Below are 56270 nucleotides of genomic sequence, written 5' to 3' on the forward strand. Positions count from 1 at the left end.
GGCACCATCAACGGCACCATCTAGGGGAGCGAGGTTTCGATCAGTTGAACCTCTGCTTCCTGGCAGATCTTGCGCACCGACGGGATATCGCAGCGATCGGTGATGAAAGTGTTGACCTGCGACAGGTGGCCGATGCGAACCGGCGCCGTCCGCTCGAACTTGGTCTGGTCGGAAACGAGGATGACATGCCGGGCATTGGCGATGATCGCCTGCGCCACCTTCACCTCGCGAAAATCGAAATCGAGCAACGCACCGTCATGGTCGATCGCCGAGGCGCCGATCACCGCGTAGTCGACTTTGAACTGCCTGATGAAATCGACCGCCGCTTCGCCGACCACACCGCCGTCGGAACCCCGCACGACGCCGCCGGCAATAACAACTTCGATGGAAGGATATATACGCATCCTGTTGGCAACATTGATATTATTGGTGATGACCATCAGGCCGGCATGATCGAGAAGCGCCTTGCTGACCGACTCCGTCGTGGTGCCGATATTGATGAACAGCGAGGCGTTGTCCGGTATCAGCCTGGCTGCGGCGCGGCCGATCGCCTCCTTCTCGTCGGCGGCGATCTTGCGCCTCGCCTCATATTCCATGTTTTCGATGCCGGACGGGAACAGCGCCCCGCCATGGATACGGGAAAGCAGGCGCTGGTCGCACAGATCGTTGAGGTCCTTGCGGATGGTCTGCGGCGTCACGTTGAAATGCGTTGCCAGATCCTCGACCAGCACGCGGCCATTGTCCTTGGCCATCTGGATGATCTCGGAATGACGTGGCGACAGATACATCGGTGACCCTCCCGTTTTCGTTTTCCTTGTCTATAGCGAAAAACGAAAGCGGTGAAAAGGCATGGGGGCGGCTAACGAAAAATGCATGCGTCCAAAGACAAACCTCGACGCAACTTCGCCGACCAATTCAGGCCAGCCGGCGGGAGATTTCGGTGATGACCCCGAATGCGGTGTCGACATCCGCCGCCGTCGTCTCGAACTGGCCGACCTGAAAGCGGATCGCGACCTGCCCGTCCACCCGTGTCTGCGTCAGGTAGATGCGGCCATCGTCGTTGATCGCGTTGACCAGCCGCAGATTGTGTTCGTCCGAATCGGTGCCGGCCGCCCGATGCCGGAACGAGAACAGCGACAGCATCGGCTCCGAGGCGATCTCGAAATCCGGTTCCCTGGCCAGCCGCTCGGCCAGCCCTTCGCTCCAGGCGACATGGTTGCGGATCATGGTCCGCAGATTTTCCAGCCCGTGGGCGCGCAGCAGGAACCAGAGTTTCAGTGCGCGAAAGCGCCGCCCGAGCGGCACCGACCATTCGGAATAGTTGATGATGCCGTCGCGCCCATGCGTCTCCAAGTAGTCCGGTTTGATGGCCAGCGTCCGCACCAGGTCTTCCGGCCGGCGGATGAACTGCACCGAGCAGTCGAACTGCGCGCCCAGCCATTTGTGCGGGTTGAAGACGATGGAATCCGCCTGCTCCACGCCCGCCCAGAAATGCCGGTATTCCGGACATATCATTGCCGATCCGGCCCAGGCGGCATCGACATGCAGATAGAGGCCGTGCCGTTTCGCCACCGCGGCGACGCCGGCGATATCATCGGTGCCGCCGGTGCTGGTGCCGCCGACGCAGGCGATGATGCCGGCCGGCAGCATGCCCGCCTGCCGGTCGGCAACGACAGCCGCTTCGAGAGCTGCGACATCCATGGCGCGAAAGCGGCCGGCAACCGGAATACGCACGAGATTGTCCTCGCCGACGCCCGACACCCAGATCGCCCGGTCGATGGAGGTGTGGACCTGATCGGAAGAATAGACGCGCAATATCGGCTGGCCTTGCAGGCCCTTCTTGTTGCCCTGCCAGTCGAGCGCGCGCTCGCGCATGGTCAGCACGGCGGCGAGCGTCGCCGACGATGCCGAATCCTGCATGACGCCGGAAAACCCTTCCGACAGGCCAAGCGCCTGACGCATCCAGTCGACGACGCGCGTCTCGAGTTCGGTCGCTGCCGGCGAAGTTTGCCAGAGCATGCATTGCGCGGCCATAACCGAGACCAGATATTCGGCCACCACCGAGACCGGTGCGGCATTGGCCGGGAAATAGGCGAAGAAGCGCGGATGCTGCCAATGCGTCATGCCGGGCAGGATTTTGCGCTCGAAGTCGGCGAAGATTGCCTGCATCGTTTCGCCATGTTCCGGCGGCGAGACTTCGATGCTTCTGGAGATTTCGCCCGGCTCGACGAGCGGCCGCACCGGCCTTTCGCGAAGTGTGCTCCTGTAGTCGGCACCCCATTCGGCCGCGCGCAGCGACCATTCCCGGAATTCGTTGCTATTCATCTTGCTCTCCGTCGCATCGGGCCCAGCGATCAAAGAGCACGAAAAACGGAGGCTTTCACTCGGGAAAGTCAGGCAGGCTCGCAAAAGCAGCCTTCAGTGCATTCGACCAGCCGTCCGAGATCGTCCGATAATATTGGTCGTCCTGGGCGATCCGCTTCTTCAGGCTGACCTTGAAGGCGTCCTTTTCGTAGAACAGCAGGTCGAGCGGCAGACCGACCGACAGGTTCGATTTCAGCGTCGAGTCGAACGACACCAGCAGCAGTTTCACCGTCTCGGCGAAACTCATCGCCTTCTCATAGGCGCGGATGATGATCGGCTTGCCGTATTTGGTCTCGCCGATCTGGAAGAACGGCGTGTCTTCGGTCGATTCGATGAAATTGCCTTCCGGATAGATCATGAACAGCCGCGGCGCGCTGCCCTTGATCTGGCCGCCGAGGATGAAGGAGGCATTGAAGTAGGAATCGGCCTTTTCGCCCGCCGGCGACGAACTGGCGATGACTTCCTTGACGGTGTCGCCGACCAGCCGCACCGTCTGGTACATCGACGGCGTTTCAAGCAGCGTGGCGTGGCGATCGGCCACCGCCTTGGTGCGTTCGTCGAGCAGGCTGACGACAGCTTGCGTCGTCGCCAGATTGCCGGCCGACATCAGCACGATGACGCGCTCGCCCGGCTGCTCCCAGACATGCATCTTCTTGAAGGTAGAGATCGAATCCATGCCGGCATTGGTGCGCGTGTCCGACATGAACACGAGCCCGCGATCGATCTTCAAGCCGACGCAATAGGTCATCGAATCCCTTTGGCAGCAAATCTTGCCGGGGATTACTGCTCCACGGTGACGGTCACCGCAAGCTGTTCTTCCGCTTGTCCCAGTCGAATTCCTGATACGGGCGTGGCATCGCGGTAATCACGGCCGGTTGCCACCTTCACATAGCGTTCGTCGGGCGAAATGCCGTTGGCGACGTCGAACGCGACCCAGCCAAGGCCCGCAACATGCGCTTCGGCCCAGGCATGGCTCGCCGCCTGCTCGACCGCCGCATCCATCATCAAATAGCCGCTGACGTAGCGGGCCGGAAACCCCATGGCCCGCGCGGCGGCGGCAAAGATGTGGCTGTGGTCCTGGCAGACGCCGGTCTTGAGCGCCAGCGCGTCCTCGGCCGGGGTCGCCGCGTTGGTGGTGCCCATCGTATAGGCCACGCGCTCGCCGATCACCGCCATCAGCCGGTGCAACCTTTCGATATCGGCCCCCTCGCCGACCGAGGCCGCGAGTTCGCGAATACCGCCGCCGATCGTGGTCAACGGCGTTTCCTGGCCAAACAACCACAGCGGCGCGAAACCCTGATGTGGCCCGCTGACGCCTGATGTGTCGCGTGTCACCACCTCGCCCGATGCCTCGACAGTGATGAAATCGCGCTCACCTTCGACGCTCAAAAGCCGCGTGTCGTTGCCGAAATGGTCGGTGAAGCGCACCTCTTCGCGCGCCCCTTCGATCTTCAGCGCCCAGGACAAGACGGTCTGTGTCGGACCGCTGACTGGAAGCAGCCGCAGCCGCTGCAACAGATAGTGCACCGGCGCATCGTAGCGGTACTCGGTCCGGTGAGTGATCTTCAGCCGCATTGCTCTCGTCCCCTGAGCATGATCTTTTCCGGAAACCGGCTTCCACTTTCCGGGATCATGCTCAATAAAACCTGTAGTCCTGCGCGATCTCGTCGCCGAGCCTGATGTTGTCGAGGATGAAATTGGCCAGGAATTCATGCAGGCCGGCGTCGAATATGTCCTTGATCGAGCCGGCGGCCAGCATGGCCTGGGTCTTGCCGGCTGTCACATGACAGGCATGGCGCTCACCATAATCGTCGCCCAGGAATCTGAGATGCTCCGTCAGGAAGCGGTAGCAGAAGGTCAGCGAGCGTGGCATGCGAACGTTGAGGATCAGATAGTCGGCAATGTTGCTCGGCTTGTAGTCGGCCTCGTAGACCCAGCGATAGGAGCGATGCGCCGACACCGAACGCAGGATCGATTCCCACTGGTAGTTGTCGAGCGTGGAGCCGACCCACGAGATCGACGGCAACAGCACGTAGTATTTCACGTCCAGGATGCGCGCCGTGTTGTCGGCGCGTTCGACATAAGTGCCGAGCTGCGAGAAATCGAAGATCTCGTTGCGCAGCATGGTGCCGTAGAACGAGCCGCGGATCAGTGCCGTTTCGCGCTTGATCGCGTCGAGCACGCTGGGCAGGTCGCGTTCGTCGATCGGCTTGGCCAGCATGCGCTTCAGCGACATCCAGGCTTCGTTGATGCTCTCCCAGGTCTCGCGCGTCAATGCGGTGCGCACCATGCGGGCATTGTTACGGGCCGTTTCGATCGACGTCATCGTGCTCGACGGGTTGGATGTGTCGCGCAGCAGGAAATCGGCAACGTTGGCGGCGGTATAGTCGGAATATTTCTGCGTGAAGGCAGCGTCCGAACCGGCACTGAGCAGCACCGAATTCCACTCTTCGGAGGCGTTCTGGGTGCGGGTCAGCGCCATGCGCAGCCCGGCATCGACCAGCCGCGCCATGTTTTCCGCCCGCTCGATGTAGCGGTTCATCCAGTAGAGCCCGTTGGCGGTGCGGCCGAGAAGCATCTCAATCTGCCTCGATCTCGAGCGAATAGCGAATAGCGAATAGCGAATAGGGGAAAAAAGACTTCATGACTTCTGTTGCAGACTCCTGATCATCGAACGCAACATTTTTCCGATCTCCTCGGTTTGGTTAAGCAACCGACCACCCTCTTTCTCAACCACCAAGCCCACTCTCCCGGACAAGATCAGGTGCGTTTCCAATTCTTTAAGAGAACCTTGAGCAATGCGCAGAAATTGAATGAAGGCTCCCGTATTTTCTCGTCCGTGACCCTCCGCGATGTTTGCTGCGATTGACGCCGCCGAGCGCCTTATCTGAGAGGTCATTCCGTATGCTTCCTTGCTCGGGAACCCTGTCGTCACAGAATAGCAATCTACCGCCAATTCGATGGCTGCCTTCCAAACAATCAGGTCCCTGTAAGAATTGATCGCCGTCGCACACCCCTATTCGCTACTCGCTATTCCCTACTCGCTACTTCCCACTTTAATCATCCAGCACCCACGTATCCTTCGTCCCGCCGCCCTGGGACGAATTGACCACCAGCGAGCCTTCCTTCAGCGCCACACGCGTCAGCCCGCCCGGCACGATCTGGATGCGATCAGATACCAGCACGTAGGGCCTGAGATCGACATGGCGCGGCGCCAGTCCCTTGTCGGTCAGGATCGGACAGGTCGACAGCGCCAGCGTCGGCTGGGCGATGTAGTTCGACGGTCTTGCCGCGAGTTTCTTGGAAAAATCCTCGCATTCCTTCTTGGTCGCCGCCGGCCCGACCAGCATGCCGTAGCCGCCGGAGCCATGCACCTCCTTCACCACCAGCTCGTCGATATGTTCGAGCACGTATTTCAGGCTGTCCGGCTCCGAGCAGCGCCAGGTCGGGATGTTGCCGAGGATCGCTTTGCGGCCGGTGTAGAATTCAACGATCTCGGGCATGTAGGAATAGATCGCCTTGTCGTCGGCGATGCCGGTTCCCGGTGCATTGGCGATGGTGATGTTGCCGGCACGGTAGACATCCATGATGCCCGGCACCCCCAGTGCCGAGTCCGGACGGAAGGTCAGCGGATCGAGGAAAGAATCGTCCACCCTTCGATAAAGCACGTCGATCTGCTTGTAGCCTTCGGTCGTGCGCATCGCGACGTGGCCATCGACGACGCGCAGATCCTGCCCCTCGACAAGCTGCACACCCATCTGGTCGGCAAGGAAGGCATGTTCGAAATAGGCGGAGTTGAAGCTGCCCGGCGTCAGCACGGCAATGGTCGGCGCGCCCTTGGTGCTTTGCGGCCGCACTGCCGCCAGCGACTGGCGCAAGAGCTGCGGATAGTTTTCCACCGGCCGCACCTTGATCTGCTGGAACAGCTCGGGAAAGAGCTGCATCATCGTCTCGCGGTTCTCCAGCATGTAGGAGACGCCGGACGGCGTGCGCGCATTGTCCTCCAGCACGTAGAATTCGTTCTCGCTGATGCGAACGACATCGACGCCGATGATATGGGTATAGACGCCGGCCGGCGGCCGCACTCCGATCATCTCCGGCAGGAATGCCTCGTTCTTGGCGATCAATTCCTTGGGGACGCGCCCGGCGCGCAAAATCTCCTGGCGGTGGTAGATATCGTCGAGAAAGGCGTTCAGCGCCTGGACGCGCTGCTCGATGCCTTGCGTCAGCCGTCGCCATTCATTGCCGGAAATGATGCGCGGAACGATGTCGAAGGGGATAAGGCGCTCGGAGGCTTCCTGCTCGCCATAGACGGCAAAGGTGATGCCGGTCTTGCGAAAGACGCGTTCGGCGTCCTGCATCTTTTCGGTAAGCCTGGCCGGATCCTGCTCCTTCAGCCAGCGATCGTAAGCCGAATACGGTTTTCTCAATCCGGAGATTTCCGGAAGCATTTCGTCGAACGCTGCCAATCGCTTACTCCCTGTGAGGCCATTTCACTGGCGTCACCGGAGAAAATCAAGCGCAATCGGTGATTTGGAGGATGTTGGCGATCAGTATGTCGCGACCTGCCTAAAATTAGGGCAGCGCCGATATGGCTGGGTCAGGCTTTGCCTTGTGCCCGGGCAGGTGGCAGGCACCGCTCAGAACGCGCGGAAGGTGACGACCGTAAACGTGTCCTTGATGCCGGGAAGAATCTGCACCTTCTCGTTGACGAAGTGGCCGATGTCTTCATCGTCGTCGACATAGAATTTGGCGAGCAGATCGTAGTCGCCGGCTGTCGAGTAGATTTCCGAGGCGATCTCGGCATCGGCCAATGCGCCGGCAACGTCATAGGACTTGCCCAGATCGCACTTTATCTGCACGAAAAATGCCTTCATTGCCCGATCCTGCTCAGCTTGCCCGCTTAGGCCGCCCTTGTGGCAGACTGCCGCCCGGCTTTCAAGCATCAGGACAGCGCTCAGGCAGAAACCGACCTGGGGGAAGCCTTAGTGCAGCCAAACGGCGGATGTACGCGGGCGCTGAAACCGTGCATCTCTGCTGAGCACCTGAGGGCTCGATCACATCGCCGGGATATCGCCCCTAGCCCAGCCCTCGGAAATCTCTGCCGCCCGCGCCTCAAACGCGCCGGCTTCGATGGCGGCACGAATATCCTGCATCAGCTTCTGGTAGTAGGAAAGATTGTTCCAGGTCAGAAGCATCGCTCCCAACGCCTCTTGCGAGCGGACCAGATGATGCAGGTAGGCGCGTGAATAATCTCTGGCGGCCGGGCAGTCGCTCTCCTCGTCCAGCGGCCGCCGATCGTCGGCATGGCGGGCGTTGCGCAGATTGACCTTGCCGCGCCTTGTATAGGCGAGGCCATGACGGCCGGCGCGTGTCGGCATCACGCAATCGAACATGTCGATGCCGCGCGCCACCGATTTCAAAATGTCGTCGGGCGTGCCGACACCCATCAGATAGCGCGGCCTGTCCGCCGGCAGCTCCGGGCAGGTGATGTCGAGCATTTCGAGCATCACCGCTTGCGGCTCGCCGACCGCCAGCCCGCCAATCGCGTAGCCCTTGAGGTCCATCGCTTTCAGCGCCTGCGTCGAGCGCAGCCGCAGGGCCGGTATGTCGCCGCCCTGGACGATGCCGAACATCGCCTTGCCCGGCTGGTCGCCGAACGCCGTCCTGCAACGCTCGGCCCAGCGCAGCGACAGCTCCATCGCCCGCTCGATCTCCTTCTCCATGGCCGGCAGCGCGGTGCATTCGTCGAGCTGCATCTGGATGTCGGCGCCGAGCAGTCCCTGGATTTCGATCGAGCGCTCGGGCGACATCTCATAGGCGGCGCCGTCGATATGGGAGCGGAAGGTGACGCCCTTTTCGGTCAGTTTCCTCAGCTTCGACAGCGACATCACCTGGAAGCCGCCGCTGTCGGTCAGGATCGGGTGCGGCCAGCGGGCGAATTCATGCAGACCGCCAAGCCGCGCCACACGCTCGGCGCCCGGCCGCAGCATCAGATGATAGGTGTTGCCAAGGATAATGTCGGAGCCGACGCCGCGCACCTGATCCATATACATGGTCTTGACCGTGCCGCCGGTGCCGACCGGCATGAAGGCCGGCGTGCGGATTTCTCCGCGCGGCATGGTGATGGAGCCGCGCCGCGCTTTGCCGTCGGTCGCCAGCACCTTGAAGGTGAACGCTTTAGTCATTGAATTCCTTGTTCTATACCGGGCGCGCGTCCATCGTTCTCCTGCTTGAGCAGCAGACTTGCATCTCCGTAGGAGTAGAACCTGTAGCGGTTCTCGATGGCATGCGCATAGGCCGCACGCATCGTTTCCAGACCGCAAAACGCCGAAACCAGCATGAACAGCGTCGAGCGCGGCAGATGGAAATTGGTCATCAGCATGTCGGCGGCCTTGAAGCGATAGCCGGGCGTGATGAAGATATCGGTCGGACCCGACCATCCGGCCAGCGTGCCGTCCTTCCGCGCGGCGCTCTCCAGCAGGCGTAACGATGTCGTGCCGACGGCGATGATGCGCCCGCCACGCGCCTTTGCCGCGTTCAGCGCCCTGGCGGTTTCCGGACTGACCGAACCGATCTCGGCATGCATCTTGTGATCGGCGGTGTCGTCGACTTTCACCGGCAGGAACGTGCCGGCGCCGACATGCAGGGTGACGAAGCGCCGTTCGACGCCCTTGGCATCGAGGGCGGCGAAAAGCTCGGGCGTGAAATGCAGGCCGGCAGTGGGGGCCGCCACAGCCCCCTCCTCCCTGGCATATATGGTCTGGTAGTCGCTGCGGTCGCGTTCGTCGTCGTCGCGCTTCGAAGCGATATAAGGCGGCAGCGGAATGTGGCCGACGGCGTGCAGCGCCTCGTCGAGAAACGCACCTGAGAGGTCAAAACCAAGCAAAGCCTCGCCGGCCTCGCCTTTTTCGATCACCGTGGCATCGAGCTGGCCGAGAAAGCAGGAATTGGCGTCATGGCCGAAATGGATGCGGTCACCGGCGGCGATGCGCTTGCCCGGCCGCATGAAAGCCAGCCAGCGGTCCGGCGCCACCCGCATGTGCAGCGTGGCTTCGATTTGCGCCGCCGCTTCGCCGCGCCGCCTGATGCCCTTCAACTGTGCCGGAATGACCTTGGTGTCATTGAAGACCAGCACGTCACCGGTCTCGAGCAGCGACGGCAGCTCGCGCACCGTCCGATCTTCGAGACCTTCACCCGGCCTGACGACCAGCATTTTGGCGCTGTCGCGCGGTTCTGCCGGTCGAAGCGCGATGCGCTCCTCCGGCAGATCGAAGTCGAAAAGATCGACGCGCAAGAAAATCCCGCCTCAAAATTCCGGGCAGGCCACCGCCCAGGCGCCAGCGATCGACCCCGTCGCCAGCGCCGGAGCGGCCGCCGCGGCAAGTATCCGAGTGACAGCCGCGACAGCCGAGGAGGTCATTTCACGTCGGCCGCGACCTTCAGCGACACGATCTTGTCGGGATCCGGTACCGGCTCGCCGCGCTTGATCTTGTCGACATTGTCCATGCCTTCGATGACCTGGCCCCAGACAGTGTATTGGCGGTTGAGGAAGGCGGCATCGTCGAAGCAGATGAAGAATTGCGAATTGGCCGAGTTCGGGTTCTGCGAGCGCGCCATCGAGCAGGTGCCGCGGCCGTGATTGGCGTTGGAGAACTCCGCCTTCAGGTCGGGCTTGTCGGAGCCGCCGGTGCCGGCGCGCGCCGGTGCGAAAGAGGGCTTGCTGGAATTGCCGAATTTCACGTCGCCGGTCTGCGCCATGAAACCGTCGATGACGCGGTGGAACACCACGCCGTCATAAGCGCCTTCGCGCGCCAGTTCCTTGATGCGGCCGACATGGCCAGGCGCCAGATCGGGAAACAGTTCGATGACGACCTTGCCCTTGGTCGTTTCCATGATGAGCGCGTTCTCGCGGTCCTTGATCTCGGCCATGTCAGAATATCCTTTTGAAATAAATGGGTTTACTTGCCGTCGGCGGCGATGCGCACCTTGATCATGCGATCGGGATCGGTGACGACCCCGTTCTGCGCCGCGTCGCCTTTCTTGATCTTGTCCACCAACTCCATGCCGTTCTCGACATTGCCGACGATGGTGTACTGGCCATCGAGCGGCGGCGCCGGCGCGAACATGATGAAGAACTGCGAATTGGCGGAATCCGGATCCTGCGAGCGGGCCATCCCGACCACGCCGCGCTGATAGCGCTCGGTCTTCGAGAATTCGGCCGGCAGGTCGGGAAGATCGGAACCGCCGGTGCCGACAGCGTCGGCGCTGAAGCCGTTCTTCATGTTGCCGAACTTCACGTCGCCGGTCTGCGCCATGAAGCCGTCGATGACACGGTGGAAAGCGACGTTGTCATAAGCGCCCTGGCGCACCAGCTTCTTGATCTGCTCGACATGCTTCGGCGCGAGATCGGGCCTGAGCGCGATGGTCACGTCGCCGTCCTTAAGCGCGATGATCATCGTGTTTTCCGGATCGGCGGCGAACGCCGAAACGGATGCTGTCACAAGACCGAAAACAACGACAAAGCAGGTGGCGAGCCTTTTGAGCTGCATGGATCTTTCTCCGAAAACCTTTGTTTCACGCATGTCGTTGCCCCAACCGTGTATCCACTTTAGGCGACATGCATTATTTCGCGAATTTGGCGGTGAGTGCGCCAGCCACGGCCGCCGGCACGAAGGGGCGAATGTCGCCGCCCATCGAGGCTATCTGACGGACAAGTGTGGCGGTAATGGTTCGCACCGAAGGGCTGGCGGGCAGAAAAACCGTCTGCAGTTCCGGCGCCATGGTCTCGTTCATACCGGCCATCTGCATCTCGTAGTCGAGATCGGTGCCGTCGCGCAGGCCACGGATCATGATCGAGGCGCTTTGCTTCCTGGCAGCGTCGATGACCAGCCCGTCGAAAGCGACGACCTTGATGCGCGCGCCGTCGCGGCCGAATTCGGCCTTCGTCGCAGCTTCGATGAGGCCGACCCGCTCCTCGAACGAGAACAGCGGTTTCTTGCCGGGATGAATGCCGATCGCTGCATAGACGGTGTCCGCCACAGCCAGCGACGCCTTCAGCACGTCGAGATGGCCGTTGGTCGGCGGGTCGAAGGAGCCGGCATAAAGGGCGATGCGTTCGGTCATGGCAGGTGCTTCTAGCGAGCCTCTCTCGCAAAGGCAAATCCGATCGGCGAGCCGCCAATGCAAGTCGCCGCAAACGCCTGCCTTTGGGGCCTGACCCGAGGGTGCGCAGCGGTTTGGAACAACGGCATCCACCCAAACGGGGCTTCAAAGCGCATCGCCTGAGCCACGGTAATCGCGATGCGCTTTGAGTGAACCTTTTGGCCGAGATGAACGACCAATGAATGGGCCGATCACGAAGGCTTCACGCAGCGTTCATTAGATTGCAGCTTCAGAAGATGAAACCAAACCCCCATTTGATCGTTGCTAGGTGCAGGAGAACACGCACATGCTGATCTACATGCTCGCCACCGCAATGACCATCGCCATGCTGATCGCCACCGTATTCGGGCTGCATCAGGAAGCAGAGCGCGTCCGCGCCAAGTCCAATGCCAAGCGATTCGGAGGCTTCGGTATCCGCAAGCCTTCACGCCACTTCTAGACCGGCCACTATCGGTTGACGGCGCCGGTCCATCGGGCCGGCATTGCTCATCAAGACCTACTCGGCGTTATTGTCCGGGCCAGCGCCTTCAGTGCCGGTATCCAGAGTTGCGTCGCCCTCGACACTCTCTTCTGCTTCCTCGTCCGACTGCGGTTCCGTTATCCGCTCCACCGAAACGACCTTCTCGCCGTCGGCCGTGTTGAAGATGGTTACGCCCTTGGTGGCGCGGCTGGCGAAGCGAATGCCGTTGACCGGCACGCGGATGACGGTGCCGCCATCCGAGACAAGCATGATCTGGTCGTCATTGCCGACCGGGAAAGTCGCCACCAGGCGGCCGATCTCAGCCACTTTCGACACATCGGTGGCGCGGATGCCCTTGCCGCCGCGCCCTATCTGGCGGAAATCATAGGAAGACGAGCGCTTGCCGTAGCCATATTCCGTCACCGTCAGCACGAACTGCTCGTGTGCCTTGAGGAATTCGTAGCGCTCGTCGGAAAGCTCCGTCTCCTCGCCGACCTCCTCATTGGTGAGCTGGAAGTCTTCGTCCTCGCCCGCCGCAATGCCGGCGGCGAGCCGCCGTTCGGCCGCCACCCGCTTGAGATAAGCGGCGCGCTCGGCCGGCGACGCATCGACATGTTCGATCACCGCCATCGAGATCACCCGGTCGCTGGCAGCCATGGCGATGCCGCGCACGCCGACCGAGTTGCGGCTCTGGAAAACGCGCACGTCGCTGACCGAGAAACGTATGCACTGGCCGGAGCTTGCAGTCAGCAGCACGTCGTCATTGTCGGTGCAGGTCTCGACGCCGAGTATCTCGTCGCCCTCCTCTTCCAGCTTCATAGCGATCTTGCCGTTGCGGTTGACCTGGACGAAATCCGACAGCTTGTTGCGGCGCACCGTGCCGCGCGTCGTGGCGAACATCACGTCGAGCCCGCCCCAGCTGGTCTCGTCCTCGGGCAGCGGCATGATGGTGGTGATGCGTTCACCCTGCTCCAGCGGCAGCATGTTGATCAGCGCCTTGCCGCGCGACTGCGGGTTGCCGATCGGCAGGCGCCACACCTTTTCCTTGTAGACGATGCCGCGCGAGGAGAAGAACAGCACCGGCGTGTGCGTATTGGCGACAAACAGCCGGGTGACGAAATCCTCTTCCTTGGTCGACATGCCGGAGCGGCCCTTGCCGCCGCGGCGCTGCGCCCGATAGAGCGACAACGGCACACGCTTGATATAGCCGGAATGGCTGACCGTCACGACCATGTCCTCGCGCTGGATCAGGTCCTCGTCTTCCATATCCGCCCCGCCCTCGGACAGCTCGGTGCGGCGCGGCGTGCCGAACTCGTCGCGCACGGCGGCAAGCTCGTCCTTGACGATCTGCTGAATGCGGGCGCGCGACGACAGGATGTCCAGATAGTCCTTGATCTCGTCGCCGATCGTGTTCAACTCGTCGGCGATCTCGTCGCGGCCGAGCGCGGTCAGCCGCTGCAGGCGCAGTTCGAGGATGGCGCGCGCCTGTTCCTCGGACAGATTGTAGGTGCCGTCCTCGTTGATGCGGTGGCGCGGATCGTCGATCAGCAGGATCAGCGATTCGACGTCGCCCGAGGGCCAGCGCCGCTCCATCAACTGCTCGCGCGCCGTCTGCGGATCCGGCGCGCTGCGGATCAGCTTTATCACTTCGTCGATATTGGCGACGGCAATGGCAAGGCCGACCAGCACATGGGCGCGGTCGCGCGCCTTGCGCAGCAGGAATTTCGTGCGCCGGCTGATCACGTCCTCGCGGAAGGCGACGAACGCCTTCAGCATGTCGGTCAGCGTCAGCAATTCCGGCTTGCCGCCGTTCAGCGCCACCATATTGGCGCCGAACGACGTCTGCAGCGGCGTGAAACGGTAGAGTTGGTTGAGGATGACGTCGGCGACCGCGTCGCGCTTCAGTTCGATGACGACACGGTAGCCCTGGCGGTCGCTCTCGTCGCGGATGTCGGAAATGCCTTCGATGCGCTTGTCGCGCACCAGCTCGGCCATCTTCTCGATCATCGACGATTTGTTCACCTGGTAGGGAACCTCGGTGATGACAATCGATTCACGGTCGTTGCCGCGCGCCTCGACATTGACGCGGCCGCGCATGACGATGGAGCCGCGGCCGGTCGAATAGGCGCTGTAGATGCCGGAACGGCCGAGCACGATGCCGCCGGTCGGGAAATCCGGCCCTGGAATGATCTCCATCAGCGCCGGCAGATCGATTGCCGGATTGTCGATGAGGGCAATGGCGCCGTTGCAGACCTCGCCCAGATTGTGCGGCGGGATGTTGGTGGCCATGCCGACGGCGATACCGCCGGAGCCGTTGACCAACAGGTTCGGAAAGCGCGCCGGCAGGACTTTCGGTTCGCTGCCGGACGCATCATAAGTATCCTGGAAATCGACGGTGTCCTTGTCGATGTCTTCCAGCAACTCATGCGCGACCTTGGTCAGCCGCGATTCGGTGTAACGCATCGCCGCCGGCGGATCGCCGTCGATCGAGCCGAAATTGCCCTGCCCGTCGATCAGCGGCACGCGCAGCGACCAGTCCTGCGCCATCCGCACCAAAGCGTCGTAGATCGATGCGTCGCCATGCGGATGGTATTTACCCATCACGTCGGCGACCGGGCGGGCCGACTTCACATATTTGCGGTTCCAGTGGTAGCCACTCTCATGGGCGGCATAGAGGATGCGGCGATGCACCGGCTTCAGCCCGTCGCGCACGTCGGGCAGCGCACGGCTGACGATCACGCTCATCGCGTAATCGAGATAGGAGCGCTGCATCTCCTCGATGATGGATATCGGCTCGATGCCGGTGGGCCCGCCGTCGGCGCCGCGCGGTGTCTTCTGGTCGGTCAAATCAGGTCACAATCAAATCGGGAATCACTCGGTGCTTATATAGGAAGCCGGGCCGAAACTCCAACGTCCGCGGCAGTTTTCCAGTGTCGGTTTTTGTGGTGATTTCAAAAGGATATCACTGATTGCGACGATATGGCCGAGGCGCTTTCGTGGCCGCCGGGGCAAAGCTCATTGGCAGGCCAATTTTTTGCTTCACAAAGCCGGAACCACGGATGCGTTCGGCAATTTATCGCCTCGCCGCCGGAGCCGGTAGGCGCCGGGCGCCTCCCCCATCACGCGGCGGAAACGGTGGTTGAAGGTCGACAAATCGTTGAACCCGGCTTCGAAGGCGATCGTCGAGATCGCCTCGTCCGACATGCGCAGCCGCACCGCCGCCCTGTGCAGCCGGGTTTTCAGCACGAATTGGTAGGGCGTCATGCCCGCGACATGCCGGAAGCTGCGCAGGAAATGGTAAGGACTGGTCGCCGTTTCGCTTGCAAGCTCGGCGAGCGAGACCGGGCTTTCGGCATCCTTTTCGATGCGCCGCACCGCCTCCGCGACGCGTTTCTGATCGCGGCGGCTCGGTGAACGGGCAGCGGGCGTGAGACCGGAGGCGACGGCTGCGCCGGCAATCCGCAGTCCGAGTTCCTCGAACGCCTCGATGTCGGCCATCTCGCGCGCGGCTTCCGCCTCGGCCAGCAGCCGTGCCAGCCCCGGCAAGGGCGGCAGAAGCGGCGTCTTGAAGGCCAGCTTCTTCGCGCCCGGCACATCGGCGACGATCTGTTCCATATAGGCCGGGCTGAAATGATAGGAGATGCAGCGGTCGCCGGCGCCATGCTCGTGCCCACACTCGTAGCAAGTGCGGGGGTTGCCGAGCAGAATTGCGCCCGGCGTCAGCATCGCCGTGCCCTGGCGTGCGCGGTAGCGGAAGGTGCCGTTGGTCACCACTGCGACACAGAAGCTGCGATGCTCTTCCTCGAACGGGCGATCAGCGACGCCGGCAGTGCAGACCACGTCCGACACCCGCCAGCCTTTTCCGGACGCCAGTGTATGCACGCTCGTCGTCATGGCCAAAAGATAGCAATTTTTCCCAAGCGCAAGAAGACTGCCAGGGCCTATTCTTCCCGGTCTCCTGACAATGTGGGCAGAAACCATGTTCAATTCATCCTCCTTTGCCGAAGCCCTGCACAGTGACGGGCCATCCGCAGGCCTTGCCGAAAAACTGAACCTTTACGGCCGCTTCGTCGGCGCCTGGACGTTCGATGCCACGCGCCATCTCGAAGACGGCCAGGTTCTGACCGGACGCGGCGAGGTGCATTTCGGCTGGGTGCTCGAGGGCCGCGCGATCCAGGACGTATGGATCTTGCCCGCGCGGGACAGTGGCGCACAGAACTCGCTCGGCAAATGGACCTTTTATGGCACGACACTGCGCGTCTATGACCCCGGTGCCGACGCCTGGCATATTTTCTGGAGCGATCCGCGCACCCAGTATTACAGCCGCCAGCTCGGCCGCGCCGAGGGCGACACCATCGTCCAGCAAGGCGCCGACGGCACCGGCGCCTCGGTGCGCTGGAGCTTTTCTCGGATCACCGAAAATTCGTTCCGCTGGCTGGGCGAACGCTCGCAGGACGATGGCGCGACCTGGCGGCTCGAAGTCGAGTTCCTGGCGCGGCGCGTCGCCAGCGCCTGACCTGCACGGTTCCCCCTGACGCCGCTTTGCTCTACCAATGCTGGGGTCTCGGGCACCGCCCGGCGGGGAGGGTCAGAGATGCCGAGCTTCGACAGCCTGTTCAACGCCTTCGTCACCATTCTGGTGACCATCGACCCGCCTGGCCTGGCGCCGCTCTTCCTCGCCGTGACGCGCGGCATGAACCGCGAGGAGCGTAACCAGGTTTCCGTGCGTGCCTCGATCATCGCTTTCCTGGTGATGGCGGTGTTTGCAATCGCCGGCGCATCGATCCTGTCGGTGTTCGGCATCACGCTGCCGGCGTTCCGCGTCGCCGGCGGGTTCCTGCTGTTCTTCATCGCCTTCGAAATGGCGTTCGAGCGCCGTCAGGACCGCAAGGAGAAGATCGGCGACGTCGCCATCACCAAGGACATGATCCACAACATCGCCGCCTTTCCGCTGGCGATCCCGCTGATCGCCGGTCCGGGGGCGATTTCAGCGACAGTCCTGCTGTCCGGCTCGTTACCAGGTTTGGGCGCGCAGGCAGCCCTTGTCGGCATCATCGCGATCTGCCTTGTCCTCACCTACCTGGTGTTCGTGCTGGCCGAGCGCATCGACCGTATCCTCGGCCAGACCGGCCGCTCGATCCTAACCCGGCTACTCGGCGTCATCCTGGCGGCGCTTGCCGTGCAGTTTGTCGCCGACGGCGTCAAGGCGTTGATGGCAGCATGAAAATGAAAGCGGCCTCGCGCTTGATTGCCGAGGCCGTCATTTACGTTGTCCATCTCGCGCAACGAACCGCCACTGGCGGGCGCTATCCTACTTCGCCGTCGTATCAATAACTTCGAAGTCGTGGGTGATCTCGGCGGTCTTGGCCATCATTGCCGAGGCCGAGCAGTATTTTTCGATCGAAAGATCGATTGCCCGCCTGACCTTGTCATGCGAAAGCGCGCGGCCCTCGACGATGAAATGCATATGGATGCGGGTGAACACCCGCGGCTCCTTCTCCGCCCGGTCGGCATCGAGTTCGACCACGCAGTCCTCGACCGCCTCGCGGCCCTTTTCAAGGATGTGGACGACATCATAGGCCGAGCAGCCGCCAGTGCCGAGCAGCACCAGTTCCATAGGGCTCGGCCCCGGCGTCTTGCCATCCGGTCCGAACGCGGTTCCCAGCACCACCTTGTGACCGCTGCCGGACTCGCCGACGAAAGTGCGCTCCTCGACCCATTTGACCCGTGCTTTCACCTGATACGTCCTTTCACCGCACACCGCTCAAACGCACAACGTCCCGAAAATCCAAGATAGATTTTCGGGACGCCAATGCGTGGCCTCAAATAGCTGGCCGTCAGCTCGCGCAGAGCCGCTCGCTCCAAGCGATCAGAACGGAATTTCGTCGTCGAGTTCGCGCGACGAACCGCCGCCACCCTTGTTGCCGCCGCCGCGATTGAGACTCTCGCCCGGGCCGGACTGGCCGAAATCGGAACCGCGGCTGCTGCCGCCACCGGCATAGCTGCCGACCTGACCGCCCTCGCCCTGCCCGCGTGCGTCGAGCATCTGCAGTTCGCCACGGAATTTTTGCAGCACGATTTCGGTCGTGTAGCGATCATTGCCGGTCTGGTCCTGCCATTTGCGCGTCTGCAACTGGCCCTCGACATAAACCTTCGCACCCTTCTTCAGATATTGCTCGGCGACCTTGGCGAGCTGATCGTTGAAGATCACGACATTGTGCCACTCGGTCTTTTCCTTGCGCTCGCCGGAAGTCTTGTCGCGCCAGCTTTCCGACGTGGCGACGCGGATGTTGACGACCGGCTCACCCGAATTCAAACGGCGGATTTCCGGGTCCGCCCCGAGATTGCCCACCAGAATGACCTTGTTGACGCTACCCGCCATGATACTTCTCCGCGCTCATCCGAAACAAATTTTCTCGCTCCCACCTTATAGACTGCGGACATTCCCCGCCTGCCGTGGCTGGCTTTTCCCACAAGGTTTTTGTTCTCTTTTCGTTCTATAACCATCAATCCGTATTGTCAAGGAATGTCAGCAATCGACGGGTTCCGCCGTGCCGTTCCATATGGGCGCGAAAAGACTGCTTGCCAAATCAATAAGCGTAGACTTATGCTTCCGCCATGATCGAAGCCGAGATTTTTCGAGCGCTTGCCGACCCGACGCGCCGCGCCGTCTACGAACGGCTCGCCGCCGGCGAGATGACGGTGTCGGAACTGCGCAGCGGCATGAGCGTGTCGCAACCGGCCGTGTCGCAGCATCTTGCAGTGCTGCGCGGCGCCGGCCTGGTGGCCGAGCGGCGAGCCGGCCGCAACGCCTATTATCGCGCCGATCCGCAAGGGCTTGACCCTCTGCTCGGCTGGATCGAGCGTTACCGTGCGTTCTGGCCCGAGCGTATCGAACGGCTCAAGGCGGTTTTGAAGGATATGGACCAATGACGGCAAAACAGCATTCCGACATGGCGGCAGATTCAATCGAGTTCGAGTGCGAGCTTCCAGATCCGCCGGAAAAAGTGTGGCGGGCGCTGACTGTGCCGGACCTGCTCGCGGCCTGGATGATGCCGAACGACATCAAGCCGGAGATCGGCGGCCGCTTTGCCTTTGCCAAGGCGGATGCACCGATCGAGTGCGAAATCCTCGACGCCGAGCCCGAACGCCTGCTGCGTTATTCCTGGCGGGAGCGGCCGGCGCCTGGCGATACAGCGGATCCGCTCACCAGCCCGCTGGACAGTATCGTCACCTTCACGCTCGACCGCACTGTGTCGGGCGGCACCCATCTGCGCATCGTCCACAACGGATTTGCGCGAGTAGCCACGCCTGCGATTGCCGGCGCCGGTTGCCGGGTTTCGCTCAACGCACACAGCCCAAGACAGACCATAGCCGCAAACACGCCTCGCCTCGTCCTGCGCGCGGCCTGAGCAGCACAACGGAGAAAAGCGATGAGCGGTTTTGCCAATCTGGTGCCGATGGTGATCGAGCAGTCGAGCCGCGGCGAACGCGCCTTCGACATTTTTTCGCGGCTGCTGCGCGAGCGCATCGTCTTCATCAACGGTCCGATCGACGACAATGTGTCGGCGCTGGTCTGTGCCCAGCTCCTGTCGCTGGAATCCGACAATCCCGATAAGGAGATTTCCCTCTACATCAATTCGCCGGGCGGCGTGGTGACCAGCGGTTTCGCCATCTACGACACGATGCAGTATATAAGCAGTCCGGTATCGACCGTCTGCATGGGCTTTGCCGCCTCGATGGCCTCCTTCCTGCTGATGGCCGGCACCCCGGGGCGACGCATCGCGCTGCCCAACGCCAGCATCCTGCTGCACCAGCCGTCAGGCGGTTTCCAGGGCCAGGCCTCCGACATCCAGCGCCACGCCGAAGGCATCCTCAGGACCAAGCGGCGCATGACCGAGCTTTACGCGCACCACTGTGGTCGCACGTTCGAAGAAGTCGAACGCACGCTCGACCGCGATCATTTCATGACCGCCGCGGGGGCAAAGACATGGGGCCTTGTCGACCATGTTTTTGACACGCGTAAGAGAGCGGCGTGAAAGGGTAGCCGGCTCATAAGCAACGTCGGTCAGCCGTTCGGCTAGTTTGATCGCCACCGGTCTGGCTTCGGCCAGAGTGCGGCGATACAGTCCGCCGATGTCTGAGATCTCACGCATTTGCTCGCACCGGCTGATTGTCGGTATCGCCGTCGCGGCGATGACCTCCGGCGCGGCGTTCGCCGAAGACAGTTCACCGCCTTCGCAGAACGGCACGCTGCCCGGTGTGACCAACGACTATCGCATCGCCAAGCCGGCTGCCGAACCCGACGAGGCCGTGCCCAGCAACGGCCAGTTCAAGATCGGCGATACCGATGTCAGGATTTCCGGCAGCATAATTTTCGATGTCGGCGCGGGCTCGATGAAGGCCCCCGGTGATAGGACACCTCCATCGGCCTCCATCGCTGCCACAATCTCAAGGCACTCGTGCGCCTGCGGCTCTGAAACGAACAGCCCCGCCGCTGCTTCCGCAAACGGTCGGGGCTTTTTTTGGATCTGAAATCCAAACTCGCCGGGAGTACACTGCCGGCTTTTGATTTCGGATGCTTCGCGGCATTCAGCCGACGATCCGACTAGTAGTCTCTGATTTTAATGGGATCGGCAGGTCACGGTTTGTCGGGCGGCGCAAAACGCCTAGCCCTGGCACTTATGCCTGCCGCGGCTCCAGCGACACGTGGAGCCTCAAGGGACTGTCCGGTGGAGTCATTCCTCTGCTCTCCTTTTCTGTCCATTGCGACTGGTGTCGTCCGAAGCGCATATCGCAAAGCCTGCGGCGTCTCGCAGGCCGCCTTGGGGCGGCGAGGCCATCGAAAGACGGTCGGCTTCGGTGACGTTCGGAGTCTGCCCCCCTGAGCCCGAGACGTCAACAGTTGGATAGCCGATTTACCAAAAACGTGATCGCTTGTGTGGCGAATCCGAAAGTTGCATCCGTTTTGAGCAGCGCGACGTCGGCTGTGGATTACATGAACGCATTTGTCAGGAGCGTGTTCGGCCTTTGTTCTTTCCGCTTGCTCGCCCGCGCGAAAGACGGTTAAAGGCTTGGTCGAGAGTTCTCTCGAAACGGTGGCGAAATTACCTACATAGGGGATGGCCGGGACAACCCGCCATCCCACGAGATTCCAGATCTGAGGCGGCGACCGGCGATGGCCGACCATAAATATCTTTCCATTCGCGGGGCGCGCGAACACAATCTGAAGAATGTCGATCTCGACCTGCCGCGTGACAGCCTGATCGTCATGACCGGGCTGTCGGGGTCAGGCAAGTCGTCGCTCGCCTTCGACACCATCTATGCCGAGGGCCAGCGCCGCTACGTCGAGAGCCTGTCGGCCTATGCGCGGCAGTTCCTCGAAATGATGCAGAAGCCTGATGTCGACCAGATCGACGGCTTGTCGCCGGCCATCTCCATCGAGCAGAAGACCACGTCGAAGAACCCGCGCTCGACGGTTGGCACCGTCACCGAGATCTACGACTACATGCGGCTGCTGTTCGCGCGCGTCGGCATCCCCTATTCGCCGGCCACCGGCCTGCCGATCGAGAGCCAGACGGTGTCGCAGATGGTCGACCGCGTGCTGGCGGTCGAGGAAGGCACGCGTCTGTTCATCCTGGCGCCGATGGTGCGAGGCCGCAAAGGCGAATACCGCAAGGAACTGCTGGAGCTGCAGAAAAAGGGTTTTCAGCGCGTCAAGGTCGACGGTGTCTTTTACGAAATCGCCGACGTGCCGGCGCTGGACAAGAAGTACAAGCATGACCTCGACGTCGTCGTCGACCGCATCGTCGTGCGCGGCGATCTGGCGACGCGGCTTGCCGATTCCATCGAGACCGCGCTGAAGCTCGCCGACGGGCTGGCGGTGGCCGAATTCGCCGACCGGCCGCTCGACGCCAGCCAGACCGGCGAGGATTCGGTCAACAAATCGAAGAATGAGACGCATGAGCGCATCCTGTTCTCCGAAAAATTCGCCTGCCCGGTGTCAGGCTTCACCATTCCCGAGATCGAGCCCAGGCTGTTTTCCTTCAACAACCCGTTCGGCGCCTGCCCGACCTGCGACGGCCTCGGCAGCCAGCGCGCCATCGACGCCAGCCTGATCGTGCCCGACGACAATCTGTCGCTGCGCGCCGGCGCCGTCAGCCCATGGGCGAAATCGACCTCACCCTATTACGTGCAGACGCTCGAGGCGCTGGGCAAGGCTTATGGCTTCAAGCTCGGGGACAAGTTCCGGGACCTGACCGAAGAGGCAAAGCGAGCCATCCTGCACGGCACCGGCGAGCGCGAGGTCACTTTCCAGTATGATGACGGGCTGCGCTCCTACCAGACGACAAAGACCTTCGAAGGCGTGATCCCCAATCTCGAACGGCGGTGGAAGGAAACCGAATCTGCCTGGATGCGCGAGGAGATCGAGCGCTTCATGTCGGCCACGCCTTGCCCGGCCTGCCGCGGCTACCGGCTGAAGCCGGAAGCGCTGGCGGTGAAGATTGCCGGCAAGCACATCGGCGAGGTCACCGAGCTGTCGATCCGCAAGGCCGACCAATGGTTCACCGAGCTGCCCGCCGCACTCAGCGACAAGCAGCACGAGATCGCGGTGCGCGTGCTCAAGGAAATCCGCGAGCGGCTGCGCTTCCTCAACGATGTCGGGCTCGACTACCTGACGCTGTCGCGCAATTCCGGCACGCTGTCGGGCGGCGAGAGCCAGCGCATTCGGCTGGCCTCGCAGATCGGCTCCGGCCTCACCGGCGTGCTCTATGTGCTGGACGAGCCGTCGATCGGCCTGCACCAGCGCGACAATGCGCGCCTGCTCGACACGCTGAAGCATTTGCGCGACATCGGCAACACGGTGATCGTCGTCGAGCATGACGAAGACGCCATCCTGCATGCCGACTATGTCGTCGATATCGGCCCGGCCGCCGGCATCCACGGCGGCCACATCATCGCGCAGGGAACGCCGCAGCAGATCATGGCCAGCCCCGCCTCGATCACCGGCAAATATTTGTCCGGCGAGCTCGAAGTGGCAACGCCGGCGGTGCGGCGCGAGGCCAAGAAGAACCGGCGCCTGAAGATCGTCGGCGCGCGCGGCAACAATCTGAAGAACGTTACCGCCGAAATCCCGCTCGGCACCTTCACCGCCGTCACCGGCGTCTCCGGCGGCGGCAAGTCGACCTTCCTGATCGAGACCTTGTTCAAGGCGGCGTCGCGCCGCATCATGGGCTCGCGCGAGCACCCGGCCGAGCACGACCGCATCGAGGGCCTCGAATTCCTCGACAAGGTCATTGATATCGACCAGTCGCCGATCGGACGGACGCCGCGCTCCAATCCCGCCACCTATACCGGCGCCTTCACGCCGATCCGCGACTGGTTCGCCGGCCTGCCGGAGTCCAAGGCGCGCGGCTATCAGCCAGGCCGCTTCTCGTTCAACGTCAAGGGCGGTCGCTGCGAAGCCTGCCAGGGCGACGGCGTCATCAAGATCGAGATGCACTTTTTGCCCGACGTCTATGTCACCTGCGACGTATGTCACGGCAAGCGCTACAACAGAGAGACGCTCGACGTTCTGTTCAAGGGCAAGTCGATTGCCGACGTGCTCGACATGACGGTCGAGGAAGGCGTCGATTTCTTCGCCGCCGTGCCCGGCGTGCGCGACAAGCTGGAGACGCTGAAGCAGGTCGGCCTCGGCTACATCCATGTCGGCCAGCAGGCGACGACTTTGTCGGGCGGCGAGGCGCAGCGCATCAAGCTGGCCAAGGAACTGTCGCGCAAGGCGACCGGCAAGACGCTCTACATCCTCGACGAGCCGACCACCGGCCTGCATTTCCACGATGTCGCCAAGCTCTTGGAAGTGCTGCACGAGCTGGTCGATCAGGGCAACACGGTGGTCGTCATCGAGCACAATCTCGAGGTGATAAAAACCGCGGACTGGGTGCTCGACCTCGGTCCCGAGGGCGGCGACGGCGGCGGCGAGTTGGTGGCCTCAGGCACGCCGGAGGATATCGTCCGCGAAAAACGCAGCTACACCGGCCAGTTCCTCAGGGAACTTTTGGAGCGGCGCCCCGGAGGCAAGCGCGAAGCGGCGGAGTGAGCGAAGACTGGCTGGCGTTTGGAAAATCCTCAAATAAGGATCAGAAGAGCGCTTGCCGGTGATCTTGATGCTGTCGTCCGGCTGACGCAAGCCGCCTATGCACCCTACGCCCAATCCGCATTTCGACATGGCTAAAGCTGTCGAAACGCTCGCTACGGCCTGATCCATTTCAACCCGGGAGGACGACTGTGACTCAATCTGGAACAATCCGCGCCGGCATGGGCGGCTGGACCTTCGAGCCCTGGGACAAGTCTTTCTACCCCGACAAGTTGTCCAAGGCGAGGCAACTGCACTACGCGACCCGGCAGGTGCCGAGCATCGAGGTCAACGGCACCTTTTATTCGAGCTTCAAGGAGCCGACCTTCGTCAAATGGGCAAACGAGGCGCCGGACGGTTTTGTCTATTCGCTGAAAGGCAACCGTTTCGTCACCAACCGCCGCGTGCTCGGTGAGGCCGGCGAGTCGATGACGCGTTTCCTGGGATCGGGCGTCGCCGCGCTCGGCGACAAGCTCGGGCCGATCCTGTGGCAGTTCGCGCCAACCAAAAAATTCGACCCGGACGATTTCGAGGCTTTCCTCAAGCTGTTGCCTGAAAAGCAGGACGGCGTTGCGCTGCGCCATGCGGTCGAGGTGCGCAACGACAGCTTCGTCGTGTCGGAATTCGCCGCCCTGGCGCGCCAATACAAGGTCGCGATCGTCTACGCCGACCACACCAAATATCCAGCGATCGCCGACGTCACCGGCGATTTCATTTATGCCCGGCTGCAGACCGGCAGCGACGACAATCCCGACTGCTACACGCCAACTGCGCTCGACGAATGGGCGGCCCGGGCGAAGAGCTGGGCGCAGGGCAAGGCGCCGGCCGACCTGCCGCGCGCCGATCCCTCAACCGAAGCACCGGTCAAACCGCGTGATGTGTTCGTCTACTTCATTACCGAAGGCAAGGCCCGCGCGCCGTTCGGCGCCATGGCGCTGATGAAGCGCGTCACAGGCTGACGTTGGCGGCGCAGCGCATCCACCCCTTCGGTCATGCCGCCACCACGACTTCGTTGTAGGCATCGAGATCGACGAAGAACACCTTGGTGAGCTCCGCGATCAGTTGGTCGTGGTCGTATCCTTGCGATTTCAAAATATCGATGGCGGTCATGATGTCGACGCGCTCGGTAAGCCGTCGTTTCTGGTAGTCCTCGACGTAACGTTCCATCGGCTGCCCTGGCCCAAGTGCCCCAAATGCGTTTGAACAACGATCAGATCGCAGGAGGAGGCTGCTTGCACGAAACGTGCCGGCTGAGCCTGCGCCTGATCTGTCGACGTGACTGATACGGAAAGCGGCCGACTCAACAAGGCCAAGTAAAGCCTAGCACGCAATCTTCAGCGCGCCAGAGTTGCACACGGTGTCGTTGAAGAAAAACTGAGCAGATCTCGCGACTTCGTCATCCTTGGGCGCAGCGACGCGAAGCGGAGTGAAGACCCAAGGATCCATGCCGTAACTTCAGAGCGTCGCCACGGGGCAGAATCCAGGATACTGTACGCTGGAAAACGGCTTCTGTTCTTGACCGCTGCACTCTTTGGCTGACTGCACGGCATGGATCCTGGGGTGTGCGCCGCGTCGCTTTGCTCCTTGCTTCGCCCCAGGATGACGATGGGATAAACCCTACACCGTAAGAAATTTCCTCACATCCGCCCGGTCGAGATCCTCGGCCGGGCCGGTGTGGACGATCAGGCCGCGGTCCATGATGTTGACCTCGTCGGCCAATTCCCGGCAGAAATCGAGATACTGTTCGACCAGCAGCACGGCGATATCGGCCTGGTCGCGCAGATAGCGGATGGCGCGGCCGATATCCTTGATGATCGACGGCTGGATGCCCTCGGTCGGCTCGTCGAGCACCAGCAGTTTCGGCCGCATCACCAGTGCCCTGCCAATGGCAAGCTGCTGCTGCTGGCCGCCGGAAAGGTCGCCGCCCCTGCGGCCGAGCATCTGCTTCAGCACCGGGAACAATTCGAAGACGTGGCCGGGGATGTTGCGGTCGGCGCGCTTCAATGGCGCAAAGCCCGATTCGAGGTTTTCCCGCACGGTGAGCAGCGGGAAGATCTCCCTGCCCTGCGGCACGAATGCGATGCCCGACCGGGCGCGATCATACGCCGCGCTCCGGTCGAGCGCCTTCCCCTCGAAGGCAACGCTTCCGCTCGTCAGCCGGTGGTGGCCGACGATCGATCTCATCAAACTGGTTTTGCCGACGCCGTTGCGGCCGAGCACGCAGGTGATCTTGCCGGCGCCGGCCTTCAGCGAGACGCCACGCAGCGCCTGGGCGGCGCCGTAGTGCAGCGTGGCGTTGGAGACTTCGAGCATGGTCAGCGCCTTCTCCAGCGCCTGAAGAGCGAAAGATCGAAATGATGGAACGGAACGCGCCAGACCATGATCATCTCCCCAGATAGACTTCGACGACACGTTCGTCGGCCGAAACGAAATCGAGCGAGCCTTCGGAAAGCACCGAGCCTTCGTGCAGGCAGGTGACCTTGGCGCCGAGCTCGCGCACGAAATGCATGTCGTGCTCGACGACGATGACCGAGTGGTCGCGGGCAATATCCCTGAGCAGCCGCGCGGTCTCCTCGGTCTCGGCGTCGGTCATGCCGGCGACCGGTTCGTCGACCAAAAGCAGTTTCGGATCCTGCGCCAAAAGCATGCCGATCTCGAGCCATTGCTTCTGGCCGTGGCTGAGATTGGCAGCGAGCTCGTCGCGCTTGTCACCGAGCCGGATGATGCCGAGGATGTCGTCGATCCGCCGCGCCTCCGCAGCCGAGCGGCGATGGAACAGTGCCGGGAAGATCGAGCGTGGGCCCTTCAGCGCCAGCATCAGGTTGTCCTCGATCGTGTGGCTTTCGAAGACCGTCGGCTTCTGGAATTTCCTGCCGATGCCCATCATGGCGATCTCGGCCTCGTCATGTTTCGTCAGGTCGACCTGCCCATCGAAGTAAACCTCGCCCGCGTCGGGGCGCGTCTTGCCGGTGACGATGTCCATCATCGTGGTCTTGCCGGCGCCGTTGGGACCGATGATCGCCCGCATCTCGCCCTTGTCGAGCACCAGCGACAAATTGTTGATGGCGCGAAAGCCGTCGAAGGAAACCGAGACGCCGTCGAGATAAAGGATGGTGTTGCTCTTCGACATTGCTCACTCCGCCGGCTGCGGTTCGGGGCCGGATGCGGACCAGTCGCCAGGCGTTCTCGCAGCCGAGCGAACGATCTTCGGCGGTGGCGGGACGTCAGGGTCGGTGCCGGCCTCCCCAATGATCGGGTCGGCAATCGAGGCTGCACGCAGCGCCCTGGCATTGCCGCGCCAGGAATCCCACATGCCGACAATGCCCTTTGGCAGGAACAGCGTGACGGCGACGAACAGTCCGCCCAGCGCAAACAGCCAGAACGCCGGCAGCACGCCGGTGAACCAGGATTTGCCGGCATTGACCACGAGCGCGCCGATGATCGGCCCGACGATGGTGCCGCGCCCGCCGACGGCCGCCCATACCACGACCTCGATCGAATTGGACGGCTCGAACTCGCCTGGATTGATGATGCCGACCTGCGGCACGTAGAGCGCCCCGGCAATGCCGGCCATGACAGCCGACACGGTGAAGGCGAACAGTTTGACGTTTTCCGCCCGCCAGCCGAGAAAGCGCGTGCGGCTCTCGGCGTCGCGCACCGCCATCAGCAGCTTGCCGTATTTGGAACCGACGATCGCCCAGGTGACGAAGACGGCGAGGGCCAGCGTGACGGCGCTGGCCGCGAACAATGCCGAGCGTGTCGCATCCGCCTGCACGTTGTAGCCGAGAATATCCTTGAAGTCGGTCAGGCCGTTGTTGCCGCCGAAACCCATGTCGTTGCGGAAAAAAGCAAGCAGCAGCGCATAGGTCATCGCCTGGGTGATGATCGACAGATAGACGCCGGTGACGCGGCTGCGGAAGGCGAACCAGCCGAAGACGAAGGCGAGCAGGCCAGGCACCGCAAGAACCATGATCGCGGCAAACCAGAATTGGTCGAAACCGTACCAGAACCACGGCAATTCCCCATAATTCAGGAACACCATGAAGTCCGGCAGCAGCGGATTGCCGTAGACGCCGCGCGAGCCGATCTGGCGCATCAGATACATGCCCATCGCATAGCCGCCGAGCGCGAAGAAGGCGCCGTGGCCGAGCGAAAGGATGCCGCAATAGCCCCAGACGAGATCGAGCGCCAGGGCGAGCAGCGCATAGCAGAGATACTTGCCGGTGAGCGCGACGACATAGGACGGCACGTAGAACGCACTCGTCGGCGAAACCGCAAGATTGAGCAGCGGCACGATGATGGCGACCGCCAAAAGGATGAAGATCGTGATGGCGATGCGGCGGTCGGCGCCGGCGGCGAAGAAGCGTCCGGTGATCATGCTTCCACCGACCTGCCCTTCAGCGCGAACAGGCCGCGCGGGCGTTTCTGGATGAACAGGATGATGAGGACGAGCACGACGATCTTGCCGAGGACCGCCCCAGCATAGGGTTCGAGGAACTTGTTGACGATGCCGAGCGAGAAGGCGCCGACCAGCGTGCCCCAGAGATTGCCGACGCCGCCGAAGACGACGACCATGAAGCTGTCGATGATGTAGCCGCGGCCGAGATTGGGCGAGACATTGTCGATCTGGCTGAGCGCCACACCGGCGATGCCGGCAATGCCGGATCCCAAGGCAAAGGTAAGCGCGTCGACCCACGGCGTCCTGATGCCCATCGAAGCGGCCATGCGGCGATTGGCGGTGACGGCGCGCATCTGCAGGCCCCAGGGGGTGCGCTTCATCACATAAAGCAGCACCGCGAACACGCCGAGCGCGAATACCAGTATCCAGAGCCGGTTCCAGGTCACCGCAAGCTGGCCGATATAGAACGAACCCGACATCCACGACGGATTGCCGACCTCCTGGTTGGTCGGCCCGAAGATGGTGCGCACGGCCTGCTGCAGGATCAGCGAGACGCCCCATGTCGCCAGCAGCGTCTCCAGCGGCCGGCCGTAGAGAAAACGGATCACGCCCCGCTCGATGACGAGGCCGACGAGCGCCGCGACCGAGAAGGCGAGCGGCAGCGCGATAACCAGCGACCAGTCGAACAGGCCGGGAAAGGAGGTTCGGATCACCTCCTGCACGACAAAGGTCGTGTAGGCGCCGAGCATCACCATTTCGCCATGCGCCATGTTGATGACGCCCATGACGCCAAAGGTGATGGCGAGGCCGATCGCCGCCAGCAGCAGCACCGATCCGAGCGAAATGCCGTACCAGATGTTCTGGCCCGCATCCCACAGCGCCAGCGTCGAATTGATGTTGGCGATCGCCGCCGTCGCCGCGTCCTTGACCGCGCCTTCGGAATTGGCCTCGACGGCGGTGAGCAGGGACAGGGCGTTGCGATCGCCGCGCCCGCCAATCAGGGCGACCGCCGCCAGTTTGTCGGTCTCCGGCCTGTCGGACACCAGAACCGATGCGGCGCGGGCCTGTTCGAGCAGCGCTTTGACGCTTGCCACGCTCTCGCTGGCGATTGCGGCATCGAGCGGCTCGATGTTTGTCGCGTCGGGCGTCCTGAACATGGTGTCGGCGGCGGCAATGCGCGCGGCCGGATCATTTGCGCCGAGCGTCAGCGTGCCCAGCGCATCGCGGATGGCGCGGCGCAGCGTGTTGTTGACCTTGATCTTGGTGATCTCGCTTTTGGCCGCGTCACCGGATTTTTCACCGCTCAGCGGGTCGAGCAGCTCAACGCTGCCGCCAGCTGCCTTGCCGATGAAAACCAGCGAATCGGCCTTGCGGACGTAAAGATCGCCCTCGGCAAGCGCGCCAAGCGGACGTTCGACGGCAGTATCACCGGTGGCCGCCAGCTCGCGCACGACAGCTTCGGTGGCCGAGAAATTCGAGGCAGTGGCAAATTTGGCAATGATGGCGCGCAGATCCGCTTCGGCAGCGTTCGACGGCGACAGCATCCCCAGGAGGAGCAGCAGCGTCAGGCCGATCGCGCGGGTGAGGATCATCGATTTCTGCGATTCTTGAGGGTTGAAACTTCGCGTCCGGGCGAACTGGAGGAGAGGACGAGTTCGCCCGGACGCGTCGCGGTCCAGGTCGTGGAGAAATCCACGACCGTCAGACCCGGGAGGATCAGTTGGTTCCCTTGCCGCCGCATTTGCCGGTGGCGACATTAAAATTGCCGCAGGACAGAGGCGCGCGCCAATCGGAAATCAGGTCCTTCGAATCGGCCAGATAGTCGGACCACTCGTCGCCCATCACCAGGTCAGGCGTCTGCGAGACGGTCTCGAACTGGCCATCGGCCTGGATTTCGCCGATCAGCACCGGCTTGGTGATGTGATGGTTCGGCATCATCGTCGAATAGCCACCGGTCAGGTTCGGCACCGAGACGCCGATCACGGCGTCGATGACCTTGTCAGGATCGGTGGTGCCGGCCTTCTCGACCGCCTTCACCCACATGTTGAAGCCAACATAATGGGCTTCCATCGGGTCGTTGGTGGTGCGCTTGTCGCTCTTGATGAACTTGTGCCAGTCGGCGATGAACTTGGCGTTCTCGGGCGTATCGATGCTCTGAAAATAGTTCCAGGCGGCGAGATGACCCACGAGCGGCGCGGTATCGAGACCGGCAAGCTCTTCCTCGCCGACCGAGAAGGCCATGACCGGGATATCCTCGGCCTTGATGCCCTGGTTGCCAAGCTCCTTGTAGAACGGCACGTTGGCGTCGCCGTTGACCGTCGAGACGACGGCGGTCTTCTTGCCGGCGGAGCCGAACTTCTTGATCGCCGCGACCTCGGTCTGCCAATCCGAGAAGCCGAACGGCGTGTAGTTGACCATGATGTCTTCGGCAGCGACGCCCTTGGCTTTCAGATAGGCTTCGAGGATTTTGTTGGTGGTGCGCGGATAGACGTAGTCGGTGCCTTCAAGCACCCAGCGCTTCACCGAACCGCCGTCCTCGCTCATCAGATAGTCGACAGCCGGAATTGCCTGCTGGTTCGGCGCCGCGCCGGTGTAGAACACGTTGCGCTCGCTCTCCTCGCCCTCATACTGGACGGGGTAGAACAGGATGTTGTCGAGTTCGCTGAACACCGGCAGCACCGACTTGCGCGACACCGAGGTCCAGCACCCGAACACCGCCGCGACCTTGTCCTTGGAGATCAGCTCGCGCGCCTTTTCGGCGAACAGCGGCCAGTTCGAAGCCGGATCGACGACGACCGCTTCGAGTTTCTTGCCGAGCAGGCCGCCCTTTGCATTCTGCTCTTCGATGAGCATCAGCATGGCGTCCTTCAGCGTCGTCTCCGAAATCGCCATGGTCCCCGACAGCGAGTGGAGGATACCCACCTTGATCGTGTCGTCAGCCGCCCTGGCCGGGACGCTCATCAGCAGGCCGGCCGTGACCGCGCCTGCCGAAAACATTTTTGTTATTGTCGAGAAACTGCCCCGCATATTTCAAAACTCCCTGACTGGTTGATCGCATCGCGAACAGACCATGCAACGGCTGTGCCAACCGCAGGAGCAAAATCAAGCGGGTCTGGATTTCCTAGCCCTATCAGCCGGTTAATATATTAGCCGCCAATGATAAGCCCCGCTGCCAGTGCTCTGCTTGAGAAAAAGTCCCCCGCTATCGCCCAATTTTTGATCACTCGCGAATTAATGCATGAATTTTGAGCAAAAGACGGCGAACCGTTGCGGCGCTGCAGGAAAATGGGGCAAGATCGATCTTCAAAAGAGCGGCCGCATGACCTCCAGGATTTCTCGCATTTTCAGCACCATGCTTCTGGTTGCGGCAACCGGCAGCGCCCGCGCCGACTTCACCGATGGCAAATTGCCGGACGGCACCTATCACTGCGAAGTCTATCTGCTTGGCATGTTCCTCAGCCTTGGCGACATCACCGTCAAGGGCAATGTCTATAGCGGCCCGGTGAGCTTCGGAACCGCCCGGCAGGGCTACAACTATCAGATGAATGCAAATGGCGAGATCACCTGGTTGGGCCCGTTGGGCGGCTACACGACCGGCGGCAACTCGATCTCGCTCACGCAAGCCACCCTGGACGGCCAAACCAGCCCGTCCTTCGACATCATCATGAAGCAGCCTGACGGCGCCTTCACCGCCTCGACCTGCACGAAGCGGTGAACGGCCGACAAGAAAGAGGCGCGAAACCTTGTGAGGTTCCGCGCCAGCAGGCAGTCGGGAGGCTATGGCTAAATGCTTTTGGCCGACATTTGTCCGGCAATGTACTCGGCCTGACGGATCGCCAGCGACACGATCGTCAATGTCGGATTTTCAGCCCCGCCCGTGGTGAACTGGCTGCCATCCGACACGAACAGGTTCTTGATATCGTGCGCCTGGCCATGCTTGTTGACGACGCCGTCGGCCGCCTTCTCGCTCATCCGATTGGTGCCGAGATTGTGGGTCGACGGATAGGGTGGCGTCGGGAAGGTCCGCGTCGCCCCGACCGCCTCGTAGAGCGCCGAGCCCTGTTTGTAGGCGTGGTTGCGCATCGCCGTGTCGTTGGCATGGTCGTCGAAATGGACGTCCGCCACCGGCATGCCGTGCTCGTCCTTGATATCGGCATGCAGCGTGATGCGGTTTTCCTGGCGCGGCATGTCCTCGCCGACGATCCACATGCCGGCCATGTGGTCGTAGTGGTCGAGCGCCGTGGTGAAGGAACGCCCCCAGCCGCCGGGATTGAGGAAGGCGGCCATGAACGGCAGGCCGAGCGACAGCGTCTCGAGTTCATAGCCGCCGACGAAACCGCGCGAGGGATCGTTGCGGGCCTCATCGCGGATGATACCGGCCATGGTGGTGCCGCGATACATATGCACCGGCTTGTCGAAGATGCCGTAGACCGAGCCGGTGGTGTGGCGTATGTAGTTCTTGCCGACCTGCCCCGACGAATTGGCAAGGCCGTCGGGAAACTGGCTCGATGCCGAATTGAGCAGCAGCCGCGGGCTCTCGATCGAATTTCCGGCGACCGCGACGATGCGGGCCTTCTGTTCCCTCAGTCTGCCGTCCTTGTCGGCATAGACGACCCCGGTTACCTTGCCCGACGCATCGTGGTTGATCTTGATGGCCATGGCATTCGGCCTGACCTCGAGATGGCCGGTCGCCTCGCCCTTGGGAATTTCGCTGTAGAGCGTCGACCATTTGGCGCCCCATTTGCAGCCCTGGAAGCAGAAGCCGGTCTGCTGGCAGGCATTGCGGTCGTCGCGCGGCTCGGAATTGATTGCCATCCGGCCGGTGTGGCACTCCTTGTAGCCGAGCTTGTCGGCGCCGGCCTTCATCACCTTGAAGTTGTTGTTGCCGGGAAGGCCCGGGATGTTGCTGGTGAGCGTCACGCCTAGCTTGTCTTCGGCCTTTGCGTAGTAGGGCTCGAGCTCGGCAAGCGTGATCGGCCAGTCGAGCAGGTTCGCGCCTTCCAGTTTTCCGTAGGTCGAAAGCGTTTTGAATTCGTGCTCCTGAAAGCGCAGCGAGGCGCCTGCCCAGTGCGTGGTCGAGCCGCCGACCGCCTTGACGATCCACGCCGGCAGGTTGGGGAAATCCTTCGCCACCCGCCAGTCGCCCGAGGTCGTGCGCTTGTCCGTCCAGGCGAGTTGGGCGAATGAATCCCACTCGTCATTGATGAAATCCTCGTATTCGTGACGGGCGCCCGCCTCCAGCATGACGACATCGACGCCCTTCTGCGCAAGTTCATTGCCGAGCGTGCCGCCGCCGGCGCCCGAGCCGATGATGACGACCACGCCGTCGTTGTTGAGATCAAATGGTGCTGCCATGGTTTCCTCCCATGATGTCTGTTGTGTGCGGTTGCGACGACGGGGCTCAGAGCCACTCGATGTCGTCGAACCCGCGCGCCATGTAGCCGCCCTTGGAGTAGGATTCGCCCTCGTAGCCGAAGATCGACCAGACCTCCTTCTGGTTGTAGAGGCCGACGACAAGCCCGCCGCGGACGGCCTGGAAGAACGGCGTGTCCTCGATATCCCTGAGCACCGCAACGCGCTGCTCCTCCCAGCCGAGACCGGTGTAGCCGTCTTTGCCCGATTTCAAGTCGAGATCGGCGATACCCTTTTCGATAAGGTCCTTGTGGGCAGGGTCCTTGCCGGCCTGCTCATCGTGCGCCTTGACGGCGATTGCGTAATATTTGTCAGGCACTTGGTCGTGCGGGTAGATGTCGCGCGCCATCTGGATCAGGGTCGCCATGGTTTCGGGCTTGAGCGCGGATGTTTCGAGACCCCAGGCATGTTCCGGGCTGATGACGGCACTGCCTGAAATGACCAGCAGCGCGCCGACACCGCCGCGCTTCAGTAGCTCGCGGCGCGATAGAACTGGCTTCGGTTCATGGACCGGCTTGCTCTCATAAATTGTGACCAATTGTTCCTCCCTTGCTTGCTGTCTGCACCCGAAGGCGCCCTGGCTGGCGCCGCGCTGGCCCGGCGCGGCCGTCGTATCTCCTATTTGAACCGGCCCTGACGCTGCAGGACCTCGATCTTGTAGCCATCGGGATCCTCGATGAAGAAGAAGCGTGCGAGCAGCGCTCCGTCGCGGTTGAACTCGACGATCTTCTTCGGGATCAGGCCAAGCGCGCCGAGCCGGTCATGCTCGCTGTCCAGATCGGCGACCGAAACCGCGAGGTGGCCGTAGCCGTCGCCGAGCGCATAAGGCTCCTGGCGGCCCTTGTTGACGGTGAGCTCGACCTCGAGCTCCGCCTCGGCATTGCTCAGATATACGAGCGTAAAGGTTTCGAAATCGAGCCGTTCGGCGACGTCCAGTCCAAACGCTTTTCGGTAGAAGTCGACGGACCGGGCCTCGTCGAGAACCCGGATCATGGTGTGGATCGCCTTCGCCAAATGACACTCCGTGCGGTAAGCGCGATGTGCGCGTCGGCGTGATTATGCGCGGGTTGCGGCAAACGTGGTGGCAGCCGATTACCACGCGCTAATCTAACGACGGGGAAAACCGCTTAAGGACGAAAGTCCGATTGCTGTTTTCCGCTTTCCAGCTGAAGATAATTGGCCACGACAAGGCACTGCCAAAGGCGCGAATCACTGCTGATTGCGCCCAAAATCAATAAGAACGGCCAGATCAATAAGAACGGGAGGTAACGATGTGCAGGGTTTTTGCCGGGCAGGATCCGGATGGCTACCGGCAGATCAACCGGTCGATTCGTATCGACGGGCATTCGACCAGCATCCAGCTCGAGGCGACGTTCTGGGCATTGCTCGACGAGATCGCCGACAGCCAGGGCCTGACGACGCCGAAATTCATCTCGAAGCTTTATGACGAGGCCATCGAGATCAATGGCCAGATTCCCAACTTCGCCTCGATGCTGCGGACGACCTGTGCTCTCTATCTGCGCGGCCATCGGCCCGCCATCGAAGAACACACGGCGCCGAAGCGGCAAGCAGCTTAACTTTCGATCGCGACATCGAGTGCCAGGCGGGTCATACCGGTGAAGAGCGCCTGGCGTTCGGAATAATCGGTTTGCTCGCCGGTCACCACATTGTCGACGACAGTCAGCATCGACAAGGCCCTGGCGCCGAAATGCGCGGCGATGCGATAGAGCGCGCTGGTCTCCATATCCACGGCCAGCGCGCCCTGTGCCTGCGCTTCGGCGAAGCGGTCGCGCCCCTTGGGGTGATAGAATATGTCGCTGCAGATGGTCAGTCCGGCCTGATGTTCGATGCCGATTTCGGCAGCCCGGGCCAAGGCTTTGGAAACCAGCTCCGGATCGGGTCCGGCATCAGCACCATAAAGCCCAAAAACCTGGCCGCTCTCGGCACTTTCACCCCGCACCGCTTGCGAGATCACTAAACTGCGCAGTTTGACTGCGGCAGTCAGGGCACCACAAGTACCGGTGCGGATCAGTGTCCTCACGCCATGGAAGTCCAGCAATTCATGCGCGTAGATCAGGAATGACGAGACGCCGATGCCGGTGGACTGGATGCTGACGGGCTTGCCGCGAAACAGGCCGGTAAAGCCGAGGGCCTGCCTTCGACGGTTGACGCAGCGCGGCGCCTCGAGAAAGGTTTCCGCCATCCATTCGGCACGCTGCGGATCGCCCGGCAACAGCACTGTTGCCGCATAATCACCCTTGCCTGCCTCGTTGTGCGGCGTCACGGCATGCTCCCCCAAAACCCGCCGTCTGTTTGGCCCCATAATCATGGCAGTCTCACGCCATTTCGCAAGTGCGAATTAGTGAGCCCTAAGATTCCAGCACGTCCTTGACGATTGTGGCCAGTTGCTTGAGCGAAAACGGCTTCGGCAGGAAACCGAAATGCGCGTCTGCCGGCAGGTTCTTGGCGAACGCGTCCTCCGCGTAGCCGGAAACGAAGACGAATTTGATGTCCGGCTGCCGCTTGCGCAATTCGCCAAGCAGCGTCGGCCCATCCATCTCAGGCATCACCACATCGGAAACGACAATGTCGACCTTGCCGCCGAGCGCCTCGAAGATTTCCAGCGCCTCGACGCCCGAGGACGCTTCGTGGACGGTGTAACCGCGCGACGTCAGCGCCCGCATGCCGCCCATGCGCACGGCATCCTCGTCCTCGACGAGCAGCACCGTGGCCGAACCTGACAGGTCCTTGGCTGCGTCGGCGACCTTTGCCGGTGCAGCCGGCGCCTCGCCGGGCTCGCCTGCCGTTCTCGCCTCTGCAATGTAGCGCGGCAGGAAGATGCGGAACACCGATCCCTTGCCGACCTCGGAATCGCAGAAAATGAAGCCGCCTGTCTGCTTGATGATGCCATAGACCATCGACAGGCCGAGGCCGGTGCCCTTGCCGACCTCCTTGGTGGTGAAGAAGGGTTCGAAAATCTTCTTGAGCACTTCGGGGGCGATGCCGCTGCCTGTGTCTTCAACTTCGACCACCACATAATCGGCAGGCGCAAGTTCGCGGTAGGGAAGGCTCTTGCTCTCCTGTGTGGTCACGTTGCGGGTGCGCACGGTGAGCTCGCCGCCGTTCGGCATCGCGTCGCGCGCATTGACCGCCAGGTTGACCACCACCTGCTCGAACTGCCCGATGTCGACCTTCACCGGCCACAGATCGCGGCCATGATCGACCTTCAGCTTGATGTCGTTCCCGACCAGACGGGCCAGCAGCATCCGCAGATCGGCAAGCACGTCGGTCAGGTTGAGCACCTCCGGCCGCAGCGTCTGCTTGCGCGAGAAGGCCAGAAGCTGCCGCACCAGCGAGGCCGCCCGGTTGGCGTTCTGCTTGATGTTCATGATGTCGGGGAAGGACGGGTCCGACGGGCGGTGGTTGGTCAACAACAGGTCCGACGCCATGATGATGGCGGTCAGCACATTGTTGAAGTCGTGTGCGATGCCGCCGGCAAGCTGGCCGACCGCCTGCATCTTCTGGCTTTGCGCCATCTGGCCCTCGAGCGCCTTCTGCTCGGTGGTCTCGACGGCGTAGACGATGGCCGATTCTTCGGCGCCCTCGCCGGTGCCGTCGGCAACCGCGTTGACGTAGAAGCGCATGTGCCGTTCTTCATTGCCGGGCAGCAGCGTATCGATCGGTTCGATATCGGCCTGCCGTTGTCGCGCTTTTTCGAACGCCGCGGCAAAGGCGGGGCGGTCGCGCTCATGGATCACCGTGTCCAGCCGCACGCGCCGATCGACCGCGTCCCCGTCGACGACGGAGGAAAACAGCGACAGGAAAGGCGCGTTGGTGCGCAGGATGCGCCCGCGGTTGTCGACAGCCGCTATTGCCATCGGGGTCGAATTGAAGAAGCGGGTGAAGCGGATCTCCGAGGCGCGCAGATCGGCGGAAGCGTCCTCGCCTTGCGTCCGGTTGAGCACGATGGTGCGCGTCGGACCGTTGGCGCCCTCGCGGCTGGCCGAAACCCGATGCATGAAACGCACAGGCAGCGCCTCGCCCTTCACTGTCGTCAGATCGAGATCGATGACCGCATTGCGGGTGGTGCCGGGATCGGCCTTGACCGAGCGGACCAGCGCCATGCCGTCGCCAGCGACGATCTCCGCAAGCGTGACGGCACCAGGCGTGAAGCTCGTCAGGTCGATGCCCAGCCACTCAGCAAGCGTGGCGTTGATGTAGGTGACGCGGCCTTCCTGGTCGGCCGAAAAGAAGCCGGCAGGCGCATGGTCGAGATGGTCGATGGCCTCCTGCAGATCAAGGAAGAAGCGCTCCTGCTCGGCCCGTTCTTTCGAGATGTCGGCGAGTTGCCAGGCGAGCAAGGGCAGCCGCTGGCCCGGAACGCTGAAGGCGCGGGCGCGGACACGGTACCAGCGCGCGCCCGGCTCGGCGCCGGGTCGAATGGATTGGGCAAGGCGAAACTCACCGTCGCCGGGCTGGCCGTCGCGCAGGCCGGAGGCGAGCCGGTATATGGTCACCGAGGCCTCGGGAACATCGGACAGCAACCCTTCGACGGTCTTTAGATCCGCCGCAGAAGCCGCGCCCGTCATGTCGGCATAGGCCCGATTGGCGTAGACGACACGACCCTTGGTGTCGGTGACCAGAAGGCCTTGCGACATTGAATCGACGAAGGCCTTCGACAGCTCGTCACTCGTCGAGCGCGGTGTGATCTGCACGAAGCCGATGGCGGTGGCGAACAGGAAGCCGACACCGATCATCGCCAGCACGCCAAGCATTCCAAGCAGGAATGGATCGCCAAGACGTTCTCGGAAAAGGCCGAAAACGATCGCCGCCCCTGTCAGCACAACGATGAAGACGATGAGCCGGGTGACCGCGCCCGGTCGCGTGTTCTGGTCGACGATCGGTACCGGATAGAAATCGCCGCGCGCTTCCTTGGCCATGTGCCCCCTGCTCGTGAATTCCGGTACTTGCCCGTGCCCGGTTGAATCACATTCTCAGGGTCCGGAAAAGGCCTTGGCGGCAACTGTCCGCTAAAAATGACACCCGTTCGGCGCCTGGTGCGGCGAATCCGAAATTCGCATCATTCCTGGTCCGACGCGAGCGAATTTCGGATTCATCACGCCAGCAACTTGCTGAAAATCCAGCGTCGTGGATTGAAGTGGGGACGCTGACGCCCTCAATTCGCAGGAGCTTGAAATCCACCACATGGGTGTTTCAAGCTGTTCACGAAGCGCGAAACGTAACTTGCAGTCGCGTGCCGCAACAGTCTAGTGTCGCGTCTTCTTCGAAAGCTGATTTTGGGTGCACCAATGCTGCAGTGGCTGGATAGCGTGGCGGGTCCCGGTTATGCCGCGGCGATCCTGTGGACCGTTGTCGCGCTTGTCCTTGTGGTCATCGTTCTCCTCATCATCAAGCTGGTCCGCAATCTGACTTTTGGAACATTCGTTGCCGGCGGCAGGAACCGCAAGACGCGGCTGGCGGTGATGGACGCCACCGCAGTCGACAGTCACCGCCGGTTGGTGCTGGTGCGCCGCGACGATATCGAGCACCTGCTGCTGATCGGCGGCCCAACCGACGTCGTCGTCGAACGCGACATCAGGCTGTCGGCGCTGCGCCGTCCTGCACTGACCGGAGATGGCGGCGGCCATCAGCCGGCACCGCCGCCGCGCGCGCCGCAACCGGCTCCCGCGCCAGTGAGGCAAACACCGTCTCCGCAGCCGGCAAGCAACGCCCCAACGCCGGGCCGGCCGCATCAGCCCGCCCCGGCGCCGAGGCCAGCAGCGCAAAGCCCTCAATCGACGACCATCACGCCGCTGCCCGCCTACACCAATGCCGTTCGGTACGCGCCATCGCCGGCAAGACAAGATTCCCCGGCAAAGCCGAATTCCCCGGCAAAAGAGGATTCCATCGACGATACGCTGATGAGGGAGCTCGAGGTCCCGTTTGATGACCCGCACCCTGCCAAGCCGGAGAGCAAGCCGGCGGCGAAAGAGCCGTCGTCTCTCGATGACGAGATGACGAAGCTTCTCGGCGAGTTGTCCAGCCAGAAGAGATAACCGGCCAAAAGCCAATAAAAAAATGGCCGGAGACCGGCCATGACAAATTCGCTGGCTGCTTTTAGACGCTTCGCCCGCTTGGACGCTTCGCCCGTGCTTCAGTCGTCGCGGTAGACCTTCTCGCGGCGTTCGTGGCGCTCCTGCGCCTCGATCGACAGGGTCGCGATCGGACGCGCATCGAGCCGCTTCAGCGCGATCGGCTCGCCAGTTTCCTCACAATAGCCGTAAGTGCCTTCATCGATGCGCTGAAGCGCAGAATCGATCTTTGAAATGAGTTTCCGCTGGCGATCTCGGGCGCGAAGTTCGATGGCGCGGTCGGTTTCCGAAGAGGCGCGATCGGCGAGATCGGGGTGGTTGGCGTTTTCCTGCTGCAGGATTTCGAGAGTTTCGCGCGCTTCGCGCAGTATGTCGTTCTTCCAGGTGACGAGCTTCAGGCGAAAGTAGGATTTCTGCCGCTCGTTCATGAACGGCTCGTCTTCGGAGGGTACGTAATCGGCGGTAACGATGTCGTTCATTCGACTCACCCAGACAGCCCCAAATTTGGCGCCTATATATTCACGGACCGAATGCTGCACAAGCGCAATCGACGACAGATTCACGCAATTGTTAATCTCGGCCAAAATGCCATGGGCCGCATCATTCGCATGAAGGGCGCGACCGAATTCGCGTATGATTCGTTAGGTTTGTAGGGCGCCGGCCATTGTGCGCAAGGCGTTTCTCATGACTAATCCCGCAGCGCCTTTTGACGAGTTTCGGTGTTTGGCACAAGCGAGGGACCGGTGAGCAAGCTTTATCTGCTGAGGCATGCGAAGGCCGGATGGGCCCTGCCGGGCATGCGCGATTTCGATCGTCCGCTCGACGCATCCGGCGTCGCCGACGCCGAAACGATGGGTGCGGTCATGCGGGCCTGCAACTACATTCCGGACCTGACCCTTTGCTCGAATGCAAAGCGAGCGCGCCAAACGCTTGAGGGCCTGGCCGGTCACACCGATACGGGCCGGGTCCTGTTCCTGGAGACGCTCTACTGCGAGGATGCCGCCGGCTATCTCAAGCTCATCCGCGGCAATGGCGAGCCAGGCTCGCTGCTCGTCGTCGGCCACAATCCAATGACGGAAGATCTCACCATCGCGCTTTCGGGCGATGGCGAGGAGGCTGCCAGGGGAATGCTGAACCACGGCTTCCCGACCTCCGGCCTCGCGGTCGTCCGTTTTCCAGGCAGTCTTGCCAACGCCGCGCAAGGCACCGGCTATCTCGAAGCCTTCCTGTCGCCGGCCGATATCTGACGCCTTTTCAAACGTAGCGTGGTGGATTGACGTTCCTGCCACTTCAATGGCGTCAGCGTTCAGGAACTTCAAATCCAAAACCACGCTAGAAACGATGGTTTGCCAGTGTGACTTAGAATCCGAAATTCGCTCACTGCGATGCTCCAAGGTACTGCGAATTTCGGATTCGCCACACTAGCCGCCACCGCCTATATCGGGGCGGACCGAAGCCCCGAGAGACCGCATTTTGGCATCATCGCTGACCACTTTCACCGACGAGGCGAAGATTGCCCTGGATACGCTGTCGGGGCGCGCTACCGGGCTTTTTTCGCCATCGCTGCGGCTGGGTGTTACCGGCCTCTCCCGCGCCGGCAAGACGGTGTTCATCTCAGCCTTTGTCCACAATCTGATCCACGGCGGGCGGTTGCCGCTGTTCGAGGCGCAGAAATCGGGGCGTATTGCCCGTGCCTTCCTCGAAGAGCAACCCGATGACGCCGTGCCGCGATTCCAGTACGAGGACCACATCGCGGCCTTGGTCAACGACCGCCTGTGGCCGGATTCGACACGTGCCATTTCCGAGCTGAGGCTTACCATCGAATATGAATCGGCCTCCGGCTGGAGCCGCATGTTCTCATCAGGCAGATTGTCGATCGATATCGTCGACTATCCTGGGGAATGGCTGCTTGACCTGCCGCTGCTCGGCAAATCCTACGCCGATTTCTCACGCGAAGCCTTTGACATGGCCGTGCTGCCGGTGCGCGCCGACCTTTCGCAGGAATGGCGCGCGCTCTCCGCCGCAATCGACCCGAATGCCGACGCCGATGAGATGACGGCGCGACGCCTCGCCGAGAGCTTCGCCGCATATCTCAAGGCATGCAAGCTCGACGAGCGGGCGCTTTCGACCCTGCCACCCGGCCGTTTCCTGATGCCCGGCGACCTTGACGGCTCACCGGCGCTGACCTTCGCGCCGTTGCCGGGGCTGAGCGAGCGGCGGGCGCGGCCCGGGTCGCTTCAGGCGATGATGGAGCGGCGCTACGAGGCCTACAGGACGCATGTCGTAAAGCCGTTCTTCCGGGAGCACATCACGCGCCTCGACCGTCAGATCGTTGTGATAGACGCGTTGCAGGCCTTGAATGCCGGGCCCGGCGCGATGGCCGATCTCGAACGTGCGGTGACCGAAATCCTCGCCTGCTTCCGCCCCGGTCGCGGCAATTTCCTGACGGACTTTTTTTCAAGGCGCATCGACCGCATATTGGTGGCGGCGACAAAGGCGGACCATCTGCATCACGAAAGCCATGACCGGCTGCAGGCGATCGTGCGGCGGCTCGCCGACCGCGCCGTGGCGCGGGCGAATTTCACCGGCGCCGATGTCGACGTGGTCGCCCTGGCGGCGGTGCGAGCGACTCGGGAAGGCACGGTCAAGCAAGGCCGCGAAACGCTGCCGGTCATCATCGGCACACCGTTGAAAGGTGAAAAGATCAACGGCGACACATTTGATGGCAGAACAGAAACAGCCATATTTCCCGGTGACTTGCCGGAGAAAATTGATGCAGTGTTCGATGTCTCCGGACCAGACCGTCAGCAGAACCCGGGTCATCGGCAGGCCAATGAGGACCCGGCGATCCGCTTCGTGCGCTTTCGCCCGCCAAAACTCGAACGCACTGCCGAAGGCGTCACGCTGTCGCTGCCGCATATCAGGCTCGACCGTGCCCTGCAGTTCCTGATCGGAGATCATCTGGCATGACCGCGCCCCGCAAGCCGGCGGCATTTCGCATCGAGCCGGAAGCCCCGCCAAAGCAACAGGCGGCCTCGCGCCAGCCCGACGCCGCTGCGGCCAAAAGACCACGCACCGTGAACGCTGACCTTGCCGTCGTCACGCCGGCGGAAATCGACGTATTCGACGAGCCGGACATCATCGCCGCCGAACCGCCGCCTGCGACCGCGCCGCGGCAGCGCTCGATATCAGTCAGCCTGTTCTTCGGCGCATTGGGCGTTCTGGTTTCGCTGGCCCTCGGCCTTTGGACCGACCGGCTGATTCGCGATCTGTTCGCCCGTGCCGAATGGCTGGGCTGGCTGGCCGCCGGGATGGCCGTGGTCGCGCTGCTCGCGCTTCTGGTCATCCTCGTCCGCGAGTTCCTGGCGATCACCCGCCTCGCCGAGGTCGAAAAGCTGCAGATGCGGGCGCTCGACGCCATCGCCCGCGACGATCCGAAAGCCGCTCGCGCCGTGGTCGAGGAACTGTCGGCCTTTGTCGCGGCCAAACCCGAAACCGCGGCCGGCAGACGCGCCCTGGCAGACTTGCGCGACGAGATCATCGACGGCGGCAATCTGGTGCGCCTGGCCGAGACCGAAATCCTCGGCCCCCTTGATGCACGCGCCAAGGTGATGATCCTCGAAGCGGCAAAGCGTGTGTCGCTGGTGACGGCGGTCAGCCCTCGCGCTCTGGTCGACGTCGCCTATGTCGTGTTCGAAGCCGGCCGGCTGATTCGCCGCCTGTCGGAGCTTTATGGCGGCCGGCCGGGCACAGTGGGGTTCTTCCGGCTGGCACGCAGCGTTCTCGCCCATCTGGCGGTGACCGGCTCGATTGCCGTCGGCGACAGTTTCGTGCAGCAGATCGTCGGCCATGGCCTTGCCGCCCGGCTCTCGGCAAAACTTGGCGAAGGCGTCGTCAACGGCATGATGACGGCGCGCATCGGCATTGCTGCGATGGAGACCGCAAGGCCCCTGCCCTTCAGCGCCGCGAGGCGGCCCGGCATGGGCGATTTCCTGTCCGCGCTGACATCATTTGCAACCAAAAAGCAGAAGGAAACATCCGCTTCCGACACCTGACGACCGTCTCCGACGCGGCACGTCCTGGTAGCGCGCCAAGGGATGCTGCAACACGTTTGTTTTGCCCATGATCCCAGCGCAAATCGCGTCCGATTTTCGGGGTCATCCGCAACCGGTGACGAAGCATTAACCAATCTTGTTCATGGTCGGACGGGTTCCAAACCAGTCTCTTTGTTGCCGGGTGTCGTCGATGAAAAGCGTGATCTTGTCTAGCGTCCTGCCCATGGCAGTCGTGGTTTCAACAACCGCCGGCATGGCCGAAAAGACCTTTGCGGCAGAACGGGACAAGAAGTTCTTTCAATCGGTGAAAGGCGAATGGGTCGGCCCGGGGGAAATCGTCGCCGGCAAATACAAGGGCACGAAATTCACCTGCAATTTCACCGGTTCGACGCCGGACGGCAAGATCGGCATGTCGCTCGACGGCGGTTGCCGGGTCGGCATGTTCACCCAGCAGATGTCGGCGACGATCCAGCACAAGGGCCGCGAGGGCTACAAGGGCAGCTTCATGGGCGGTGCCGCCGGTTCCGGTCTCGACATCATCGGCGGCAATGTGGTCAGCGCCAACAAGGTCGTCTTTACCATCAACCGTAACCAGTTGCGCGGCGTCATGCAGGCTCTTGTCCCCAACGACAATTCGATGACAGTGACGGTTGCGGTGCGCGTCGACCAGCAATTGGTGCCGGTCATCGGCATGAAGCTGAAGCGCGTCGATACGCTCGAAGTCGGCTCCATCGCGCCGAACTGAACGATCGTCTGCGCATCCAGTGAAAATGCAACGCGCTGTGCAATTTAGTGAATGGTGAATGGTGAATGGAATTAGATATTCACTACTGACTACTCATTATTCACTATTCACTATTCACTATTCACTATTCACTATTACCAAAAAAGCGGCAGCCACGGCCACCGCTTCTTTTAGCAAAACTCAAATCGATTCTCAGGCCTTGATGGCGGCAGTCAGCTCGTCATAGGCCTTGCAGGCCTCCTCCGCCGTCGTCGCGCCCTGATACTTGGTTGTGACCGCCTGGACCTTGGCGGTGAGATCGGCTGCCTTGGCCGGATCCTTGGTAATTGCCTCCTGAAGGGCTGCGGTCATTTCCTGGGCCTTCTTGGTCAGCATTTCGGTGGTGCAGTCCGGCGCCTTCGAGCAGGCCGATCCGGCAAGCGCCGCGATGCCAACGGCAACAAGCAAAAATGTCTTCATGTCAGTCGTCTCCCTCAAAAAGGGCGGCCGACTTGATCGTCATCCGCCCTTCACGGCCAAGCCGCGGCGTCCTTAGCGCCCGATTTCTGCAACACACAACGCAGCCGGTGCATAAAGTTGTGGAGCGCGCCTGCAACACTGCTGCACCAGTTTCCGGATTCGGACTGTTCGATCTCAGCCGAAGCCCCTATCTTTGCCGCTCGATGCCGCAGCACGTGCAGCGGTCCCTAGAGAGACGGAACGGCAGGCATGGCGGCAGAAGCAGCGGGCAGCGATCTGATCCACGTCGTGGCGCTGCTCGCCGCAGGTGTTGTCGCCGTGCCGATCTTCAAGCGCATCGGGCTTGGCTCCATCCTCGGCTATCTGGCGGCCGGCGTAGTCATCGGCCCGTTCGGCATCGGCATCTTTTCCGAATCGGAAGCCATTCTTCACGTCGCCGAGCTCGGCGTCGTCATGTTCCTGTTCATCATCGGGCTGGAGATGCAGCCGTCACGGCTGTGGGGCCTCAGGCGAGAGATCTTTGGCCTTGGCGCATTGCAGGTCGGCGTCTGCGCGCTGTTGCTGACCGGGGTCGGACTGGCGGGAGGTTTTCCGGTCTCGCAATCCTTCGTCGCCGGCGCCGGTTTCGTGCTGACCTCGACGGCGATCGTCATGCAGCTTCTGGAGGAACGCGGTGAGATCGCCGCGCCAAAAGGCCAGCGCATCGTTTCCATCCTGCTGCTCGAAGACCTGGCGATCGTGCCGCTGCTGGCGCTGATCGCTTTCCTGGCACCGGGCGGCGCCGATATGAGCTTGACGCAGCGGCTGACGGACGTGGGCATCGGTCTTGCCGCCATCGTCGGGCTGGTGCTGGCCGGGCGTTACCTGCTCAATCCGTTCTTCCGCATCCTGGCGGATGCCCGCGCCCGCGAAGTGATGACCGCCGCCGCCCTTTTGGTCGTTCTGGGGTCGGCGCTTGCCATGCAGCTCAGCGGCCTGTCGATGGCGATGGGCGCTTTCCTGGCTGGCGTGCTGTTGTCGGAATCCACCTTCCGCCATCAGCTCGAGGCCGACATCGAACCATTCCGCGGTGTGCTGCTCGGGCTGTTCTTCCTCGCTGTCGGCATGTCGCTCGACCTGCACGTGGTTGCCCAGAACTGGCGGCTTGTCGCCATCTACGTCGTTGCCTACATGCTGATAAAGGCGATCGGCATCTACTTCGTCGCCCGCATCCTCAAGGCCGGCCACCGGGAAGCGCTCGAGCGCGCCGTCTTCATGGCGCAAGGCGGCGAATTCGCCTTCGTTCTCTATTCCGCCGCCGCGGCGGTCGGCATCATCGACAGCCAGGCTAACGCGACGCTGACGGCGATCGTCATCATCTCCATGGTGCTGACGCCGCTGGCCATTCTGGCATTGCGGTATCTGACGCCACGCGACGAGCAGTCGCTCGAAGGCGTCGACATCGCCGATGGCCTGACCGGCAGCGTGCTGATCATCGGCTTCGGCCGCTTCGGCCAGATCGCCAGCCAGCCGCTTCTGCTGCGCGGGATCGACGTCTCGATCATCGACAATGAGGTCGAGATGATCCAGGCGGCGGCCGATTTCGGTTTCAAGGTCTATTATGGCGACGGCACGCGGCTGGACATTCTGCGTGCCGCCGGCGCCGGCCGCGCGCGCGCCGTGTTGATCTGCGTCGACAAGCCCGATGTCGCCGTCCGCATCGCAAAGCTGATCAAGGCGGAGTTTCCCCTGCTCACCGTGCTGGCACGCGCTTTCGACCGCGGAACCGCACTGCAGTTGATACGTGCCGACGTCGATTTCCAGATTCGCGAAACCTTCGAATCAGCGCTTGTCTTCGGCGGCTCCACGCTGGAAGCACTGGGCGTCGACCCCGAGGAAGTCGCCGAGGTGATCGAGGACGTCCGCCACCGCGATTCCGCCCGTTTCGAGTTGCAGCTCGCCGAAGGGGTTCGCGCCGGAGCGCGCTTCCTCAAGGGCAATATCGGCACACCCATTCCGACACCGCTCAGCCAGCCGCGCCGCTCCGGTCAGGCGCTCAATGAAGAAACCGCCGGCGTTCTGCACAAATCCGAGCCTGCCGACTAAACATTGGAGAGCAAACAGATGATCGAACTGGGCGAGCGCGCGCTCTCCGTCACCAAATTCTGGCGTGACGCCGGGAAAGATGCATGGTTCGAGAAGAATGACGCCTTCGACGCGGAGTTCCGCAACTGGTTTCTCGAGCTGCATTACGCTGCCGCGCGGCGTGAATGCGACGGATGGTCGGAGCATGCCGAAGGCTCACTGGCGCTGATGATCCTGCTCGACCAGTTCCCGCGAAACTGCTTTCGCGGCACCGGCCATATGTATGCCACCGACCCCCTGGCAAGGCATTTTGCCGAAAAGGCGATCGCCGCCGGCCAGGATCTGGCGCTCGACGAAGAGCTTCGCGTCTTCCTCTATTTGCCTTATGAGCATTCGGAGCATCTCGCCGACCAGCTCAAATCGGTGGACCTCACTACCGCCAAAGCCCAATCCTATCTGAAGTATGCCGTCGAGCACCTGGAGATCATTCAGCGCTTCGGCCGCTTTCCGCATCGAAACAGGATGCTTGGCCGCGAGACGACGCCGCAGGAACAGGTGTTCCTCGACGGCGGGGGATTTGCCGGCTGAGATCAGTGTATCGGAGCCAAAAATGGTTAGAGGTTTTGGTTCGATGCTTTAGGTCAGCCACCAATCCCGGCCGGACGACAATTGCTCGATGCCGGCGCTGTCGAGAGCGGCAAGCCGCTCCGCCACGCTTCTGCCGTCGACGGTGAGGTCAGGCACGATCTCGGCCAGCGGCGCCAGAACGAAGGCGCGCTCCAGCATGCGCGGATGCGGCACTTCCAGCCCGGTTTCGTGGATGATCCGATCGCCGAACACCAGAATGTCGATGTCGATCAGCCGTGGACCCCAGCGCTCCTCGCGCACCCGCTTCAGCCTGCGCTCGACGTCGAGACAGAGATCGAGCAATGCATGTGGCGCGAGCACGGTCGAAATTTCGGCGGCCGCATTGAGAAAATCCGGCTGGTCGAGCTTGCCCCAGGGCGGCGTGCGGTAAAGCGAGGAGACGACAACGACGCGCGTGTTCCCGTCGGCGTCCAGCATGCGCAGCGCCGCGCCCATCGACCTTGCCGGGTCGCCGAGATTGCCGCCAAGGCTGAGGTAAACCGTGTTATTGGGGCCAGGCAACGGTCACCTCGACATGATCGAGCACGCCGGGCACCGGCGCGTTCGGCTTGCGCACAGTGATCTCGGCCTTTTTTATCTGGGGAAAGCGGGCTGTCAGCGCCCGGGCCACCTCCAGCGCCAGCGCTTCTATCAGAAAACGCCTCTCCCCGGTGATGATCTTTTCGATCACCCCGAAGGCAACGCCATAGTGGACGGTATCCTCAATGGAGTCATCGACCAGCGCGCGGCCGGGTTCGACGGTGAGCGCAGCGTCGACATAGAAACGCTGGCCGAGCGTCTCCTCCTCATCCAGCACGCCGTGCCGAGCGAAGAAGGCGCAATTTTTCAGGCGGATGACATACATCGCTCAGCGTCCTGCTCGATTGGAGCGATGCGCGTCCGCTTGGGCGCACAGACTACGCTCTAAGGCCTTTGATCTACGCATTTCGATTTGCGGGCTATGCGGCGGTTTCACGCGCCAGCATAGCATCCGCAACCGCCAGCGCATCCACATTGATTGCGACATCGTGGACGCGAAAAAGCCGCGCGCCCTTGAGCCTCAGTATGACGCTCGTCGCCGCTGTTCCGGCATCTCTGGCCGAGGCGTCGCGGCCGGTGACGGCGCCGATGAAGCGCTTTCGCGATGTACCGGCCATCAGCGGAAAGCCCAAGACATCGAGCTCGGAAAACCGTGCCATCAGGTCGAGATTTTCCTCCGCGGTTTCCTTGGCGAAGCCAAAGCCCGGATCGAGCACGATCTGGTCGTCGGCAACGCCGCTTCGCCGGGCGATTTCCAGGGACTTCCCGAGGAAGAAAAACTGATCCTCGATCACGTCGGGCAGTTTTTGCCTGTCACGCCCGGTGTGCATGATGACAAGGCCGGCGCCGGTTTCGGCCGCGACCCGCGCGATGCCCGGTTCGCGTTGCAGGCCCCAGACGTCGTTGAGGATGTGGGCTCCGGCGGCGACGGCAAGCCGGGCGGTGTCCTCGCGATAGGTGTCGACCGAAATCAGCGCCTCGCCGCGCCCGGCGAGCGCCTTGATGACAGGCAGCACGCGGGCCTGCTCTTCCTCGATAGCTACCGGAAATGCGCCGGGGCGTGTCGATTCCCCACCGACGTCAATGACGGAGGCCCCTTCTTCCACCATCCGGCGCGCCTGGGCAATCGCCTGTTCGGGCGCGACGAACAGTCCGCCGTCAGAAAAACTGTCCGGCGTGACATTGAGAATACCGACGATCACCGCCTTGCCGCCAAGGTCGAGATGGCGCCCATGCGCCAACTGCCATCGCCCTCTCGTCATTGTCGATAAACCATGTGTGATCCACCAAAGATCAATTCCGTTGCGTCGGCAACGGCCGTAGCGCAAGGTAGGCAAAGAGGCAACATGATGAAACGATCCCTGCTTTGCGCCCTGATGCTTGCTTGTTCCGCCTTGCCGGCGGGCACGGCGAATTTGGTGAAGACATATAGCTATTTCAGCATCGGCGGCAGAACGCTCGATGATATCGGATCCCAGCTTACGAAACTTGGACCTCGGGTGAAAAGCACCGGGATGCGGCATCCAGGCGCCACGCAGATGGCGTTCACCACCCGCGTCAGCTATGCGGAAAGATCGAACTCCTGCGCGATTGCCGACGCCGATGTCACCGTCAAGGTCAAGGTGATCCTTCCCGAGTGGCGCCGCCCGCGCAAGGCTGATGCCGGCGTAAGGCTGTTTTGGGATACATTGTCCGCCGACATCAAGCGTCATGAGGACCGCCATGTCGAGATCGCCAAGAACCATGCCGGCGAACTCGAGGATGCGCTGAAGGCGACCCACCCGCGCAAGACGTGCCAGGAGGCCAAGGCCAAGGCAGCGGAGATCTCCGCCGCTATTCTTGCCAAGCACGACCGCGCTCAGATGCAGTTCGATCGCGTCGAAACCATCAATTTCGAAAGCCGCATCCTGCGGCTGCTGCGTTATCGCATGAAGCGCATCGAAAACGGCCGGCTGCCGGGTTAGCTTCGGCCAGACGGTAAGGACGATTCTCGTTGAGCGAGTAAGAGACTCAGCCGGCGACGCCGAGCTTCTTCTGCAGGCTGGTCGACGACGTCGTATACTGGAATACGATGCGCTCGCCGGGGCTGACGATGCGCTTGGCCGCCTGCGCCATCAGCGCGACCTCATGGAAGCCCGACAGGATCAGCTTCAGCTTGCCGGGATACCAGTTGATGTCGCCGACGGCGAAGATGCCCGGTACCGACGTCTGGAATTTCTCGGTGTCGACCGGGATCAGGTTCTCGTGAAGATTGAGCCCCCACTCGGCGATCGGTCCGAGCTTCATGGTCAGCCCGAAGAACGGCAGCAACCGAGTGCACGGCACCTCGGTGTCACCGTCGGGTCCCTTGATGGTCGCCGCCGAGAGATGGCCGTCCGTGCCGGTCAACCCGGTCACCTGCCCGACATGGAAATCCAGTTCCTTCATCTCCTGCATGGCGTACATCTTGTTGACGCTGTCTGGCGCCGCGCGGAACTCCGGCCGCCGGTGCACCAGCGTCACGCTCTTGGCCACCGGCTGCAGGTTCAGCGTCCAGTCGAGCGCCGAATCGCCGCCGCCGACGATAACCAGGTCGTGGCCGCGGAATTCCTCCATCCGGCGCACCGAGTAGAAGACGCTCTTGCCCTCATAAAGCTCGATGCCCGGAATTGGCGGCCGCTTCGGCTGGAAAGAGCCGCCGCCGGCGGCGATAACCACAATCTTGGCTTCAAACACCTCGTTCTCGTCGGTGATGACGCGAAAGCTGCCGTCCTCGAGCTTTTCGAGGCTCGAGACCATGCGGTTGAAGGTGAAGTCGGGCTTGAACGGCGCGATCTGCTCAAGCAGTCTGTCGACCAGGCCCTGGGCCGAGATCGATGGCCAGCCGGGAATGTCGTAGATCGGCTTTTCCGGATAGAGTTCGGCGCATTGCCCGCCGGGCCGATCGAGTATGTCGATCAGATGGCATGTCATGTCGAAGAGGCCGAGCTCGAACACGGCGAACAGGCCGACGGGCCCCGCCCCGACAATCAATACGTCCGTCCTGATGATATCGGTCATGAATGCGCCTTCGATGCGCATGACCCCGAAAATCGGAATCGATTCTCGCCGGGGATCCTGCGCCCAATCACCGTGCTACAGCGTGCTTTGCGTGGTCCAGGGAACGTGCGGCGCTGTAGAGAACGGCGCGACACTGCATGACCATTGGCCCGCTGCCAAGCCGGCGCCGGAAAAATCGGCTATATCCCCCGCTTAAGCCTCCACGCTTCAGCCCTGGCGGGCGGGCACGCTCACAACCAGGCCGTCGAGAGCGTCGCGCACCTTGATCTGACAGGAGAGCCGTGAGTTCGGCTGGACGTCGTAGGCGAAGTCCAGCATGTCCTCTTCCATCGCTTCCGGCTCGCCGACCTCCGCCGTCCACGCCTCATCGACATAGACATGGCAGGTCGCGCAGGCGCAAGCGCCGCCGCATTCGGCCTCGATCCCCGGCACGGCGTTGCGGATCGCGTTCTCCATGACGGTCGAGCCGTTTTCGGCATCCACGTCAAAATGTGTGCCGTCATGGGCGATGAAGGTCAGCTTGGTCATTTGTCACCTGAAGGGAGTCCCAGCCGAGATAATCACTCCCGCAGACAAGTCAACTGCGGCGCGAAAGCGTCGCTCTATGCCGTTTTTTTCGGAAATGGGTTTAACGGCTGATGGAGGCGACGAAATCGCGGACTTCTTCGATCAGGGAGCCAAGCCGCTTGAGGGTATTGGTATCTTCAGGTTGAAGTTCGATCGCGCCGGCGCAATCGGCAACAGCGAAGGCGCCGACGCCGCGCGCCGAGCCTTTCAGCCCGTGCGCCAGGAGCAGTCTTTGCTTCACATCGGCGTCGACGATCCTGTCGCGAACCGACAACGCCTGCTGCACGAACAGCGCCAGCACCTCCTGTTCGAGGCTGCGGTCGCCCATCGTCTGGCGCGCCAGATGCGTCAGGTCCACGGGCCGCGACCCGGCCGTTCCCGACACATCGCCGCCGGGCATCGAGAAGGCAATGCCGTTTTCGCCACGCATGACTCTGCACCTCCGTTCTTCCAGCCGCCAAAAATAGGCAGCCGCCAAAAAATAGGCCCATCCTGTGGACGACGGGTTAATGATTGGCCCGGAAAAATGTTGCGATAGCGGCGCCGGAATCACAGTTCTGTTAACCTTATATTTAAAGTTTTACGTATCGCACCGAATGCAGGTTTTCTTTACCCCGGTGTGTCATTACGATACGAAAGGTCCATTTTCAGCCTCTTGCGTGGGACACGAAAAGCAAAATCAACAAGTCCCGCGGCAGCTTGTACAGGGTAGCGAAGGCATGGCGAAGAAAACAACGACGACAAGAACGCTCGACAACGACGTAGCCAGGGAACTCGAAAAAGCGCTTGAAATCGATCTGAACGGCGATGCCGGCGGCGACCTCGACATCGCCGCGTCGATGGAGGATTTGGAAGCGCAGATATCGCAGGCCGCCGACGAGTTGGCACGCGAGGGCCGTGACCAGGATGCCGAGGCTGTCGCCAACCAGAACCAGGATGCCGAGCCTGTCGCCAACCAGAATCAGAATGCCGAGCCTGTCGTCAACCAGAGCCAGAATGCCGAGCTTGCCGCCAATCAGGACCAGAAAGCCCAGGACCAGAGAGAGGCGGCAAACGCCAAGCCGGCTGAACCGCGCCCTGCTGAGCTGCGCCCTGTTGAAACGCGCCCCGTTGAAATGCGCCCTGTTGAAACGCGCAATGGCACGCAGTCGGCCGGCTTCACTCCGGCCAACGATCCTCGTCAAAAAGATTACAAGACGCTGCTGCACACCCTCAATCGGCGTGCCTCGAACACGATCTACTGGGTCGTGGCGCTCGTTTCGCTCGCCTGGGTCGCGGGCGCCGGTGCATTGGCAAACCTGCTGTTTGGCCCAGGCATTTGGCAAATCCGCACGCCCGGCCAGTTTTTCGCCCGTCCCGAACTGATTGGCCTGGCAATCGCTGCGATCCTGCCGGTCCTCCTGTTCTGGGCGTTTGCAGCCATGATTCGCCGCGCGCAGGAGATGCGCATCGCCGCTCAGTCGATGACGGAAATGGCTTTCCGCCTGACCGAGCCGGAGCAAATCGCCCAGGATCGCGTCATGATGATCGGGCAAGCCGTGCGCCGCGAGGTTGCGGCCATGGGTGAAGGCATCGAGCGCACGCTTGCACGTGCCGTCGAGCTCGAAACCCTGGTCCACAGCGAGGTCAACCAGATCGAGCGCTCCTATTCGGAGAATGAATCCCGCATCCGCTCGCTTGTCGACGGGCTGGGCAGCGAGCGCGAAGCGGTGGTCACCCACGCCGAACGCGTGCGCGCCTCGATCACCGGCGCGCATGAGACGCTGAAGGACGAAATCGGGGCTGCCAGCGACATCATTCGCGACAGCATCCTCAACGCCTCAACCAACCTGTCGATGACCATCACCAATTCCGGCGACACGTTGATCGACAGGATCAACCAAAGCTCGCTGTCGATCTTCGATTCGGTGGAAGGCCGGCTCGAATCCATCACTGACCGGCTGTCGACCTCCGGCGAAGCCTTCGCCAGCCTTCTCGACACACGCATTGCCAAGCTGACGGAGACGACCGACGGCCTCACCCGGTCGCTGACCGATCTGCTCGACGATCGGACCTCCGGCATGGTGTCGCTGCTCGGCGGCGCCGCACGCACGCTCAACTCCGAATTTGAAGCCAGCCTTGACGGCATCGAGCGGACGCTCGCCGAACGCGGCCAGGTGCTGATCAGTGAGTTCCAGACCCGCGCCGAAGCGCTGGACACCGGCACCCAAAAGCTCAACGCCGCCCTCGAGGCCCGCGCACGCCAGATCAACGAGACCCTGGTCGAGCGCGCGCGCGAAATCGCCCATACCTTCCAGGAGAGCAAGGAGACGCTTTCGGCGATGATCGATCAGGGCAAGACCCAGATCGGCGCCGACATGGCCGACATCGTTTCGTCGACCTCGTCGATGCTCGAAGCACGCGCCGGCGATTTCGCCGGCCGCATGGAAGCGGCCCGTCATGTGGTGTCGCGCGCCTTCGACGCCGACATCCAGCGGCTTGCCGATGCCCGCGTCGGCATCGAGGAGGCTGTCGAGAACCACAGCCGCAAGCTTTCCGAAAGCCGCGAACACATGACGGCGGCCATGCAGGCCGATCTGGAGAAATTCGCCGAAAGCCGCGCCGGCATCGACGCGGCTGTCACCGACCAGGTGCAAAAGCTTGGCGAAGGCCGCAACCTGATCTCGCGCGCCCTGGAGGAGGATCTGCGCAAGGTCAACGAGTCGCGCGCCGCCATCGATGCGTCGCTCGGCAGCCATCTCGAACGGCTCGAAGAGGGCCGCAACAGGCTTTCGCAGGCCTTGAACGAAGACTCCGGAAAACTTGTGCAAGCCCGCACGATAATTGACGAAATGGTTGCCGGCCATGTTGGAAAGCTCGCCGAAGGCCGCAGTATTCTGTCACGCGCTCTCGATGCCGATCTCGGCAAGCTGGCCGGCAGTCGCGCCAGCATCGACGGCCTGGTCGCTGGCCAGGTCGAGAAGATCGCCGAAGGTCGCGCCTTGCTCGCCAAGGCGCTGGAAACCGACATTGTCGGCATCAAGGGTCTCATCGAGACCCATTCCGCCAAACTGGCGGAAGACCGCAGCGAGCTTTCGCGTTCGCTCCAAGACGACCTGTCGGGCATCCGAGGCCTGATCGAGGACCATTCGGGCAGGCTCGCCGACGATCGCAGCCTGCTTTCGCAAACGCTCGAAGCAGACCTCGCCAAATTGGCGGAAAGCCGGTCGAGCATCGACGGGCTGGTCGCCGGCCAGGTCGAGAAGCTGGCCGAAGGCCGCAACATCCTCAAGCGCGCGCTCGAATCCGATCTCAACACGATCAAGGACGTCATATCAGGCCAGTCGGAAAAGCTGGCGGAAGACCGTGGTCAGCTCTCGAAGGCGTTGGAAACCGACCTGCAGAGCGTGAATGGCCTTATCTCCGATCACATGAACCGGCTCTCCGAGGACCGTTCAATCCTATCGAGGGCGCTCGAAGACGATCTCGCCAAGCTGGCCGAAAGCCGGTCCAGCATCGATGGGCTGGTCACCGGGCAGGTCGAGAAACTGGCCGAAGGTCGCGACATCCTCAAGCGCGCGCTCGAATCCGATCTCAACACGATCAAAAGCGTTCTATCAGACCAGTCCGAAAAGCTGGCGGAAGATCGTGGTCAACTGGCGCGAGCGTTGGAAACCGACCTGCAGGGCGTGAATGGCCTTATCTCCGATCACATGAACAGGCTCGCCGAGGACCGTTCAATCCTGTCGAAGGCGCTCGAAGACGATCTCGCCAAGCTGGCGGAAAGCCGGTCGAGCATCGACGGGCTGGTTGCCGGCCAGGTCGAGAAACTGGCCGAGGGTCGCGACATCCTCAAGCGCGCGCTCGAATCCGATCTCAACACGATCAAGGAGGTCCTATCAGGCCAGTCCGAAAAGCTGGCGGAAGACCGTGATCAGCTCTCGAAGGCGTTGGAAACCGACCTGCAGAGCGTGAACGGCCTTATCTCCGATCACATGAACAGGCTCGCCGCAGATCGCTCGACCCTGTCCCAGGCGCTCGAAGACGATCTCGCCAAATTGGCGGAAAGCCGGTCGAGCATCGATGGGCTGGTTACCGGGCAGGTCGAGAAACTGGCCGAGGGTCGCGACATTCTCAAGCGCGCGCTCGAATCCGATCTCAACACGA

At 62.2% G+C, this 56270-nt stretch carries 56 protein-coding genes (1 of these 56 running past the window's edge); 20 read left to right on the forward strand and 36 right to left on the reverse strand.

The window, feature by feature from the left end:
- Positions 1-20: 20 nt before the first annotated feature.
- From AC0L3O_RS15400 to coaD, 13 genes are all read right to left on the reverse strand, one after another.
- Entirely contained in the window at positions 21-788 is a 768-nt protein-coding gene (locus AC0L3O_RS15400; protein ID WP_287342974.1) for a DeoR/GlpR family DNA-binding transcription regulator, read from the reverse strand.
- 127 nt (positions 789-915) lie between these two features.
- Complete coding sequence (locus AC0L3O_RS15405) at positions 916-2325, reverse strand: pyridoxal phosphate-dependent decarboxylase family protein (RefSeq protein WP_473615953.1); 1410 nt, start codon at positions 2323-2325, stop codon at positions 916-918.
- 55 nt (positions 2326-2380) lie between these two features.
- Positions 2381-3112 carry a proteasome-type protease gene (locus AC0L3O_RS15410; protein ID WP_023801179.1) on the reverse strand — a complete coding sequence of 244 codons (732 nt, stop codon included), beginning with the start codon at positions 3110-3112 and terminating at the stop codon, positions 2381-2383.
- A gap of 32 nt (positions 3113-3144) precedes the next feature.
- Positions 3145-3939, reverse strand: a complete 795-nt coding sequence (locus tag AC0L3O_RS15415; RefSeq protein WP_023801178.1) for a transglutaminase family protein — start codon at positions 3937-3939, stop codon at positions 3145-3147.
- 61 nt (positions 3940-4000) lie between these two features.
- Positions 4001-4942 carry an alpha-E domain-containing protein gene (locus AC0L3O_RS15420; RefSeq protein ID WP_023801177.1) on the reverse strand — a complete coding sequence of 314 codons (942 nt, stop codon included), beginning with the start codon at positions 4940-4942 and terminating at the stop codon, positions 4001-4003.
- A 63-nt stretch (positions 4943-5005) separates the two neighbouring features.
- On the reverse strand, positions 5006-5365 hold the full coding sequence (locus AC0L3O_RS15425) for a four helix bundle protein (protein ID WP_077384036.1): 360 nt from the start codon (positions 5363-5365) through the stop codon (positions 5006-5008).
- A gap of 55 nt (positions 5366-5420) precedes the next feature.
- Positions 5421-6833 carry a circularly permuted type 2 ATP-grasp protein gene (locus AC0L3O_RS15430; RefSeq protein WP_473615955.1) on the reverse strand — a complete coding sequence of 471 codons (1413 nt, stop codon included), beginning with the start codon at positions 6831-6833 and terminating at the stop codon, positions 5421-5423.
- A gap of 171 nt (positions 6834-7004) precedes the next feature.
- On the reverse strand, positions 7005-7241 hold the full coding sequence (locus tag AC0L3O_RS15435) for an Lrp/AsnC ligand binding domain-containing protein (RefSeq protein WP_027151945.1): 237 nt from the start codon (positions 7239-7241) through the stop codon (positions 7005-7007).
- Positions 7242-7421: 180 nt separating this feature from the next.
- Entirely contained in the window at positions 7422-8552 is a 1131-nt protein-coding gene (tgt, locus tag AC0L3O_RS15440) for a tRNA guanosine(34) transglycosylase Tgt (RefSeq protein WP_473615956.1), read from the reverse strand.
- The gene (gene queA / locus AC0L3O_RS15445; protein ID WP_473615957.1) at positions 8549-9661 is read right to left on the reverse strand and encodes a tRNA preQ1(34) S-adenosylmethionine ribosyltransferase-isomerase QueA; all 1113 of its coding nucleotides are present in this window, start codon (positions 9659-9661) and stop codon (positions 8549-8551) included. Before queA ends, tgt begins: the two co-directional genes overlap by 4 nt.
- 122 nt (positions 9662-9783) lie before the next feature.
- Positions 9784-10296: a peptidylprolyl isomerase gene (locus AC0L3O_RS15450; RefSeq protein WP_091593716.1), complete on the reverse strand. Its 513-nt coding sequence runs from the start codon at positions 10294-10296 to the stop codon at positions 9784-9786.
- Positions 10297-10325: 29 nt separating this feature from the next.
- On the reverse strand, positions 10326-10916 hold the full coding sequence (locus tag AC0L3O_RS15455) for a peptidylprolyl isomerase (protein ID WP_473615959.1): 591 nt from the start codon (positions 10914-10916) through the stop codon (positions 10326-10328).
- A gap of 73 nt (positions 10917-10989) precedes the next feature.
- A complete protein-coding gene (gene coaD / locus AC0L3O_RS15460) occupies positions 10990-11490 on the reverse strand; it encodes a pantetheine-phosphate adenylyltransferase (RefSeq protein WP_473615960.1) in 501 nt (166 codons plus the stop codon).
- A 325-nt stretch (positions 11491-11815) separates the two neighbouring features.
- On the opposite strand from coaD, the gene AC0L3O_RS15465 reads away from it, so the two are divergent.
- The gene (locus tag AC0L3O_RS15465) at positions 11816-11968 is read left to right on the forward strand and encodes a hypothetical protein (RefSeq protein WP_084646649.1); all 153 of its coding nucleotides are present in this window, start codon (positions 11816-11818) and stop codon (positions 11966-11968) included.
- Positions 11969-12025: 57 nt separating this feature from the next.
- Here AC0L3O_RS15465 and gyrA read toward each other — a convergent pair whose 3' ends face one another.
- Positions 12026-14836 (reverse strand): DNA gyrase subunit A, encoded by a 2811-nt coding sequence (gene gyrA, locus AC0L3O_RS15470; protein WP_473615961.1) that lies wholly within the window; start codon positions 14834-14836, stop codon positions 12026-12028.
- A 192-nt stretch (positions 14837-15028) separates the two neighbouring features.
- Positions 15029-15883, reverse strand: a complete 855-nt coding sequence (locus AC0L3O_RS15475; RefSeq protein ID WP_473616036.1) for a helix-turn-helix transcriptional regulator — start codon at positions 15881-15883, stop codon at positions 15029-15031.
- An 85-nt stretch (positions 15884-15968) separates the two neighbouring features.
- Between AC0L3O_RS15475 and AC0L3O_RS15480 the strand changes: the two genes are divergently transcribed.
- Both AC0L3O_RS15480 and AC0L3O_RS15485 read left to right on the forward strand, forming a co-directional pair.
- The gene (locus tag AC0L3O_RS15480) at positions 15969-16505 is read left to right on the forward strand and encodes a hypothetical protein (protein ID WP_473615963.1); all 537 of its coding nucleotides are present in this window, start codon (positions 15969-15971) and stop codon (positions 16503-16505) included.
- A gap of 78 nt (positions 16506-16583) precedes the next feature.
- Positions 16584-17213, forward strand: coding sequence for a MarC family protein (locus AC0L3O_RS15485; protein WP_473615964.1), 630 nt, complete (start codon positions 16584-16586; stop codon positions 17211-17213).
- Positions 17214-17300: 87 nt separating this feature from the next.
- Here the strand turns inward: AC0L3O_RS15485 and AC0L3O_RS15490 are convergent, their stop codons facing one another.
- Together AC0L3O_RS15490 and AC0L3O_RS15495 are read right to left on the reverse strand one after the other, a co-directional pair.
- A complete protein-coding gene (locus tag AC0L3O_RS15490; protein WP_473615965.1) occupies positions 17301-17726 on the reverse strand; it encodes an OsmC family protein in 426 nt (141 codons plus the stop codon).
- Positions 17727-17858: 132 nt separating this feature from the next.
- On the reverse strand, positions 17859-18371 hold the full coding sequence (locus AC0L3O_RS15495) for a single-stranded DNA-binding protein (protein WP_287238107.1): 513 nt from the start codon (positions 18369-18371) through the stop codon (positions 17859-17861).
- A gap of 236 nt (positions 18372-18607) precedes the next feature.
- Here AC0L3O_RS15495 and AC0L3O_RS15500 point away from each other — a divergent pair, with 236 nt between their 5' ends.
- The 6 genes from AC0L3O_RS15500 (at position 18608) to AC0L3O_RS15525 (ending at position 25084) form a co-directional block, all read left to right on the forward strand.
- Complete coding sequence (locus tag AC0L3O_RS15500; RefSeq protein ID WP_287214918.1) at positions 18608-18922, forward strand: ArsR/SmtB family transcription factor; 315 nt, start codon at positions 18608-18610, stop codon at positions 18920-18922.
- The gene (locus AC0L3O_RS15505) at positions 18919-19401 is read left to right on the forward strand and encodes an SRPBCC family protein (protein WP_287238104.1); all 483 of its coding nucleotides are present in this window, start codon (positions 18919-18921) and stop codon (positions 19399-19401) included. The genes AC0L3O_RS15500 and AC0L3O_RS15505 overlap by 4 nt, the downstream gene beginning before the upstream one ends.
- Positions 19402-19422: 21 nt before the next feature.
- The gene (locus AC0L3O_RS15510) at positions 19423-20028 is read left to right on the forward strand and encodes an ATP-dependent Clp protease proteolytic subunit (RefSeq protein ID WP_473615967.1); all 606 of its coding nucleotides are present in this window, start codon (positions 19423-19425) and stop codon (positions 20026-20028) included.
- A gap of 46 nt (positions 20029-20074) precedes the next feature.
- Complete coding sequence (locus AC0L3O_RS15515) at positions 20075-20524, forward strand: hypothetical protein (protein ID WP_473615968.1); 450 nt, start codon at positions 20075-20077, stop codon at positions 20522-20524.
- Positions 20525-21167: 643 nt separating this feature from the next.
- Positions 21168-24089, forward strand: coding sequence for an excinuclease ABC subunit UvrA (gene uvrA, locus AC0L3O_RS15520; protein ID WP_473615969.1), 2922 nt, complete (start codon positions 21168-21170; stop codon positions 24087-24089).
- Between the two features lie 188 nt (positions 24090-24277).
- Positions 24278-25084 (forward strand): DUF72 domain-containing protein, encoded by an 807-nt coding sequence (locus AC0L3O_RS15525; RefSeq protein ID WP_473615971.1) that lies wholly within the window; start codon positions 24278-24280, stop codon positions 25082-25084.
- A gap of 31 nt (positions 25085-25115) precedes the next feature.
- Here the strand turns inward: AC0L3O_RS15525 and AC0L3O_RS15530 are convergent, their stop codons facing one another.
- The 6 genes from AC0L3O_RS15530 to urtA form a co-directional block, all read right to left on the reverse strand.
- Entirely contained in the window at positions 25116-25292 is a 177-nt protein-coding gene (locus tag AC0L3O_RS15530; RefSeq protein WP_128183072.1) for a hypothetical protein, read from the reverse strand.
- 450 nt (positions 25293-25742) lie between these two features.
- Positions 25743-26438 (reverse strand): urea ABC transporter ATP-binding subunit UrtE, encoded by a 696-nt coding sequence (gene urtE / locus AC0L3O_RS15535; RefSeq protein WP_091593695.1) that lies wholly within the window; start codon positions 26436-26438, stop codon positions 25743-25745.
- A 70-nt stretch (positions 26439-26508) separates the two neighbouring features.
- Positions 26509-27255, reverse strand: a complete 747-nt coding sequence (gene urtD / locus AC0L3O_RS15540) for an urea ABC transporter ATP-binding protein UrtD (RefSeq protein WP_287174296.1) — start codon at positions 27253-27255, stop codon at positions 26509-26511.
- 3 nt (positions 27256-27258) lie between these two features.
- Complete coding sequence (gene urtC / locus AC0L3O_RS15545) at positions 27259-28503, reverse strand: urea ABC transporter permease subunit UrtC (protein WP_473615972.1); 1245 nt, start codon at positions 28501-28503, stop codon at positions 27259-27261.
- Positions 28500-30116, reverse strand: a complete 1617-nt coding sequence (urtB, locus tag AC0L3O_RS15550) for an urea ABC transporter permease subunit UrtB (protein WP_128169043.1) — start codon at positions 30114-30116, stop codon at positions 28500-28502. Before urtB ends, urtC begins: the two co-directional genes overlap by 4 nt.
- Positions 30117-30240: 124 nt before the next feature.
- Positions 30241-31551 (reverse strand): urea ABC transporter substrate-binding protein, encoded by a 1311-nt coding sequence (urtA, locus tag AC0L3O_RS15555; protein WP_128169042.1) that lies wholly within the window; start codon positions 31549-31551, stop codon positions 30241-30243.
- Between the two features lie 292 nt (positions 31552-31843).
- Between urtA and AC0L3O_RS15560 the strand changes: the two genes are divergently transcribed.
- Positions 31844-32239, forward strand: coding sequence for a hypothetical protein (locus AC0L3O_RS15560; protein ID WP_023801150.1), 396 nt, complete (start codon positions 31844-31846; stop codon positions 32237-32239).
- A 68-nt stretch (positions 32240-32307) separates the two neighbouring features.
- Here the strand turns inward: AC0L3O_RS15560 and AC0L3O_RS15565 are convergent, their stop codons facing one another.
- The 3 genes from AC0L3O_RS15565 to AC0L3O_RS15575 all read right to left on the reverse strand — a co-directional run bounded on the left by AC0L3O_RS15565 (position 32308) and on the right by AC0L3O_RS15575 (position 34950).
- Complete coding sequence (locus AC0L3O_RS15565) at positions 32308-33879, reverse strand: GMC family oxidoreductase (protein ID WP_473615973.1); 1572 nt, start codon at positions 33877-33879, stop codon at positions 32308-32310.
- Between the two features lie 46 nt (positions 33880-33925).
- Positions 33926-34474 (reverse strand): gluconate 2-dehydrogenase subunit 3 family protein, encoded by a 549-nt coding sequence (locus AC0L3O_RS15570; protein WP_473615975.1) that lies wholly within the window; start codon positions 34472-34474, stop codon positions 33926-33928.
- A gap of 80 nt (positions 34475-34554) precedes the next feature.
- Positions 34555-34950: a VOC family protein gene (locus AC0L3O_RS15575; RefSeq protein ID WP_287052004.1), complete on the reverse strand. Its 396-nt coding sequence runs from the start codon at positions 34948-34950 to the stop codon at positions 34555-34557.
- Positions 34951-35207: 257 nt separating this feature from the next.
- On the opposite strand from AC0L3O_RS15575, the gene AC0L3O_RS15580 reads away from it, so the two are divergent.
- Positions 35208-35513: a ribbon-helix-helix domain-containing protein gene (locus AC0L3O_RS15580; RefSeq protein ID WP_023801146.1), complete on the forward strand. Its 306-nt coding sequence runs from the start codon at positions 35208-35210 to the stop codon at positions 35511-35513.
- Here AC0L3O_RS15580 and AC0L3O_RS15585 read toward each other — a convergent pair.
- The gene (locus AC0L3O_RS15585; RefSeq protein ID WP_473615976.1) at positions 35510-36220 is read right to left on the reverse strand and encodes a purine-nucleoside phosphorylase; all 711 of its coding nucleotides are present in this window, start codon (positions 36218-36220) and stop codon (positions 35510-35512) included. The genes AC0L3O_RS15580 and AC0L3O_RS15585 overlap by 4 nt on opposite strands.
- 85 nt (positions 36221-36305) lie before the next feature.
- Positions 36306-38876: a cell cycle histidine kinase CckA gene (cckA, locus tag AC0L3O_RS15590; protein ID WP_287258032.1), complete on the reverse strand. Its 2571-nt coding sequence runs from the start codon at positions 38874-38876 to the stop codon at positions 36306-36308.
- A 369-nt stretch (positions 38877-39245) separates the two neighbouring features.
- Between cckA and AC0L3O_RS15595 the strand changes: the two genes are divergently transcribed.
- Entirely contained in the window at positions 39246-39992 is a 747-nt protein-coding gene (locus AC0L3O_RS15595) for a flagellar biosynthetic protein FliO (RefSeq protein ID WP_287175215.1), read from the forward strand.
- Between the two features lie 98 nt (positions 39993-40090).
- Here AC0L3O_RS15595 and dksA read toward each other — a convergent pair whose 3' ends face one another.
- Positions 40091-40507, reverse strand: coding sequence for an RNA polymerase-binding protein DksA (dksA, locus tag AC0L3O_RS15600; RefSeq protein WP_006202025.1), 417 nt, complete (start codon positions 40505-40507; stop codon positions 40091-40093).
- A 264-nt stretch (positions 40508-40771) separates the two neighbouring features.
- Here dksA and AC0L3O_RS15605 point away from each other — a divergent pair, with 264 nt between their 5' ends.
- From AC0L3O_RS15605 to AC0L3O_RS15620, 4 genes are all read left to right on the forward strand, one after another.
- Entirely contained in the window at positions 40772-41275 is a 504-nt protein-coding gene (locus AC0L3O_RS15605; RefSeq protein ID WP_473615978.1) for a SixA phosphatase family protein, read from the forward strand.
- 226 nt (positions 41276-41501) lie between these two features.
- Positions 41502-42998: a YcjX family GTP-binding protein gene (locus AC0L3O_RS15610; RefSeq protein WP_473615979.1), complete on the forward strand. Its 1497-nt coding sequence runs from the start codon at positions 41502-41504 to the stop codon at positions 42996-42998.
- Positions 42995-44083: a YcjF family protein gene (locus AC0L3O_RS15615; RefSeq protein ID WP_473615980.1), complete on the forward strand. Its 1089-nt coding sequence runs from the start codon at positions 42995-42997 to the stop codon at positions 44081-44083. Before AC0L3O_RS15610 ends, AC0L3O_RS15615 begins: the two co-directional genes overlap by 4 nt.
- A gap of 190 nt (positions 44084-44273) precedes the next feature.
- Entirely contained in the window at positions 44274-44828 is a 555-nt protein-coding gene (locus tag AC0L3O_RS15620; protein WP_023801140.1) for a hypothetical protein, read from the forward strand.
- Between the two features lie 192 nt (positions 44829-45020).
- Here AC0L3O_RS15620 and AC0L3O_RS15625 read toward each other — a convergent pair whose 3' ends face one another.
- Positions 45021-45287, reverse strand: a complete 267-nt coding sequence (locus AC0L3O_RS15625; RefSeq protein ID WP_473615982.1) for a hypothetical protein — start codon at positions 45285-45287, stop codon at positions 45021-45023.
- A gap of 249 nt (positions 45288-45536) precedes the next feature.
- Between AC0L3O_RS15625 and AC0L3O_RS15630 the strand changes: the two genes are divergently transcribed.
- Complete coding sequence (locus AC0L3O_RS15630; protein WP_473615983.1) at positions 45537-47372, forward strand: monovalent cation:proton antiporter-2 (CPA2) family protein; 1836 nt, start codon at positions 45537-45539, stop codon at positions 47370-47372.
- An 18-nt stretch (positions 47373-47390) separates the two neighbouring features.
- Complete coding sequence (locus AC0L3O_RS15635) at positions 47391-47939, forward strand: DUF924 family protein (RefSeq protein ID WP_473615984.1); 549 nt, start codon at positions 47391-47393, stop codon at positions 47937-47939.
- Between the two features lie 48 nt (positions 47940-47987).
- Here the strand turns inward: AC0L3O_RS15635 and folK are convergent, their stop codons facing one another.
- The 3 genes from folK to folP all read right to left on the reverse strand — a co-directional run bounded on the left by folK (position 47988) and on the right by folP (position 49780).
- Positions 47988-48500 carry a 2-amino-4-hydroxy-6-hydroxymethyldihydropteridine diphosphokinase gene (gene folK, locus AC0L3O_RS15640; protein WP_473615985.1) on the reverse strand — a complete coding sequence of 171 codons (513 nt, stop codon included), beginning with the start codon at positions 48498-48500 and terminating at the stop codon, positions 47988-47990.
- Positions 48484-48843 (reverse strand): dihydroneopterin aldolase, encoded by a 360-nt coding sequence (folB, locus tag AC0L3O_RS15645; RefSeq protein WP_473615987.1) that lies wholly within the window; start codon positions 48841-48843, stop codon positions 48484-48486. Before folB ends, folK begins: the two co-directional genes overlap by 17 nt.
- A 94-nt stretch (positions 48844-48937) precedes the next feature.
- The gene (gene folP / locus AC0L3O_RS15650; RefSeq protein WP_473615988.1) at positions 48938-49780 is read right to left on the reverse strand and encodes a dihydropteroate synthase; all 843 of its coding nucleotides are present in this window, start codon (positions 49778-49780) and stop codon (positions 48938-48940) included.
- Between the two features lie 84 nt (positions 49781-49864).
- Between folP and AC0L3O_RS15655 the strand changes: the two genes are divergently transcribed.
- A complete protein-coding gene (locus AC0L3O_RS15655) occupies positions 49865-50482 on the forward strand; it encodes a DUF922 domain-containing Zn-dependent protease (protein WP_031255671.1) in 618 nt (205 codons plus the stop codon).
- A 46-nt stretch (positions 50483-50528) separates the two neighbouring features.
- On the opposite strand, the gene AC0L3O_RS15660 is transcribed toward AC0L3O_RS15655, so the two are convergent.
- The 3 genes from AC0L3O_RS15660 to AC0L3O_RS15670 all read right to left on the reverse strand — a co-directional run bounded on the left by AC0L3O_RS15660 (position 50529) and on the right by AC0L3O_RS15670 (position 52554).
- Positions 50529-51557, reverse strand: a complete 1029-nt coding sequence (locus AC0L3O_RS15660) for an NAD(P)/FAD-dependent oxidoreductase (RefSeq protein WP_128244846.1) — start codon at positions 51555-51557, stop codon at positions 50529-50531.
- A 207-nt stretch (positions 51558-51764) separates the two neighbouring features.
- On the reverse strand, positions 51765-52085 hold the full coding sequence (locus tag AC0L3O_RS15665; RefSeq protein ID WP_473615989.1) for a 2Fe-2S iron-sulfur cluster-binding protein: 321 nt from the start codon (positions 52083-52085) through the stop codon (positions 51765-51767).
- Between the two features lie 100 nt (positions 52086-52185).
- Positions 52186-52554 carry an Hpt domain-containing protein gene (locus AC0L3O_RS15670; RefSeq protein ID WP_473615990.1) on the reverse strand — a complete coding sequence of 123 codons (369 nt, stop codon included), beginning with the start codon at positions 52552-52554 and terminating at the stop codon, positions 52186-52188.
- Positions 52555-52843: 289 nt separating this feature from the next.
- On the opposite strand from AC0L3O_RS15670, the gene AC0L3O_RS15675 reads away from it, so the two are divergent.
- Positions 52844-56270 carry the 5' end (the start) of a kinesin gene (locus tag AC0L3O_RS15675; RefSeq protein ID WP_473615992.1) on the forward strand. The gene runs 3749 nt beyond the window's last position, so 3427 of the gene's 7176 nt are visible here — the first part of the coding sequence; it begins with the start codon at positions 52844-52846; its stop codon lies off the right edge, out of view.

The organism is Mesorhizobium sp. WSM4810 (assembly GCF_055811235.1).

Bases quoted from the DNA above. Each gene is read 5' to 3' on its own strand.
- AC0L3O_RS15435 (WP_027151945.1), bottom strand. From the start codon at position 7,241: ATGAAGGCATTTTTCGTGCAGATAAAGTGCGATCTGGGCAAGTCCTAT.
- AC0L3O_RS15565 (WP_473615973.1), bottom strand. From the start codon at position 33,879: ATGGCAGCACCATTTGATCTCAACAACGACGGCGTGGTCGTCATCATC.
- AC0L3O_RS15485 (WP_473615964.1), top strand. From the start codon at position 16,584: ATGCCGAGCTTCGACAGCCTGTTCAACGCCTTCGTCACCATTCTGGTG.
- AC0L3O_RS15530 (WP_128183072.1), bottom strand. From the start codon at position 25,292: ATGGAACGTTACGTCGAGGACTACCAGAAACGACGGCTTACCGAGCGC.
- AC0L3O_RS15405 (WP_473615953.1), bottom strand. From the start codon at position 2,325: ATGAATAGCAACGAATTCCGGGAATGGTCGCTGCGCGCGGCCGAATGG.
- AC0L3O_RS15455 (WP_473615959.1), bottom strand. From the start codon at position 10,916: ATGCAGCTCAAAAGGCTCGCCACCTGCTTTGTCGTTGTTTTCGGTCTT.
- urtB (WP_128169043.1), bottom strand. From the start codon at position 30,116: ATGATCCTCACCCGCGCGATCGGCCTGACGCTGCTGCTCCTCCTGGGG.
- cckA (WP_287258032.1), bottom strand. From the start codon at position 38,876: ATGGCCAAGGAAGCGCGCGGCGATTTCTATCCGGTACCGATCGTCGAC.
- AC0L3O_RS15465 (WP_084646649.1), top strand. From the start codon at position 11,816: ATGCTGATCTACATGCTCGCCACCGCAATGACCATCGCCATGCTGATC.
- AC0L3O_RS15655 (WP_031255671.1), top strand. From the start codon at position 49,865: ATGATGAAACGATCCCTGCTTTGCGCCCTGATGCTTGCTTGTTCCGCC.
- coaD (WP_473615960.1), bottom strand. From the start codon at position 11,490: ATGACCGAACGCATCGCCCTTTATGCCGGCTCCTTCGACCCGCCGACC.
- AC0L3O_RS15580 (WP_023801146.1), top strand. From the start codon at position 35,208: ATGTGCAGGGTTTTTGCCGGGCAGGATCCGGATGGCTACCGGCAGATC.
- AC0L3O_RS15415 (WP_023801178.1), bottom strand. From the start codon at position 3,939: ATGCGGCTGAAGATCACTCACCGGACCGAGTACCGCTACGATGCGCCG.
- AC0L3O_RS15400 (WP_287342974.1), bottom strand. From the start codon at position 788: ATGTATCTGTCGCCACGTCATTCCGAGATCATCCAGATGGCCAAGGAC.
- AC0L3O_RS15660 (WP_128244846.1), bottom strand. From the start codon at position 51,557: ATGACCGATATCATCAGGACGGACGTATTGATTGTCGGGGCGGGGCCC.
- AC0L3O_RS15410 (WP_023801179.1), bottom strand. From the start codon at position 3,112: ATGACCTATTGCGTCGGCTTGAAGATCGATCGCGGGCTCGTGTTCATG.
- tgt (WP_473615956.1), bottom strand. From the start codon at position 8,552: ATGACTAAAGCGTTCACCTTCAAGGTGCTGGCGACCGACGGCAAAGCG.
- AC0L3O_RS15635 (WP_473615984.1), top strand. From the start codon at position 47,391: ATGATCGAACTGGGCGAGCGCGCGCTCTCCGTCACCAAATTCTGGCGT.
- AC0L3O_RS15480 (WP_473615963.1), top strand. From the start codon at position 15,969: ATGTTCAATTCATCCTCCTTTGCCGAAGCCCTGCACAGTGACGGGCCA.
- AC0L3O_RS15505 (WP_287238104.1), top strand. From the start codon at position 18,919: ATGACGGCAAAACAGCATTCCGACATGGCGGCAGATTCAATCGAGTTC.
- AC0L3O_RS15510 (WP_473615967.1), top strand. From the start codon at position 19,423: ATGAGCGGTTTTGCCAATCTGGTGCCGATGGTGATCGAGCAGTCGAGC.
- AC0L3O_RS15665 (WP_473615989.1), bottom strand. From the start codon at position 52,085: ATGACCAAGCTGACCTTCATCGCCCATGACGGCACACATTTTGACGTG.
- AC0L3O_RS15630 (WP_473615983.1), top strand. From the start codon at position 45,537: ATGGCGGCAGAAGCAGCGGGCAGCGATCTGATCCACGTCGTGGCGCTG.
- folB (WP_473615987.1), bottom strand. From the start codon at position 48,843: ATGTATGTCATCCGCCTGAAAAATTGCGCCTTCTTCGCTCGGCACGGC.
- AC0L3O_RS15500 (WP_287214918.1), top strand. From the start codon at position 18,608: ATGATCGAAGCCGAGATTTTTCGAGCGCTTGCCGACCCGACGCGCCGC.
- AC0L3O_RS15495 (WP_287238107.1), bottom strand. From the start codon at position 18,371: ATGGCGGGTAGCGTCAACAAGGTCATTCTGGTGGGCAATCTCGGGGCG.
- AC0L3O_RS15595 (WP_287175215.1), top strand. From the start codon at position 39,246: ATGCTGCAGTGGCTGGATAGCGTGGCGGGTCCCGGTTATGCCGCGGCG.
- urtC (WP_473615972.1), bottom strand. From the start codon at position 28,503: ATGATCACCGGACGCTTCTTCGCCGCCGGCGCCGACCGCCGCATCGCC.
- urtD (WP_287174296.1), bottom strand. From the start codon at position 27,255: ATGTCGAAGAGCAACACCATCCTTTATCTCGACGGCGTCTCGGTTTCC.
- AC0L3O_RS15620 (WP_023801140.1), top strand. From the start codon at position 44,274: ATGAAAAGCGTGATCTTGTCTAGCGTCCTGCCCATGGCAGTCGTGGTT.
- AC0L3O_RS15450 (WP_091593716.1), bottom strand. From the start codon at position 10,296: ATGGCCGAGATCAAGGACCGCGAGAACGCGCTCATCATGGAAACGACC.
- AC0L3O_RS15560 (WP_023801150.1), top strand. From the start codon at position 31,844: ATGACCTCCAGGATTTCTCGCATTTTCAGCACCATGCTTCTGGTTGCG.
- AC0L3O_RS15420 (WP_023801177.1), bottom strand. From the start codon at position 4,942: ATGCTTCTCGGCCGCACCGCCAACGGGCTCTACTGGATGAACCGCTAC.
- urtE (WP_091593695.1), bottom strand. From the start codon at position 26,438: ATGCTCGAAGTCTCCAACGCCACGCTGCACTACGGCGCCGCCCAGGCG.
- AC0L3O_RS15625 (WP_473615982.1), bottom strand. From the start codon at position 45,287: ATGAAGACATTTTTGCTTGTTGCCGTTGGCATCGCGGCGCTTGCCGGA.
- AC0L3O_RS15475 (WP_473616036.1), bottom strand. From the start codon at position 15,883: ATGACGACGAGCGTGCATACACTGGCGTCCGGAAAAGGCTGGCGGGTG.
- uvrA (WP_473615969.1), top strand. From the start codon at position 21,168: ATGGCCGACCATAAATATCTTTCCATTCGCGGGGCGCGCGAACACAAT.
- AC0L3O_RS15615 (WP_473615980.1), top strand. From the start codon at position 42,995: ATGACCGCGCCCCGCAAGCCGGCGGCATTTCGCATCGAGCCGGAAGCC.
- folP (WP_473615988.1), bottom strand. From the start codon at position 49,780: ATGACGAGAGGGCGATGGCAGTTGGCGCATGGGCGCCATCTCGACCTT.
- AC0L3O_RS15670 (WP_473615990.1), bottom strand. From the start codon at position 52,554: ATGCGTGGCGAAAACGGCATTGCCTTCTCGATGCCCGGCGGCGATGTG.
- dksA (WP_006202025.1), bottom strand. From the start codon at position 40,507: ATGAACGACATCGTTACCGCCGATTACGTACCCTCCGAAGACGAGCCG.
- urtA (WP_128169042.1), bottom strand. From the start codon at position 31,551: ATGCGGGGCAGTTTCTCGACAATAACAAAAATGTTTTCGGCAGGCGCG.